Here is a 57,168-nt window from a genome sequence, read left to right on the forward strand (position 1 = left end):
CTTCGACCTGGAGGAACTGATCGCCCGGATCCACGCCGTGCTGCGCCGCACCCGGGGCGAGCAGCCGGTCCGGCTCACCGTCGGCGACCTCCAGCTCGAACCCGACAGCCACCACGTCAGCCGCGCGGGGCGGACCGTGAAGCTGTCGCCGACCGAGTTCCGCCTGCTGCACTTCCTGGTCGCCAACGCCGGACGCACCATGACCAAGAACCAGATCCTCGACAGCGTGTGGGAGTACGACTTCGGCGGCGACCCCAGCATCGTCGACACCTACATCAGCTATCTGCGCCGCAAGGTCGACACCGAGGAGCCCAAGCTCATCCACACCATCCGCGGCATCGGCTACGTCGTCCGCGAGCCCCGGCCGTGAGGCCCCGCCCGTTCGAGCGGCTGTCCCTGCGCACCCGGCTGCTGTGCCTGTCGGTCGCCCTGGTCGCCGTCGGCCTGATCGGCACCGGCCTGCTCGTCACCACCGCCCTGCACGGCTATCTGCAGGACCGGGTCGACGACCGGCTCGCCGTCACCGGGCAGATCGCGTCCCGGCTGACCCCGCCCTCCGGCACCGACAGCCCGCCCCGCGTGCGCGCGCTCACCGTGCTCGGCGACACCACGGTGACGTACCTCGACGCCGACGGCACCGTCCGCCGCACCTTCGACGCCGACCACGCCACCCCCGGCAGCGGCCCCGACCTGCCCCGCCTCGACCGCACGGCCGTCGCCGCCCGGGACGGGCGGCCCTTCACCGTGCCGGACCGCGACGGCGAGCACAGCTGGCGGGTCGTCGCCCTGCCCCGGTCCGCCGAGGTCTTCCCGCCGGACCCCGCCGGGACCGGCGGCTCCGTCGTCGCGGCCACCTCGATGGAGGAGGTCGACCGCACGATCACCAAGACCCGGAACCTCTCCCTGACCGCGGGGGTCGTCCTGCTCGCGGTCCTGGGCGTGGCCGGCTGGTTCGCGGTCCGCTCCGGACTGCGCCCGCTGACCCGGATCGAGGAGACCGCCACCGCGATCACCTCCGGCGACTACTCCCACCGCGTCCCCGAAGTGACCGGCCCCCACACCGAGGTCGGCCGGCTGACCGCCTGCCTGAACCAGATGCTCGACCGCATCGACACGGCCTTCCGGGCCCGCACCGAGGCCGAGGCGAGGACCCGCCGCTTCTTCGCCGACGCCAGCCACGAACTGCGCACCCCGCTCGTCGGCATCAAGGGGTACACCGATCTGTACCGGATGGGCGCCATGCCCACCCGCGAGGACATCGACCGGACGATGACCCGGATCGCCGAGGAGTCCGAACGCCTCACCCGGCTCGTCGAGGAGATGTTCCTGCTCGCCCGCCTGGACGAGAAGGGCGAGCCGGACGCCGGACCCGCCTTCGCCCTCGACCTCGCCCCGATGGACCTGCGCACCCTGGCCGCCGACGCCCTGCGCGACGTACGCGCCCTGGACGCGACCCGCGAGGTCGCCCTCACCGGCCCCGGAGGCGGTAAACCCGCCTCCGCCCCCGCCCACGCCGACGAGGCGAGACTCCGCCAGGTCGTCATCAACCTCATCGGCAACGCCGTCGCCCACACCCCGCCCGGCACCCCGATCCGGATCGGCGTCGGCACCGAGGGCTCCGACGCCGTACTGGAGGTCGCCGACCGGGGCCCGGGCCTGACCGACGCCGAGCGCGACCGGGTCTTCGACCGCTTCTACCGCGCCGACGACTCCCGCGCCCGCGCCACCGGCGGCTCCGGTCTCGGCCTCGCCATCGCGCACGCCCTGGTCACCGCGCACGGCGGCCGTATCACCCTGGACACCGCGCCCGGCCGGGGCTGCGTCTTCCGCATCCTGCTGCCGCCGCCGGACAAGACGTAGGAGCGGTCCCCGGTAGAGTTGACGGCCGGTGCGGGCCCGACGGCCCGCTTCCCCGCCGGGGCCGACGCAGCCCCCGGCGACTCCCCGATCCCCGCGGGGGACAGGCATGCCCCGGCGTCCCTCGCTCCTCCCTGTACGCCCCGGCCCGCCGTCCGTGGTGTGCCCGAGCACGACAGGTCTCCGTCTCCTTGTCCTCCGCAGCCCCCTCCCCGTCCCCCGCCGCGCGTCTGCGCGGTGCGATGCCCGACTGGATCTCCGACCCGAAGGTCTGGCGCACCGAGGTGCTCGCCGGTCTCGTCGTCGCCCTGGCGCTGATCCCCGAGGCGATCTCGTTCTCGATCATCGCGGGGGTCGACCCGGCGATCGGTCTGTTCGCCTCGTTCACCATGGCCGTGACGATCGCGGTCGTCGGGGGGCGGCGGGCGATGATCTCCGCGGCGACCGGCGCGGTGGCGCTGGTGATCGCGCCGCTGAACCGGGAGCACGGCTTCGGCTACCTGGTCGCCGCGGTGATCCTGGCCGGGGTCTTCCAGATCGTGCTCGGCGCCCTCGGAGTGGCGCGGCTGATGCGGTTCGTGCCGCGCAGCGTGATGGTCGGCTTCGTCAACTCGCTCGCCATCCTCATCTTCCTGGCCCAGGTGCCGGAGATGCGGGACGTGCCGTGGCCGGTCTACCCGCTGGTCCTCGCCGGTCTGGCGCTGATGGTGCTCTTCCCGAAGGTCACCACCGTCGTCCCGGCGCCGCTGGTCTCCATCGTGATCCTCACCGTGATCACCGTCGCGGCCGGGATCGCGGTGCCGACCGTCGGCGACAAGGGCGAGCTGCCGTCCGCGCTGCCCGTGCCGGGGCTGCCGGACGTGCCGTTCACACTGGACACGCTGACCACGATCGCCCCGTACGCCTTCGCGATGGCGCTGGTCGGTCTGATGGAGTCGCTGATGACGGCCAAGCTGGTCGACGAGATCACCGACACCCACTCCAACAAGACCCGTGAGTCGGTCGGCCAGGGCGTCGCCAACATCGTCACCGGCTTCTTCGGCGGCATGGGCGGCTGCGCCATGATCGGCCAGACGATGATCAACGTGAAGGTGTCCGGCGCCCGCACCCGGCTGTCCACCTTCCTCGCCGGTGCCTTCCTGATGGTGCTGTGCATCGTCTTCGGGCCGGTCGTCTCCGACATCCCGATGGCCGCGCTGGTCGCCGTGATGGTGATGGTGTCGTGGGCGACCTTCGACTGGCACTCCGTCGCGCCGAGGACGCTGCGCCGGATGCCCGCCGGGGAGATCACCGTCATGGTGGTCACCGTCGTCTGCGTGGTCGCCACCCACAACCTCGCCATCGGTGTCGTCGTCGGCACGGTCACCGCGATGGTCGTCTTCGCCAAGCGGGTCGCCCACCTCGCGGAGGTCACCGCCGTACTCGACCCGGACGGCACGACGGTCGTCTACCGGGTCACCGGAGAGCTGTTCTTCGCCTCCTCCAACGACCTCGTGGGGCAGTTCGACTACGCGGGCGACCCGGAGAAGGTGATCATCGACCTCGGTGCCGCGCACATCTGGGACGCCTCCTCCGTCGCCGCGCTCGACGCGATCGAGACCAAGTACGCCCAGCGCGGCAAGACCGTCGAGATCACCGGCCTCAACACACCGAGCGCCGACCTCCACAAGCGGCTCAGCGGGGAGCTGACGGCCGGTCACTGAACCGGTGTCCGCCCCCGTTGTCAGTGGTGCCCGCTACTTTGTGCACCACTGGAGATCGGCCGCACCGGCCGACCGGGCCGTTGGGGAGGGGTGTGCTGTGTCCGCTGCACAGGCACAACAGTCGGGGAACACCACGTATCTGGAGCTGTCCCAGGAGGGCGGCGGCGCCCACAAGTTCTACGAGGTGACCGTCGCCGGCACCACCGTCTCCGTGCGCTACGGCCGGATCGGCGCCGACGGACAGTGCCAGACCTCGACCTTCCCGAACCCGGAGAAGGCGAAGGCCGCCGCCGCGAAGAAGATCGCCGAGAAGGTGCGCAAGGGGTACGCGCCCGCCGTGCGGGGACAGCGCGCGGCCCGCCCCGTGACCCGCCGTCAGGTGACCTCCGCGCCCTCCACGGCTCGCGCCAAGGCCCCGGTGCTGTGGCGGTTCCGCACCGGAGCCAGCGCGTTCGGCATCCACGTGGACGACGAGCGCTGCTGGGTCGGCAACCAGAACGGCGACGTCTACAACCTCGGTCACGACGGCGAGGTACTGGCCCGCTACTCCCTGCCCGACGGCGTCAAGTGCCTGGTGGCCGACGACTTCTGGATCTACGCCGGCTGCGACGACGGCAGCGTCTACGACCTGTCGGCCAAGGTGCCCTTCGCCGCCTACGACATCGCCGCCTCGGTGGACATCTTCTGGCTCGACATCCACGCGGGCGTGCTGCACGTCGCCGACCGCGACGGCGGACTGACGGTCATCGACCACGAGGACGAACTCCAGTGGTCGCGCAACTCCTCCGGCGAACAGGCCTGGATGGTGCGCGCCGACGACCGCGCCGTCTACCACGGCCACAGTCGAGGCGTCACCGCCTACGCCGCCGACGGCACCACCCAGCTCTGGCACACCGCCACCAGCGGCAACGTCCTGTTCGGCTGGCAGGAGCAGCACGCCGTCTACGCCGGGACCGGGCGCCGCGTCGTCCAGCGGCTCGCCAAGAGCACGGGAGCCGTCGAGGCCACCTTCGCGTGCGACTCCGCCGTGTACTCCTGCGCCACCTCACCGGGCGGGCGGTACGTCTTCGCGGGCGACTCCGCCTCCTCCGTGTACTGCTTCGCCGCCGACGGCACCCGGCTGTGGAAGCTCGGTACGGGCTGCGGTTCGGCGCTGTCCATGCAGTACCACGACGAGCGGCTGTACATCGTCACCACCGACGGCACGCTCGCCTGCATCGACGCCAGTGAGGCCGCGATCAGCGCCGCGCAGTCGGGCACCGTCCCGGTCGCCGCCGACATCAAGCTGGCCGCCGCCCTGCCCACGTACGCGCCGCTGACCACCGCCTCCTCCGTGGCCACGGTCAGCGCGGCCCCCGCGCAGGGCAGCGGGGTCGTCGTGGAGTGTGTCGAGCAGGGCGGCCGGGTGCGGGTGCGGGTGGTCTCCGACGGCTACGAGCCGAGCTGGAACGTGCAGTTCCCGCGGGCGATACGCGAGCCCGGCGCCCGCTACGTCGTGGACTCCCTGCACTCCTCCCGGGGCGGTTTCTACCGGGTGCGCGGCGAGATCAGGCGCCTGGTGTGACGGACGCCGCGGCCTCGCGGATCGCGTCGGTGGCCTGGCTCAGCGCGACGCTCGCCGCGAGGACCGCGGGCCCGTCGGGGCCGCCCGTGCGCATCCCGGGTAAGTCCTGGGGCGGCGCGGTCATGTGCGGGCCCTTGACTCCGCGTAGGTCTTGGCGTGGCCGAGGGTGGCCCTGCTGTTGGTGCCGAGCGCGGTGCGCAGGAACACCCGCGCCTCGGGGACGCCCGCGTCCTCGCCGAGCACCGCCCGGATGCTGTCGGTGTTGACTACGACGGTGTGCTGCGAGGTGGCGGTGGTGACGCCCCGGTCGTCCTCGCTGAGCTGCCAGCACCCGGTGTGCAGGGCCATCAGCGCGGGCAGCGTGGTCTGCTTGTAGACGATGCGGTGGTGCGGGAAGCACACCCGGACCGACTCGGTGGTGTGCCGGGAGCCGTCCTTGGCCAGGGTGTCCATCCGCAGCACCTGCAGGCCCGGGGTCTCCTCGGTCAGCCGTACCTCGGCGACGTGCGGCAGCCGGTCCTTCCAGTGGCCCGCCTCGTTGAGGAAGTCGTACACGTCCTTGGCCGCGCCGTGGATCTCGACACTGTCCTCGAAGGACAGCGTCAGGTCCGGGGCGCCGGTGGCCCGTTCCACGCTGGTCTTCAGCGCGGCCAGCTCCGAGCGGCTGTTGCGGTCCACCGCCCGGTCGATCCACTCCAGTCCGGCCGGGTCGTCGTCGACGGCCCGATAGTCGTGCAGCAGCCGCAGCCGGGTGCGCCCCGCGGAGAGGGGCTCGGCGATCCAGGTACCGCCCATCGCGGCCACCGGCGGCGCCGACACCTCCTGGCGGAAGGAGATCCGCAGCGCCTCGGGGTCCAGGACCCGGCGGGAGGTCCAGCTCTTCGCGGAGCCGTTGGCGGTGGCCCAGATCCGGATCCGCTCCTCGTTTCCGCTCTGCTCCACCCGCTCCACGAGAACGGACGGCGGGAAGACCAGCGGCCAGTTCTCCACCTCGGCGATCAGCCGGTACACCTCCGCCGCCGGGGCCTCGACGGTGATCTCGTGCTCAACCTCGCGTACGGTCATGATCGGTGTCACCTCTGGGAAGTCGGCGGTGCCTGTCAGAAGTTGCCGAGCCCGCCGCAGACATTGAGGGCCTGCGCGGTGATGGAGGCGGCGGTGTCGGTGACCAGATAGCCGACCAGCCCGGCGACCTCCTCGGGGGTGGAGTAGCGGCCGAGGGGGATCTTCGCCCGGAACTTCTCCAGGATCGTCTCCTCGCTGGTGTCGTAGGCCGCCGCGTACCCCGAGCGCACCCGCTGCGCCATGGGCGTCTCCACATAGCCGGGGCAGACCGCGTTGACGGTGATCCCGGTCGGGGCCAGCTCGTTGCCGAGCGCCTTGGTGAAGCCGACCACCCCGTGCTTGGACGCCGAGTAGGGGGCGCCGAGCACCACGCCCTGCTTCCCGGCGGTCGACGCGATGTTCACGATGCGGCCCCAGTCCTTGTGCCGCATCCCGCCCGTGTTCAGCACCTCACGCGTCATCAGGAACACGCTGGTGAGGTTGGTGGCGACGACGTCCAGCCACAGTTCGTCCGTGAGGTCCGCGGTGACCCCGCCGCCGCTGCGGCCCGCGTTGTTCACCAGCACGTCGACCGTGCCGTACCGCTCGACGGCCGCACTGACGAAGCGCCCGATGTCCTCCGGGGACCGCACGTCGCAGGTGCGGCCGTCCACGTCGAGGCCCTCGTCGCGCAGCTCCTTGACCGTACGCAGCACGCTGTCCTCGGTGCGGGCGCAGAGGAAGACCCGGTGACCGCGCTGTGCCAGCAGCCGGGTGGTGGCCAGACCGATCCCGCTGGTCGCGCCGGTCACCACGGCCGTCCGTGACTCCTGCTCCGACATACATCCTCCTGACGGTGCTCCGGAAGGCCCGAACGGAAGGGTTCGAACAACCCGGGGATGCTCACAGCCCCGCCTGGAACGGCACTTGAAGGGTTCTCAGGGCCCGGCCGCGGCCCTCCCGAGGCGGCAGCCGTGGTGCGGTGAATCGAGTTCACCTTGAGAGCCCGGTGCCAGTCTTCACCCTGGACGCGGAGGGCTCCGCGCAGCCGGGAAAGAGGGGGACGACACTCCATGACGGCCGGTCTGTTCCAGCGGATTCAGCAGTTCTACGCCCGCCAGATGCGGCTGCTCGACAACGGCGCCGTCGAGGAGTGGGCGGCGACCTTCACCGAGGACGGCGTTTTCGACCAGAACGTCGCCGAACCGCTGACCGGCCGCACGACCATCGCCGTCGCCGCCCAGAAGCGGGTGGACCAGCTCGTCGCCGAGGGCGTCACCCGCCGCCACTGGCTGGGCATGCTCGAAGTGGAACCGGAGGACGAGCACGGCGTCGTGCACACCCGGTACTACGCCTTCTCCCTGGCCACCGAGCGCGGCGGCAGTCCGCGGATCACCGCGAGCACCTACGCCGAGGACACCCTGGTCCGCCACGAGGACGGCTGGCTCGTGCGGTACCGGCACGTCACCCACGACGGCACGGACTGACCCGTACCCCACCGAGGAGGCACAGCCATGTCCACGCAGCGGGTCGCCCTGGTGACCGGTTCGACCTCCGGGATCGGCGCGGCGACCGCGAAGACCCTGGCCGCCGCTGGCTACCGGGTCGCGGTCAACTCCCGCAACTCGCCCAACGAGGGCAAGGAGCTCGCCGACTCCCTGCCCGGCGCGATCTACGTCCGGGGCGACATCGCGGTGGAGGAGCAGGCGGCACGGATCGTCGGCACGGTGGTGGAGCGGCTCGGCCGGCTCGACCTGCTGGTCAACAACGCGGGCGCCACCCGGCTCATCCCGCACGCCGACCTCGAAGCCGCCTCGCCCGCCGTCTGGCGCGAGATCCTGGACGTCAACGTGGTGGGCACCTGGCAGACGAGCGTGGCGGCCATGCCCCACCTCCGGGCGGACGGCGGCGGCGCCATCGTCAACATCTCCTCCGTCGCCGGGGTCAAGCCGACCGGCAGCTCGATCCCGTACGCCGTCAGCAAGGCCGCCGTCAACCACATGACGCGGCTGCTGGCCAATGTCGCCGGGCCGGAGGTGCGGGTCAACGCGGTCGCCCCCGGCCTCATCGACACCCCCTGGACCGCCGACTTCACCGGCCCCCGCGAGGCCGTCACGGCGGGCGCCCCGCTGCGCCGGATCGGCACGCCCGAGGACGTGGCGCAGGCGGTGCTGACGCTCGCCGAGGCCACGTACTCGACGGGTGTGGTGCTGCTGGTGGACGGCGGTGTCCACAACCTGTGACACGGCACGAGGGGAGGGGGGCCGCCCCTTCCCTCCTGCTCCTCGCCCGCCCGCAGCGCCCCGCCCGTCCCTCACTTCTCCAGGGCGTCGACGCCGATGTGCCGGTGCCGGATGAGCCAGCGGTCACCGCGGCGCACCAGCACGTCCCGGCAGACGACATGGGCGAACATGTCGGGCCGCTCGCCCCGCGGCGCCCGCATGACGAGCGAGTAGTACTGGGCGCGCAGGCTGCCGTCCGGCTGCGGGGTGACGGACAGATTGCCCGTCCAGTGCCGCATGACCGTTCCGGCCGCGGCGAGTTCCGCCACGCGCTTGGTGATCGCGGCCCGGATGGCCTCCCGGCCGCGCAGCACCGAGCTGCGTCCGGGCTCCTCGAACACAGCGTCCTCGGTGTAGGCGTCGGCCCAGGCGTCCGGTTCTCCGTTGTCCATCAGGGCCATGTGCCATGCGTAGAACTGGGCGATCTCCGTGTAGAGGGCGGGGTCGGCGAACACAGTCACTCCTTATAGAGGGGCCTCATAAGAAAGGGCGGGGTGGGTACGGCGCTCAGGAGGTCGCCCCTCTCAACAGCCGGCCGCCGTACGCGCCGCCCGCGGTCTCGAAGCGCAGGGCGGTATGACTCGCCACGCAGTGCACGTCGCGCCAGACACGCTGAAGCGGATCGGTGAGGGCCTGCGCACCGGCTCCGGCCGAACGGAACAGCCCCTCCACCGCCCCGACCAACTGCTCCGCGGCCAACGCACAGTCCCGCGCCCCACGGGCCAGGACCTCCTCGCTGCCGAAGCCGCCAGTGCCGCCGACCCCCGTGTCAGCCACGCGGGCCGCCCGTCGCAGCAGCAGCCCCGCGCTCTCGATCTCGCCCTCGGCGCGGGCGAGTACGGCCAGTACCGCCGGGTCGTCCCGGGGTGCGACCGGGCCCGCGGCGGGCCGTCCCGCGATCCGCGCCGACCAGGCCCGTACGGCGGCACGGGCTGCGCCGAGGGCGGGGGCCGCGAAGAGGGTGCCGCTGACGGCCCGCAACGGGGCGGTGTGACACGGCGCCCGGGAGCCGACGGCGCGCCCGGCCCAGATGTCCTCGCGTATGACGCAGCGGTGGGCGGGGACGAATACCCCTTCCATGAGAAGGGTGTTGCTGGCGGTCGCCCGCATCCCCACGTTCCGCCAGGTCTCCCTGACCCGGTAGTCCCGGCGCGGCACGGCGAAGAAGCGGACGGTGTCCGGGGCCGATGCGCAGACCATCGCCCAGTCGGCGAAGTCCACACCGCTGACCAGGGGCCACTCCCCGGTGAGCCGCCAGCCGCCGTCGACCGCGGTGGCCCGCCCGGCGGGGACGAGGGCGCCGACGACAAGGCTGTCGGCGCCGCCCGACCACAGCTCCCGCTGCCCGTCCTCCGGCAGACAGGCGCCCATCCGGGCGGCACCGGAGGTGACGGCGGCGATCCAGGCGGCCGAGGTGCAGCCCTCGCCCACCGCGGCCACCGCGTCCAGCAGTTCCTCGAAGCCGCCGGCCCGGCCGCCCCAGCGGGTGGGCACGAAGTGCCGGGCGAACCCCGCCGCGACCAGGGCGTCCACCACCCCATCGGGCAGCCGCCCGGCGAGATCGGCGTCCGGGGCGTGCCGGGCGGCCAGTTCGGCGGCCTTGAGTACCTCGCTCGACAGGGCGGTGGGGGTGGACAACGAGCCGGACATGGATGCTGCCTCCTCGCGGGGGGACGTACGGCATGCCGGGATTCAACGTCGGGGACCGGGCTGGAGGGTCCTTGGAGGAACTCCGGAGGACGGGTGGACGCGGCCGCGTTCCGGGGGCGGAACGGCCGGTTCCGGCGCCCTACCGCCTCCCGCTGGAGATCGAAGAGGGGGGTAATCGCGTTCTACTCGTGAGTTTCGAGAATCCGTTCTGATCCGGACGGCAGGACTCCGAGCGATACTTGCCAAGTTCAGCGCGGGTGCGGTGACTCATCGCGGACAGGATCCGACCGGATCGGTTCCTCAACGCGTCATGAATTACCCGTACCGCGACGGCATCTTCCCTCGTTATGATGCGTCTCACGCGCCCGACGCCCGTCCGGGAGTCGAGGAGGGGTCATGCGTTCCTTGAGCATCGGCCGTTAGCTTCGCGCCATTGAGTCGAACGGGGGCGGTTCGAAATGGGTGGTTTTCTTGGCGCATTACGGCGTCGTATGGAGGCCGCGGATGCCAGCCGCGAAGCCTTCATCTTCGTCGGTGCCGAGTCAACCCCTCGCCGTACGGATGGGGAAGGACCGCGGGTCAGAACCCTTACCTACGGTGAACTCGACCGGCAGGCGAGGCAGTTGGCAGCCTGGCTCCAGTCACAGGGGGGTGCGGCACAGCGGGTGCTGCTGCCCTGCTGCGACGGGCCGCTGCAGATCACCGCGCTGCTCGGCTGCTTCTACGCCGGTGCCACCGCGGTGCCCTGTCCCTCCCCGCTCGACGGCGGGCGCAATGTCCGGCGGCTGACCGCCGTCGCCAAGGACGCCGATGTGTCCCTGGCGCTCGCCGACTCCGCCGTGGCGGCCGAGCTGTCCCGGCTGTTCGCGGGCAGTGACCTGGTGTGCCTCGCCGCGGACCGGGCCGCGCTGCCGGACCCGGAGGACTGGCGGCCGACGGTCGCGGCGGACGAGGACATCGCGCTCATCCAGTACACGTCCGGGTCGGTGACCCAGGTGAAGGGCGTCCTGATCAGCCAGCGGAACCTGCTGGCCGGGCAGGAGGCCATCACCCGGGCGCTGGGGACGGACGGTCACGCGGTGATCGGCGGCTGGCTGCCGCCGTACCACGACATGGGCCTGGTGGGGCAGTTGCTGCACCCGCTGTACGTCGGCGCCCTGGGCGTGGTGATGTCCGCCGCCGCCTTCGCGGCCCGGCCGCTGAGCTGGCTGCGGATGATCGACCGGTACGGCATCACCGTCTCCGGTGGCCCTGACTACGCGTACGACATGTGTGTCCGGGCGGCCGGCGACGAGGAGGTCGAACGGCTCGACCTGTCCCGCTGGCGGGTCGCTGTCAACGGCGCCGAACCCGTGCGGGAGGCCACCATGGCCGCCTTCGCCGAGCGGTTCGCCCCGGCCGGTTTCCGGACCGAGGCGTTCTACCCGGCGTACGGACTCGCCGAGGCGACCCTGCTGGTCACGGGCGGCCGGCCCGGACGGCCGCCGGTGGAACGCGCGGTGGACTCCACCGCACTCGCCGGCGGACGGCTGGCCGAGCCGAGGAGAGGTGTGCTCAGTCGGACCCTGGTCGGCGTGGGGCAGCCGTACGGGGTGGACCTGCGCATCGTCGACCCGGAGACCCGGCAGGTGCTCCCGCCGGGGAGAGTGGGCGAGATCTGGATCCGGGGCGAGAGCGTGGCGCCGGGTTACTGGCGACGCCGGGCCGAGACCGAGGAGACCTTCGGGGCGGTGACGTCCGCCCATGACGGATCGTTCCTGCGCAGCGGCGACCTCGGTGCCGTGGACGAGTACGGCGAGCTGTTCGTGATCGGGCGGCTCAAGGAGGGCGTCGTGGTCAACGGGGTCGATGTCGCGCCGGAGGACATCGAGACCTCGGTACAGGGCCTGAACCCCAAGTTCGGGGTGACGGCGGCGGTCACCACCGGTCCGGAACGCGACCGGCTCATCGTGATCCAGGAAGTACGTGAGAACGGCCTCCTCGACGGTGAACTGCCGTCGCTCGCCGAGGCCGTACAGACCCATCTGGACGGGGAGTTCGGAATCCCCGACGCCGTCATCCTGCTCGTCCGGCAGGGCGTGGTGCGGCGTACGACCAGCGGCAAGCTGCAGCGCTCGGCCATGCGGGGACTGCTGCGGAGTGGCGGGATACGGCCGCTCTATCCGCAAGTACCCGTGTTCCAGGCCGACTTGAGTCCGAGTTGAGCCCACCTCCAGTTGCTCACCGGACCATCACGTGACCATCACGTCACCCAGCGCAACCCATGCTGCCGAAATTCCAGCAGCGGAGTGCAAGGCAACAGAGAGGATGCCGATGGACATCGAAGTGCTCGGCGCATGCAGAGTGATGCAGACCGGCAAGTCTGTGGTGCCTTCCGCGGTCAAGCCACGCAAGGTTCTCGCAGTACTGGCCCTCAACCCTGACCGTCCCGTCTCCGTCGGGATGCTGGTGGAGGAAGTCTGGGGCGAGACTCCACCGCCCAGCGTCGCAACGACCCTGCAGACGTACATACTTCAACTTCGGAACCTTATCACTTCTGCCATCGGAGGCCCATCGCCGGATCTGCCCCTGGGCGCGAAAAGTGTGCTCGTGACCCAGCCCGGCGGGTACTTGCTGGACACCCAGGGCGGTTCTGTCGATGTACGCGAGTACGAGCGGCTCTCCGGCGGGGGTCACCGGGCCCTGGAGAAAGGGGACTACGAGGCGGCGGCGGACCTCTTCCGCAAGGCCCTGGCACTGTGGCGGGGTCCCGCGCTCGCTGATGTGGAGTGCGGACGGGTCCTCGACGTCGAGGTGACCCGGCTGGAGGAGTCCCGGATGGGCATACTGTGCCGCCGGATCGAGGCGGACCTGCTCCTCGGGCGCCACCACGAGATCATCGGTGAGCTGTTCGGGCTCGCGGCCCGGCATCCGCTGCACGAGGGGATACACCTGCAGTTGATGCTGGCCCTGTACCGGGCCGGGCGGCGGACCACGGCGCTGGAGGTCTACCAGCGGCTGCGGGACGTGCTCGCCGGCGAACTCGGGCTCGACCCGAGTTATGAACTCCAGTCGCTCCAGGGGGCGTTGCTCGACTCCTCCTCCGAACTCCGGCTCGACCAGCCGCTCTCGCTCTTCAGAGTGCGGGCGCCCGGCCGGTACTGACGGATCCGTGCCGTCGGTCGCACTGCTCCTGCCCGGAGCGGGAGCCCAGTACCCCGCCATGGCCTACGGCCTCTACCGGTACGAACCCGCCTTCACCACGGCCATGGACACGGTCCTGGAACTGCTGGGCCAGGCCGGTGAACGGCTCTACCGGCTCTGGTCGTCCGGTGCGCGGCTGCGCACCGTGGCCGAGGTGCACCCGCTGCTGTTCGCGGTGTGCCACGCGCTCAGTGAGACGGTCCGGGACCGGGGGCTGCGCCCCGGCGCGGTCCTCGGTCAGAGTGTCGGCGAACTCGTCGCCGCCGTCCAGACCGGCGTACTGCCCCTGACCGACGCGGTGCGTCTGGTCGCGGTGCAGGCCGATGCCCTTGCCGGGGCACCGGCGGGCGGGGCGCTCGCCGTCGCCGCCGCGCCGCCCGCGGTCTCGCCCTTCCTGCGGGGCGGGACCGTGGTGGCGGCGGCCAACGGACCCGGCCAGACCATCGTGTCCGGCTCGGAGTTCGGACTCGCCGCCACCAGACGGGCGCTGGAGGGGGCGGGACTGACCTGGATGCGGGTCCAGGTGCCCGCGGGACTGCACGGTCCCCTGGTCACCGAGGCCTGCCTGGACACCCTGCCCGCCTTCGAGGCCTCCGTGTACACCGCCCCGCACACGCCCTTGCTGTCCGGGTGCGCGGGCGGCCGCCCGGAGCCCGAGCGGGCGGTCGACCCGGAGTTCTGGGCCCTGCAGCCCGCGCGCCCGGTGCTGCTGGACGCGGCACTGGGGCAACTCGCCACGGTGGGCGCCCTGTTGTGCGCCGAGGTCGGCCCCGGACACGGCCTCGCCGTACAGGCCCGACGGCACGGACACCGGGCCGTCTCCCTGCTCGACGGCTGCGTCGGCGCACCCCACGAGGAACGCGACCGCCTCCGCCAGGCCCTGGACAGCCTCCTTCTCGGCGACCCCGGGGACCGTCCGGACAACAAACCCACAGCGAGGGTGGCATGGTTACGGCCCCCGGGCGGGGGGTCCGCCTAGTACGCAGGGGGCGGAACGGTCACTACCACCCCCGGTTCCGGGGTGCCGTCACCCGTGCGCGCAGCGCCCCCGGCACCGGGACCGGAACCCGGCAAACGGGTACGGCATATTCCGTGCGGAAGTCGCTCGATGCGGTCCACCAGGGCTTGAGCGGTGCGGCGCAGCCTTGGTTCGTTCTGGTGCGGGTGGCTCGCGGAAGCCGCCCGCACGGGGACGGACCGGACCCTGCGGACCGCGAGGAGTGACCCCCGGTGGAGCGATCTGTGCGTGCGACCACGGCCGAGGAGCGGCTCCGGAGCCGCACGGACGAGCTGGAGCACGCGCTGGCGCCCTTAGGCAGCGGTGCGCTCGGGGGCGAGAGCCTGCGCCGGGCCGAACTGATGCTGGACGACCACGGGTTCGGCGCCGAGTTCGTGCCCGCCGAGTACGGCGGACGGCTGGAGCGGATCGACGGGCTCGGCAGGGTGGTCAGGCCCGCCTGCCGCCGTGACCTCTCCCTCGGGTTCGGGTACGGCCTCAACTGCTACTTCGCCGCCACCCCCGTATGGGCGGCGGGGGACACCGCGCAGCGCGAGTGGGTCGCCGCGCTGCTGCTCGGCGGTGGCCGGATCGCCGTCGCCCGGCCCGCCGTCGCGCACGCCAACGACTTCGTGCGCGACGAGTTCGCGCTCGTCCGGAGCGAGGGGCGGCGGCGCCTGGACGGCGCCAAGACCGCCGTGCTCAACTACGCCCGCGCGCGCGGCCTCACCGTCATCGCGGGCACCGAGGACGGCAGCCACGAGGTGCTGCTGATCGACCGGGAGATCCTGCCCGAGGGCGCCCTGCGCACCCTGCACCGCTACCGCACCGTGGGCCTGGACGGCTGCGAGTTCGGCGGCCTGGAGTTCACCGGCTGCCCGGTGCCCGAGGAGGCCGTGGTCGGCGAACCGGGCCAGGGCATGGGACTGGCCGTGCGCTGCTCCGTGGTCACCCGGGCCCTGCTGCCCTCGGTGCTGATCGCCGCCGCCGACACCGTGCTGCGCACCGCCATGCGGTTCGCCGTCGAGACCCGCGGCGAGGACCCCTACGGCCCGCTGAAGTCGACGTACGGCCGCGAGGTGCTCACCGGCGCCCTGCTGGACCTGCTGATCAGCGACAGCGTCGCCCTCGCCGCCGCCCGCGGTATCCATCTGCTGCCCGACCGGGTCAGCGCCTGCGCCGCGGCCGCCGCCTACACCGTGCCCAAGCTGCTCCAGGACTCCGCGCACGACCTGTCGACCGTGCTGGGCGAGGCGTACTTCGACGCCAAGGGCCCCTACGGCGCCTTCGGCCGGATGTCCCGCGACCTGCCGCTGCTGGCCCAGGGCCACGCCGGAACCGCCGCCCGCCAGGCCATGCTGGTCGCCCAACTCCCGAAGCTGGCAAGGGAGTCCTGGCTGGTGGACGACGAGCCGCCGGCCGCGCTGCTGCGCCCCTGGGAGGACCTGCCGCCCGCCGACCTCGGCGCGGTGGCACCCGCCGGGGTGGCCGACCCCGTCGTCCCCGTGCTCACCGCCTGCTCCGGCCTCGGCGGCGAACTGGGCGAACTGGTCGGCGCGTTCCTCGGTGAACTGCGCCAACTGCGCGGCCGGTTCGCGCGGATCACCCCTGGCGACGGACTGTCCACCCCCGACACCCTGGCCCTCACCGACCGCTACGCCCTGGTCTGCGCCGCCGCGGCCAGCCTCGGCGTCTGGCGCGAGCACCGGGCCGCCCGGCCCGGCACCTTCCTCGCCGACCCGGCCTGGATCACCGGGGCGCTGCACCGGCTGGGCGCGCTGCTGGGCCTGGAGGGCATCCCCAAGGCTCCGCAGGACGCCGTCGAGCGACGTCTCTTCGACGCGGTCCTCGAACGCTACGAACAGCAGCGCTCCTACGACCTGTACGAGACGACGCTCCACAGTCCCGACCGGAAGGAATAGCCCCATGAGCGCGCACGCCGACGACACTAACGCCGACAACGCGTCCGGCGATCTGATCTCCGCGGTGGTCCAGGCGGTGCGACGGGTCATCGACGACCCGGTGGCCGAGGTGGGCACGGACTCGCTGCTCCGTGAGGACCTGGGCTTCGACTCGGTCCTCATCATGCAGCTGAAGTACCGCGTGGAGCAGGCCGTGCCGGAGCTGGGCGAGCTGTCCCTGCCCGACATGGTCGACAGCATGACGTCCGTGGGCTCCCTGGTCGCCTACCTGCGCGACCGTCTGGTGAAGGCGGCTGTCTGATGGCCACCCCCACCGCCGGGGCCCCCGTGCACGTACGCGGTCCCGAGGGCCCCTGGGACGACGTCCTGCGCCCGCTGTCCGAGCGCGGCACCGTGGTGACCTACGGGAGAGTCACGGACTGGCTCCCGGAGGACACTGGAGAAAGGGTTCTGCGCCCCTTGCTCGGCCCCCGCGACTGGGGCCGTTTCCAACGGCTCACCCACCGCCGGGTGCGCGACGGCTTCCTCGCCTCCCGGCTGCTGCTCAAGCACACCGCGGCCCGGGTGCTCTCCAGCACCCCCGAGGCGGTGGACCTCGCCTACAAACCGGGCGGGCGGCCGTACCTGCGCGGCTGCGACCAGATCGACATCAGCCTCAGCCACACCGAGGAGGTCATGGTCGTCGGGGTCACCCGGCGCGGACTGCTCGGCGTGGACGTGGAGCGCGCCGAGCGCCCCATGGTCGGCACCGGTGTGGAGTTCCAGGCGTGCACCCCGCACGAGCGCGAACTGCTGGAGTCGCTGCCCGAGCAGACCCGCAACAGCGCCCTGGTGCGCCTGTGGACGCTGAAGGAGGCGTACAGCAAGGCCATCGGCCAGGGGCTGCGCTTCCGGTTCACCGAGTTCGGCTTCACGCTGGACGACGCGCGCGTCCGGCTCCAGCGCCCCGACGGCTCCCCGGGCACCGGCCCGGAGTGGAGCTTCGGCACCTTCGCCCTGGAGTCCGACTACGTGGTCAGCGCCGCCCTGCGCGACGAGGGCTTCGGCGGCACCGAGGACACCGCCGCCGACACCACCCTGGACCAGGGCCTGCTCGGCGTGCTGCTCGGGCGGCTGTGAGCGCCCGGCCCTGCCCGGACCCCGCCGGACCTTCCCAGTCCCTCCCAGACCTTGTCCCGACGTCCGCAACCCACCCGATCCCTCGCCAGGAGGCACCCATGACCCTGTCCGAACACCCCTCCTCCGGGTTCACCCTCGCCGATCTGCTCCGGCTGCTCAGCGAGAGCGCCGGGGTGCCCGAGGGCATCGACCTGGAGGCCGACGACGTCGTCGACACGCCCTTCTACCGGCTCGGCTACGACTCCCTCGCGCTGCTCCAGGTCACCGGCCGGCTCAAGCGCGAGTACGGCCTGATGCTGCCCGACACGATCGTCGCCGACGCCCCCACCCCCCGCGCCCTGCTCACGGTCATCGCGCACGCGCGTGCCGCCTGATACCCCGCGCGGCGGGCGCCCACAACGGAGCCGGCCGCGTACCTTCCCGGAAGTTCCGGAGAAGGTACGCGGCCGGCTCGTTGCGCTCCAGCTCTGCCGCTCTCCCGGCTGGGGGAGGGCCGGGGTCGATCAGAAGCTGGGCGCGGCGGTGGGGGACCTCAGCTGACCCAGGTAGGGGTGCCACAGGTGGGTCGGGTCGTTCTCCACGGCCTCGATGATCTCCCACATCGCGGACAGGGCCTTCGGCTCCTCGTCGTCGTAGACGTCGCCCTGGAGCATCTTGAGGATGTCCAGCCGGTAGCGGTCGTCCTGGACGAAGGCGGTGAACAGGATGTTGAGGCGGTAGTACGCCTCGATGAAGCGGTGCCAGTAGCCGACCGCCTTGCGGAGCTTGTTCTCGTAGGCGGCGAACCGCTCGTGCTTGAAGTCCCCGGCCTCGGCGGCGGCGATGATGTCCTTGGCCGCGAGCTTGGCGCTGTTGAGCGCGACGGAGACACCCGAGGAGAAGATCGGGTCCACGAAGCGGGCGGCGTCACCGATGAGGACGTAGTTGTCCCCGGCGATCTGCTTCATGCCGTAGCTGTAGTCGCCCTCGGTCTTGAAGGGCTTGACCTGCTTGCAGTTCTTCAGCACGTCGAGCAGCTCGGGGCGGGAGGCCACCGTCTCCCAGAAGTACTTCTCGCGGTCGCCGCCGTACTCCTGGAACCGCTTCTTCTGGCTGACCACACCGATGGAGGTGATGGTGTCGGTGATCGGGATCTGCCACACCCAGGTGTCGATCACCGGGAGGAAGTGGATGAAGATGTAGTCGGCCTGGTCCTTGTTGACGGCGAGCGCCTTGCGGTCGAGGCCGTCGAACCAGGTGTGCACCGCGTACTGGTTGAAGACCGGGTCCGGGATCTTGGTCTTGAGCTGGTTGCCCAGACGGGTCTGGCGGCCACTGGCGTCGACCACCATCTTCACCGGGATCTGCGTCGTGGCGGAGCCGATCTTGACCTCCACGACCGGCAGTTCGCCGTCGAAGTCCACCTTGCCGACCCGGACGCCCTGGAACACCTTGGCGCCCAGCTCCTCGGCGTGCTTGAGGAGGATGTGGTCGAACTTGCTGCGGTCGACGTGGAAGGTGTGGTCGCGGTCCACCCCCGCCTGGTCGCGCTCGCTGAACAGCACCTCGGCGGCGCGGAAGTCGTGGTTCAGGCCGCGGAAGCCGTTGTGGTTGATGTCCCGGTCCTCGGCCGAGGTCCAGGCGGCGCCGAACTTCTTCGGGAAGCCGGCGGCCTCGATCTTGTCCATGGCCCCGATCTCCAGGAGCACCGGGGTGGTGGCCGGGACCAGGGACTCGCCGACGTGCTCCCGGGGAAAGTTCTCCGCCTCGAACACGGCCACGGAAATGCCGGCCTTGGCCAGGTACGAGGCCATGGTCGATCCCGCGGGGCCGCCGCCGATGACTGCGACGTCGTATTGTGCGTCCACGATGCTCTCTCTTCCTTCGGTCGGTTCAGGCAGCGGGCTGCGGGGCCAGGGAGTGGACCATGTCCGTGATGGCCGCCAGGTTCGCGAAGTTCCGGCCGGTGATGTGGGTGGGGGGCACCACGACCCCCAGCTCGGTGCGGATGAACGAGAGCAGCAGGGAGGTGTTCATGGAGGTGAGAACGCTCCACTCCAGCAGCGGGGTGTCGTCCGTCAGCTCCGAAACCTCGCTCTCGCCGAGGAACTGCTGCTCGATGTACTCGCTGATCCTGCGACGGATCTCTTCATGGGACAGCGCCGCCACTGGGGCCTCCTGTTGGTCTCGGACTTGGCGTGGGGGGAGAGCCGTACTGGGCGAGATGCTGGGCGCTGGCGGTTGAGGTTCACTCGGCAACGGCTCGGGCGACCGCGCCGCGGACCGCGTCCGTACGGCCCGCGGTGGCCGCGTACCTGGTCAGCCGGGCGCCCAGCGCGGCCCTGAACTCCGGTTCCTGGAGGAAGAAATGACCGCCGGAGACCAGGGTCAGGTCGAAGACCCCGGTGGTGATCCGGGACCAGGCGGCCATCGACGCGGGGTCGGTCAGCACGTCCTTGCTGCCGGCGAACGCGGTCACCGGAACCGTCAGCCGCGGACCCGGGGTGTGCGTGTAGGTCTCCACGACCCTCAAGTCGGCGCGGATGGCGGGCAGATAGAACTTCAGCAGCTCCGGCTCGGCGAGCAGCGCCTCGGGCAGCCCGCCGATGCGCTGCAGGCCCCGGACGAAGCCGTCGTCGGGCAGATGGGCGAAGGGCCGGTGCGACAGCGGCTCGGTGGGGCCGTTGCGGCCGGAGACCAGCAGCAGCTTCGGCGGGGTCCCCTGGGCGGTGAGCACCCGCGCCGCCTCGTAGCCGAGCAGTGAGCCGAAGCTGTGCCCGAAGATCGCGTACGGCTCGTGCCGGCGCTCGCCGATCAGCCGTACCGCCTCCTCGGTGAGCGCGGTCATGCCGTGCAGCAGCGGCTCGCGCACCCGGGTGCCATGACCGGGCAGCTCCAGCGGGACGACGGTGACACGGCCGGGCAGATCGGCCCCGAGCCGGATGTAGGGATGCGCGCTGCCGCCGGCGTGGGCCAGGCAGAACAGCGTCAGTTCAGGGTCGGTGGTCAACGGAGCGTTCCTTCCGCGCGGACAGGCAGGTCGGTCGGACCTGGTTCGGCCCGGATCGCACCAGCAGACGCTCAAGCCGCCGTCGACAGAGGTTCGAGAGGGGAGGGGGTACGGCACTCCCCGGCTGGCCGGAACAGCTCGAACTGGCGTGCCTTTCAAGGGTGGTCGCACACCGGCTGCCCCCGTGCTCTCTCAAGGGCGTCTTGAGGCCGTCTCCCTACCGTCGCTTTCGGCCGCACTTGAGAGGGAGAGGTGCCACGGTGAGCGGAACTGTGCAGGGGGTCACCCCCCAGGAGATCACCCCCGAAGCGGTGGAGAACTGGCTGGTGGAGCAGATAGCCCAACGAACCCTGCTGCCCCCGGCCATGGTGTCGGTCCACCTCTGCTTCGACGAGTTCGACATCGATTCCGCGGACAGCCTGGTCATCACCACGGCCCTGGCGCACTGGCTCGGATTCGAGGTGGATCCGCGCGCCCTCGTCAGGTACCCGACGATCCGGTCGCTGGCGGGATACCTGGCCGGCCAACGCCGCCAGGTCATGACAGGAGGTATGCCGGTCCATGGCTGAGAACCGACGGTTCGAGCCCCGCCCCGACGACATAGCGGTCGTCGGGGCCGGTTGCCGCTTCCCCGGGGGCGTACGCGACCTGGACGGACTGTGGCGGGTGCTGATGGACGGCGTGGACGTCGTCACACCCGTGCCCGCCGACCGCTGGAGCGACGACTTCCACCACCCCGACCGGCACAACCCGGGCACCACCTACTGCCGTGAGGGCGGATTCCTCGACGGGATCGACCGGTTCGACGCCGACTACTTCGGTGTCTCGCCGCGCGAGGCCCGGGCCATGGACCCGCAGCAGCGGCTGCTGCTGGAGGTCTGCTCCGAGGCCATGGAGGACGCGGGCGTGCCGCGCGCCGCCTGGGAGGGCAGCCGCACCTCCGTGCACATGGGCATCCTGGGCTCCGACTATCTGCTGCTGCACGCGCGGACCAGCGGGATCCGCGGTATCGACCCCTACTTCGCCTCCGGCAAGGAGTTCAGCTTCGCCGCCGGACGCATCGCCTACACCTTCGGGCTGCACGGCCCGGCGATGACGGTCAACACCGCCTGCTCCTCCTCGCTCGTCGCCGTCCACCTCGCCTGCCAGGCGCTGCGCAACGGCGAGGCCGACACCGCGCTCGCCGGCGGCGTCAATGTGATCGTCGCGCCCGAACTCTCCGTCTTCATGGGCAAAGTGCAGGCGCTGTCCCCGACCGGACGGTGCCGCCCCTTCGACGCCCGCGCCGATGGCATCGTCCGCGGCGAGGGCTGCGGGGTCGTCGTACTCAAGCGCTACGCCGACGCGGTACGCGACCACGACCGCATCCACGGGCTGATCCGGGGCTCGGCCGTCAACCAGGACGGCCGCAGCGCCGGACTGACCGCCCCCAACGCCGTAGCGCAGCAGGACCTGCTGCGCGCGGCGCTGGCGTCGGCGTCCGTCACCCCCGAGGAGCCGGTCTACGTCGAGGCGCACGGCACCGGCACCCCGCTCGGCGACCCGCTGGAGATCTCCGCGCTCACCGAGGTCATCGGGCGCGCCCGCCCCGCCGACAAGCCCCTCCTGGTCGGCTCCCACAAGGCCCACTTCGGGCACATGGACTCCGCCGCGGGCATCGCCGGACTCCTCAAGACGATGCTGGTGCTGCGCCACCGCACCGTCCCCGGCCAGATCCACCACGTCTACCCGGCGCCGATGATCGACTGGGAGTCCTCCGGCACGCTCGTCCCGGTGGAGCACACCCCGCTGCCCGGCGAGGACCCGCTGACCGCCGGCGTGAGCGCCTTCGGGCTGTCCGGCACCAACGCGCACGTGGTCCTCGGCAGCGCGCCGCAGCCCGCCCGGACGGACGACACCCCCGACTCCGCCGGTCCGCACACCCTGCTGGTCTCCGCGACCACCGCCGACGGACTGCGCCGGCTCGCCGCCGACTACGCCGGACGGCTCGCCGACCCGGTCGGCCCCGTCGCCGCCGCCTCCGCGGTACGCCGCAGCCACCTCAAGCACCGGATCGCCGTCGTCGGCAAGGACGCCGCAGAACTCACCGCCGCGCTCGCCGAGGCCGAGGGCGGCCGGGCCGCCGACAACCCGCCCAAGGTCGTCCACGTCTTCTCCGGACAGGGCTCGCAGTGGCCGCGGATGGGCCTGGACCTCGCCGAGAGCGAGCCGGTGGTCCGCGACACCCTCGACGACATCGACGAGCTGCTGCGCGCCGAGGCCGGCTGGTCCCTGTACGACGTCCTGCGCGACGCCGACCCGGCCCGGGTGAAGGCCACCGATGTCGCCCAGCCCGCCGTGTTCGCCGTCCAGGTGGCGCTGGCCCGGCTCTGGCAGTCCTGGGGCGTGCGCCCCGACGCGGTGATCGGCCACAGCATGGGCGAGGTCGCCGCCGCGCACATGGCCGGAGCGCTCGAACTGGAGGACGCCGTACGGCTGGTGACCCACCGCGGGCGCCTGATGCACCGCGCCGCGGGCACCGGCCGGATGGCCAATGTCGAACTCGGCGCCGACCAGGTCGCCGAGCGGCTCGCGGCCCGCCACCCCGAGGTGTGCGTCGCCACCGAGAACGGACCCGCCTCCGTCGTCATCGCCGGACCCAGGGAGGCCGTCGAGGCGGCGGTGCGCGAACTCGCCGACGACGGGGTCAACGTGGTCGCGCTGCCGGTCGACTACGCCTTCCACTCGCCGCTGATGCAGCCCTACGCCGACGAACTCGCCGCGTTACTGACGGACTTGAGGCCCTCGACGCCGACCGTGCCGTTCCTGTCCACCGCCCTGCCCGGTGAGGACGTGCCGTTGGACGCCGCGTACTGGAGCGCCAACCTCCGGCAGGCGGTGCGGTTGTGGCCGGTCGTCGACACGCTGCTCGCCCAGGGCGAGACGGCGTTCGTCGAGATCGGGGCGCATCCGGTGCTGGCCCGGCCGCTGAACGCCGCGCTCGCCCATCGCGAGCGGCGCGGTCCGGTCGTCTCCTCGCTGGTCCGGGCCCAGCACGGGCCCACCATGCTGGCCCGCTCCCGGGCCAGACTGCACGAGGTGGGCGTCGAGATCGACTGGGCCACCGCGCACGGTCGTCCGGTGCGGCCGGTGACGCTGCCGCCGCAGCGGTGGGCCGACGAACGGTTCTGGCTGGACGGCGTGGAGCGCGGCGAACAGGGCTCCCCGGCAGCCGACCTGAGCGGGCTGCGGGCCGAGGTCCGGCTCGTGGACTCCGGCGGACGGGTCGTGGCGGAGCTGGGTGCCGCGACGCCCGCGGCCGAGGCGCCCGCTGCGACCGCTCCGGCACCGGCAACCGCCCCGGCTCCGGCGGCTGTTGCCGTCGCCGTCGCGGAAGCGCCGGAGGCTGTCGCGGAAGAGGCCGCGCCGGTCTCGTACGACCGCGAATACGTGGCCTCCACCGTGCACTCCGTGCTCATCAAGATCCTCGGGCACGGGCCGCGCAAGCGGCTGCCGCGTGGCCGGGGGTTCTTCGAGCTCGGTGTCGACTCGATCTCCGTCGCGGAGTTCGGGCGCATGGTGGCGGAGAAGCTGCGGGTGCCGGTCGACGGTGCGGACGCCCTCGCGCACGGAACCATCGACGGGTTCACCGACTACATCATGACGTTGACGCCGGACGGCTCCTCGGAGAGCGCAGCTCAGGCCGCGACGCCGCCCGAGCCCCGGGGCGAAGTCGCTGGCCGACACACCCCCGAGCCCCCGGCGGGAGCCTCCGAACCCCCCGCCGAAGTGGTTCCGGAGCTTCCGGTGGAACCCGACCCCGCCCCCGAACCCTCGGCCCCCGCCCCCGACCCCGGCGAACCGGTCGAACCCGTCGCCATCGTCGGTATCGGATGCCGGCTGCCCGGCGGTGTCAGCGGACCCCAGGACTTCTGGAAGCTGCTCGACGAGCGCCGGGACGCCAGCGGGCCCGTGCCCGCCAGCCGCTGGGACGCCTCGGCGTTCGAGGGAGTGCCCGCGCGCGGCTCCTTCCTGGAGTCCGTCGACGGGTTCGACAACTCCTTCTTCCGGATCTCGCCCCGCGAGGCCCGCACCATGGACCCGCAGCAGCGGCTGTTCCTGGAGGTGGCCTGGGAGGCGCTGGAGGACGCCGGGGTGCGCGCCGACAAGCTGGGCGGAACCCGTACCGGCGTGTTCGTCGGCCTCAACACCACCGACTACCAGCAGCTGGTGACCCGCCGCGAGTCCGACGTGGACCTGTACTACGGCACCGGCAACTCCTTCAGCGCGACCGCCGGACGCATCTCGTACTTCCTGGGGCTGCGCGGGCCGAGCATCGCCGTCGACACCGCCTGCTCCTCCTCGCTGACCGCCGTGCACCTGGCCTGCCAGAGCCTGCGCGCGGGGGAGAGCGGGGTCGCGCTGGCGGGCGGGGTGAACGTGATGGCCACCCCGACGGTGTTCCTCTCCATGGGCGCGGCCGGGGCGCTCGCCCCCGACGGACGGTGCAAGACCTTCGACGACTCCGCCGACGGCTACGGCCGGGGCGAGGGCGCCGGTGTGGTCATCCTCAAGAAACTCTCCACCGCGCTGCGCGACGGTGACCGGGTGTACGCGATCATCCGCGGCAGCGCGGTCAACCAGGACGGCTCCAGCGGCGGATTCACCGTGCCCAGCGGAACCGCCCAGGAGGAGGTCATCCTCACCGCGCTCGACCAGGCGGGGATCGCACCGCACGAGGTGTCCTACGTCGAGGCCCACGGCACCGGCACCCGGCTCGGCGACGCGGTCGAACTGCGCGCCCTCGCCGGGGCGTTGGGCGCCGGGCGCCCCGACGACCGTCCGCTGGTGGTGGGCTCGGTGAAGACCAACGTCGGCCATCTGGAGGCCGCCGCCGGAGTCACCGGACTGATCAAGACGGTGCTGGCGCTGGGCCACGAGCGCATCCCCGCCCAGCTCCACCTGAGCGAGCCCACCGGTCAACTGGACTGGCAGAAACTGCCGTTGAAGGTGGCGGCGGGACCCGTGCCGTGGCCGCGCGGCGACCGGCCGAGGATCGCGGGCATCAGCGCCTTCGGCTTCACCGGCACCAACGCGCACGTCCTCGTCCAGGAGGCCCCGCCGCAGCCGGCCCCGGCCCTGACCGGCCCTGCCCGGCCCTGCGTGCTCACCGTGTCGGCCGCCACCCCGGACGCCCTGACCGACGCCGTCGCCCTGATGCGCGAGCGGGTCGCGGCCACGCCGGACAGCGAACTCGCTGACCTGTGCTGGACGTCGGGCGCCCGCCGCGCCCACCTCGCCCACCGGGTCACCGCCGTCGGACGCACCCGCGAGGAACTCCTCGCCGCCCTGGACCGGGCCCGCCCGGTGCGGGCCCGCGACGAGGCGACCGTGCTGTTCGTCTTCGGCCGCACCCCCGCCGACATGACCGGCTACGAGGAGGCCCTGGCCGGTGACCCCGAGGCCGCCGACGCCTACCGCACCGCCCTCGCCGAGGCGCAGGACGCGCTGCGCGCCGAACTCGGCGAGTCCGACGGACCGGCGCCCCCCGGCAGCGTGGAGCACGCGGGCGAGGTGTTCGCGGGCCAGCTCGCCACCACCGCGCTGTGGAAGGCGCTGGGCGTCGAGCCCGACGCGGTCGTCGGCTGGGACATCGGCGAGTACGCCGCAGCCGTGGTGGCCGGTGACCTCACCCTGCTGAACGCCGTCCGGCTGCTCGCGGCCGGAGTGCCCGTGCCCGCGCAGGCCGACGGGGCGCGGGTGGTCCGCCACTCCGCCGCGAGTGGCTGGTCGGGGCTGGCCAACGACATCATCATGTCCGGCATCGACGTCCTGCTGGACATCGGCACCGGCAGCCGCGCCATCCGGATGCTGGGCGCCGCCCTGGACGCGGCGGCCGAACCCGGGGAGGCCGTGCCGGTCCAGCTCACCGCGCCCCGCAAGCGTCAGCCCAGCGGCGTCGAGAAGGCCTACCTCGGCCCGGTCGACCTGCTGGAACTGGCCGCCTCCCTGCACGCGCACGGCGTGAGTGTCGACTGGGACCGGCTGGTCCCCGGCGCGCACCGGCCGGTGACGCTGCCCGCCTACCCGTGGCAGCGCAAGCCGTACTGGGTGGACACCCAGTACCGCGTGGAGCCGCGCCCGCGGTCCGAGCCGCAGCCCGCCGCCGAGACCGCGAGCGAGCCGGAGCCGGCCGCCGGACTCGCCGCCGAACTGCTCGCCCTGCCGCCCGACCGGCGCGCGGAGCGGCTGGTCGACCTGCTGCTCAAGCTGGTCGCGCAGGTCCTCGGCGAGGAGGCCGATGTCTCGCCCGACCAGGGCTTCTTCGACCTCGGCATGGACTCGGTGCTCTCCCAGGACCTCAAGCAGCGCGCCGAGCGCGAGCTGGGCCTCGAACTGCCCGCCACCGTCCTGTTCGAGTGCCCCAATGTCACGTCCTTCGCCCGCTTCGTCCTCGACGAGGTGCTCACCGACGAGCAGGACGAGTCCGTACCGGCCGCCGAGACGGCCGGAGCGGAGCCGGCCGAGGACCTGGAAGATCTCGCCGAGCTCGACGACGACTCGCTGCTCAGCCGTCTCGACGACGCGCTGGCGTCGTCCGAAGCCCTGTTGACCGAGGGAGACTGACCATGACGACCCCGGACTACCGGGCCCGCCTAGTCGAAGCCGTCCGCACCATCGAGAAGCTCAAGGGCGAGCTGGCCAAGAACCGCAGCCGCCCGCTGGACGAGCCGATCGCGATCATCGGGCTCGGCTGCCGCCTGCCCGGCGGTGCGAACAGCCCCGACTCGCTGTGGCGGATGCTGGTGGACGGCACCGACACCATCCGGGAGTTCCCGGCCGAACGCGGCGACGCCCAGGCGGTGTTCGACGCGGACCCCGACCAGCCCGGAAAGGCGTACGTCACCCAGGGCGGCTTCCTCGACGAACGCGTGGACCTGTTCGAGCCCGGCGTGTTCGGCATCTCCCCGCGCGAGGCCGTCGGCATGGACCCGCAGCAGCGGATCGGTCTTGAGGTGGCCTGGGAGGCCCTGGAGCGCGCCGGGTACGCGCCGGACCGGCTCACCGGCTCCGCCACCGGCGTCTACTTCGGCGTGTCCACCACCGACTACGCCCGCCTGCGGCAGTCCGAGGGCGACATCCGGGACGTCGACGCCTACCAGCTCGTCGGCGAGCCCAGCTTCGTCGCGGGCCGGATCTCCTACACCCTCGGCCTGATGGGGCCGAGCAAGGTCGTCGACACCACCTGCTCCTCCTCCCTGGTCGCGCTGCACGAGGCCTGCCAGGACCTGCGCACCGGCGAGTGCGACATGGCGCTCGCCGGCGGGGTCAACCTGATGCTCTCGCCGTACGGCTTCGTGATGATGAGCAAGTTCGGCGGCCTGTCCCCGGACGGCCGCTGCAAGACCTTCGACGCGGGCGCCAACGGCTATGTGCGCGGCGAGGGCGCCGGGGTGGTCGTGCTCAAGCGGTACTCCGACGCGCGGCGCGACGGCGACCCCGTCCTCGCCCTGGTGCGCGGCTCGGCCGTCAACCACGACGGCCGCAGCAGCGGACTGACCGTGCCCAACCCGGCCGCCCAGCAGGGCGTCATCCGCGGCGCCCTGGAGCAGGCGCAGATCGCCCCCGGCGACGTCGACTACGTGGAGGCGCACGGCACCGGCACCGCGCTCGGCGACCCGATCGAACTGCGCGCGCTGCAGGCCGTGATCGGCCGCAACCGGCCCGCGGACAAGCCGCTGAAGGTCGGCTCCATCAAGACCAACATCGGTCACCTGGAGTCGGCGGCCGGTATCGCGGGTGTCCTGAAGCTGGTGCTCGCGCTCCAGCACGGCGAGCTGCCGCCGCACCTGCACTTCAACGAGCCCAACCCGAACGTCGACTGGGGCAGGCTGAACGTCGAGGTCACCAAGGACGGCGGTCCCTGGGGCGCCACCGGCGACCGGCCGCGCATCGGCGGCATCAGCAGCTTCGGCGCCAGCGGCACCAACGCGCACGCCGTCATCAGCGCCGTACCGGAGCCCGCCGAGCCCGCCGACCCGTCCGCCGGGCCGCAGGTGCTGACCCTGTCCGCGCACTCCGCCGAGAGCCTGACCGCGCTCGCCGGACGGTACGCCACCCACCTGCGGGACAACCCCGGGGTGCCGCTCGCCGACATCAGCTGGACCAGCCAGGTCGGCCGGTCCCGGCAGCGCAACGGACTCGCCGTCACCGGCTCCACGGCGGGCGAACTCGCCGACGCGCTGGAGGCGTTCGGGCGCGGTGAGCGGGGCTCCGGCGTGGTCACCGCCGAACTGCCCGTGCACAAGCACCGCAAGACGGCCTGGCTGTTCACCGGCCAGGGCTCGCAGTACGCCGGAATGGCCCGCGGCCTGGCCGACGTGCCCGCCTTCCGGGTGCCGTTCGACGAGGCCGCCGACCTCTTCGACGTCCACCTGGACCGGCCGCTGGCCTCCGTGGTGTGGCCGGAGCCGGGCCAGGAGTCCCCGGTCGACGACACCCGCTACACCCAGCCCGCGCTGTTCGCGGTGGAGTACGCGCTCGCCCGGATGTGGCAGTCCTGGGGCCTGAGGCCCAGCGGGCTGCTCGGCCACAGCATCGGCGGCATCGTCGCCGCCTGTATCGCCGGTGTCTTCGAACTCCCGGACGCCGTCCGGCTGGTCGCCGCCCGCGCCGCCCTGATGGCCGCGCTCCCGGAGGGCGGCGCCATGGCCGCCCTGGACTGCGACGAGGCCACCGCCCGCGCGGCGATCTCCGGATACCGCGACACGGTGTCGCTGGCCGGGGTCAACGGCCCCTCCAGCGTGGTCATCTCGGGTGCCGCCGCCGATGTGGACGCGGTGCGCGCGACCCTGGAGGCGCGCGGCATGCGCACCACCCGGCTCACCGTCAGCCACGCCTTCCACTCCCCGCTGCTGGCGCCGATGCTGGCGGACTTCCGCGCGGTCGCCGAGTCGCTGACGTACCGCATGCCGACGCTCCCGCTGATCTCCGACCACACCGGACGCCCCTGGACCGCCGAGGACAGCGGCCCGGAGTACTGGGTGCGGCACGCGGCGGGCACCGTCCGCTTCCACGACGGACTGACCGCCCTGCACGCCGAGGGCGCCCGCACCTTCCTGGAGATCGGCCCCTCCCCGGTGCTCAGCGGCATCGGGGAGCGCACCGGCCTGGACGGCGACTGCCTGTACGTGCCGTCCCTGTACAAGCCCAGGGCCGGGGCACCCGAGGACCGCACCGCCGTCCAGCGGGCGCTTGGTCTGCTGCACCTGCGCGGCGAGACCGTGGACTGGACGGCGGTGCACTCGGGAGCGGCCCGCGCCCCGCGCCGGGTGCCGCTGCCGGTCACCCCGTGGAACGGCGAGCGCTACTGGTACGAGGAGCGCCGCGAGGCACCCCGCGCCTCCGCCGGAACTCCGGTGCCGGTGGCCGGAGTTCGGCTGCACAGCGCCGTACCCACCTACGAGCAGCAACTGGACTCCCCGGAGTGGGACCGCTACGCGCGCACCGGCGCCGACGGCTTCCGGTTCCTGCCCGTGGGCTCGCTCGGCCGGGTCGCGCGGGCCGCGGCCGGGGACGCGCTCGGCGGGGTGTGGTCCTGCGTGGAGAAGCTGGAGGTCTTCCGGCGCATCCCGATGGAACGGGCCGGACGGGTCCTGCAGGTCACCGTCGACGGCGACGAGGACGGCTGCGCGATCGTCACCCTGCACACCCAGACCCCGGCCGAGGCCGCCGCCGGGGCGCCCTGGACGCGGCACGCCCGCGCGGTGCTGCGGCGCCGGGCCAGCACCCGCTCGCGGCACTCGGCGCCCACCCTCGCCGGGCACGAGTACGCCGACGACCTGCACTACGAGACGGCGTCCCTGTCCGACGCCCTGATCGGCGCGGTGCTCTCCGCGCGCCGCGGTGACGAGGGCGTGCTGGTGGCACTGGGCCTGGACAGCGAGGAGACCGCCGCACACGCCGTGCAGGTCTTCGACGCGGCCGTCGCCGCCGTCTCCTGGGACGCGGGCCTGACCAAGGCGGGCTACGCGGGCCGGATCACCGAGGCCACGCTGGAATCGCTGGACGGCGCCCGCTACGTACGGGCCATCGCCCAGCCCGGCAAGGACCCCGGCACCGTCTGCGGCAGCGTCGACCTGTTCTCCGAGGACGGCGCCTACCTGGGCGGCATCCGCGAGCTGATGGTGGTCATCGAGGACGCCAAGCCCGCCGCCGAGCCCGCGCCCTGGCGGGACCCGGAGGAGCTGCTCACCCGTCTGGAGTGGCAGGAGACCGAACCGGCCGCCGCCGCACCCGACCTGTCCGGGCAGGGCTGGCTGCTGGTGCCCGACCGCACCGGCACCGCCCGCCGGCTCGCGACCGCGCTGCGGGCGCTCGGCGCGGACGCCCGGATCGAGGAGTCCGGCGCCCCCGACCTGGACGACTGGCTCGGCCGGCTGCCCGACGGTGTCACCCCGCACCGGGTCGTCCTGCTGACCGGCCTGGACGCGCCGCGCCCCGACGCCGCCGACGCCGACTCGCTCACCGCCTTCCGCGACCGCGCCGAACTGGCCGCCGTCGCCCTGGTCCAGGGCCTGTCCGCCCGCGCGGCCTGCACGAGGACCGGGCTCAGCCTGGTCACCCGCGGCGCCGTGCCCGCGCTGCCCGAACAGGGCGTCACCTCGCCGTTCGCCGGGACGCTGTGGGGCCTTGGCCGGGCGATCGCGCTGGAGCACCCCGAGCACTGGGCCGGTGCGATCGACCTCGACCCGGACGCGGGGGAGAGCGACGAGGGCACGGCGCTGGCCGCGGCGCTCGCCGACACCGCCGACGAGGACCAGCAGGCGCTGCGCGGCACCGGCCGCCGGGTGGCACGGCTGGTGAAGTTCCCGCTGAGCGCCGAGGAGCTCCGGCGCAGGCCCACCATCGACCGGCAGGGCACCTATCTGATCACCGGTGCGTTCGGCGGCATCGGCCAGGCCCTCGCCCGCGACCTCGCGGACAGCGGCGCGGGCAAGCTGGTCCTGCTCGGCCGCACCCCGCTGCCCCCGCGCGAGCAGTGGAACGACCCCTCCCTCACCGGCTCGGTGCGCGAGCGCGTCGACTTCGTGTCGGCGCTGGAGGAGACCGGGGTGCTGGTCGAGGTGGTCGCCGCCGACGTCAACGACGTCGAGGAGATGCTCCCGGTCGTGCAGGGCCTGGCCACCGGCCTGATGCCGCTGCGCGGCGTGGTGCACGCGGCCGGTACGTCGGTACCGCAGTTCCTGCGGGACATCCCGGTCGACGACCCGCGCGACTACGACGCGGTGTGGCGGCCCAAGGTGGTCGGCGGCTGGCTGCTGCACCAGCTCACCGAGGGCCTGGAGCTGGACTTCTTCCTCGGCTTCTCCTCCATCGCGGCGACCTGGGGCTCGCAGCACGTGACCAGCTACGCCGCCGCCAACTCCTTCCTCGACGCGCTCGCCGAGTACCGGCACACGCAGGGGCTGACCGCGCTCACCGTGAGCTGGGGCCCGTGGGAGCTGACGAGCAATCTGTTCGGCGCGGACGTCGTGGAGTTCCTGACCTCCACCGGTCTGCGCATGCTCTCGGCGCCGCAGTGTCTGAAGCTGCTGAACGCGCTGCTCGCCCAGGACGCGCCGCAGGCCGTGGTGTGCTCCGCCGACTGGGCGCGGTACAAGCCGGTCATGGAGGCCCGCGCCGACCGTCCGGTGCTGCGCACCGTGGAGATCGACGAGGGCACCGGCGGCGGTACGTCCACGGCGGTGCTCCAGGCGCTGGAGGGCGCCGACCCCGCGGGCCGGGCGGGCGTGCTCACCGGGTATCTCCAGCAGGTGCTCGGCGAGGTGCTGGCGGTGCCGCCGGAGTCGGTGCTGCCGGAGGCGGACGTGATGTCGCACGGCCTGGACTCGCTGATGGTGATGGAGGTCGTCAAGCGCTGCAAGGGCGACCTGGGCATCAGCGTGCGCCCCAGCCAGTTCTTCGAGCGGACCACGCTGGAGGACTGGGTGCGGCTGCTCGACACCGAACTGGGCGGCGAGGGCGAGGCCGCCCCGGAACCGGCCGCCGACTGGACGGAGCCGGCGCGGATCGCCGCCGACGTCCACCTCGACCCGGCGATCGTCCCGGCCGGACCGGTCGGCAAGGGCTACACCGACCCGACCGACGTCCTGCTCACCGGCGCCACCGGCTTCCTCGGGGCGTACATCCTCGACGAGTTGCTGGCCACCACCGGGGCCACGGTGCACTGTCTGGTCCGCTGCGACACCCCGGAGGCGGGGCTGGAGCGGATCAAGCGGAACCTGGAGCAGTACCTGCCCTGGCGGGAGGACGCCGAGGCCCGGATCGAGGTGGTCCCGGGCGACCTCGGCAAGCCCCGACTGGGCCTGTCCGAGGCGGAGTTCACCCGGCTCGCCGGACTGCTGGACGGGATCTACCACAACGGCGCCTGGGTCAACTTCTCCTACACCTACGAGCAGTTGCGCCCCGCCAACCTCTCCGGCACCGAGGAGATCCTGCGGCTCGCCTGCGCCGGTCCGACGCAGATCCCGGTCTCGTACGTGTCGACGTACGGCATCTGGGGCATCCCGGCCGACGGGCGCACCGTGATCGCCGAGGGCGACGACATCCTCGGCGCCGGCAAGCTGGTGACCGGGTACGTGCAGACCAAGTGGGCGGCCGAGCTGCTGGTCCGCCAGGCGCAGGAGCGCGGCATCCCGGTGGATGTGCACCGGCCCGGCCGGGTGCTCGGCGACTCGCGCACCGGCGCCTGCCTCACCACCCACTTCACCACCCGGGTGATCAAGGGATGTGTGCAGCTGGGAATGGCCCCGGACCTCGATCTGGAGATCGAGATGACCCCGGTGGACTACGTCACCTCCGCCCTGGTGCGGATCTCCCGCGAGGAGCACCGCTGGGGGCTGACGTACCACCTGGTCAACCGGCGCAAGGCGGCCTTCAAGGAGCTGCTGGAGGCCATGGAGCGGCACGGCTGGGAGTTCCGCACCGTGCCGGTGGAGCAGTGGTGGCGGGCGCTGCAGGACTCGTTCGCCGTCAACGACAACGAGCTGCACCCGGTCATGGGGGTGGTGGAGGAGTTCGTCGTCGGCGGCGAGGAGGCCATCGACTACGACGCCACGAACACCCTGGAGGGCCTGGCCGGCTCGGGCATCGCTTGTCCGCCGCTCGACGGCTCGCTGCTCTCGCTGTACTTCGGATGGATGGTCCGTACTGGGTACTTGCCCGCACCGTCGCACAGGGAGAATAATTCATGGCAGGATGAATCCATCAACGGGTGAATTCATGAAGCGGTGACGCCCCCGCCCCTTGCGGCGGCCGACCCGCCCCGCCGAACCAAGGTCCGCGGCCCCCGCTGACAGGGGGCCGCGGAACACGACGGAGAAAGGCATCTCCCCCCATGACCACATCCGAAGACCGGGTCCCCGGCGGTACCGCCGTCGGAGCGGCCCCGTTAGCGAACCCCAAGCGCTGGACGGCCCTCGTCTTCATCTGCCTGGCCCAGCTGATGGTGGTTCTCGACATCACGATCGTGAACATCGCCTTGCCGGAGATGCAGGCCGACCTCGGCTTCTCCAATGAGAACCGGCAGTGGGTCGTCACCTCGTACACCCTGGCCTTCGGCAGCCTGCTGCTGCTCGGCGGCCGGATCGCGGACTACACCGGCCGCAAGCGGGCCTTCCTGATCGCGCTGGCGGGCTTCGCGGTCGCCTCCTGCCTGGGCGGTGCCGCTCCCAACATCGAGATGCTGCTCACCGCGCGTGCCCTCCAGGGCGCCTTCGGTGCGCTGCTCGCCCCGACCGCGCTGTCCCTGATCTCGGTGAACTTCACCGACCAGAAGGAGCGCGCCAAGGCGTTCAGCATCTTCGGCGGCATCGTCGCCTCCGGTGCCGTCATCGGTCTGCTGCTCGGTGGCATCCTCACCGAGTACATGGACTGGACCTGGTGCATGTACGTGAACGCGCCGATCGCCGTCATCGCCGCGTTCGGTGTGCTGTACCTGGGCCCGGAGCAGCGGGCCGCGGTGCGCGCCCGGATGGACATCCCCGGCGTGCTGCTGGTGACCAGCGGTCTCGTCGCGATCGTGTACGCGTGCAGCGAGGCCGAGTCCGAGGGCTGGGGCTCCGGCCTGGTGGTGGGCCTGTTCATCACCGGCGCGGTGCTGCTCGCGGCCTTCGTGGCGGTCGAGGCGCGCTCCTCGCACCCGCTGCTGCCGCTCGGCGTCATCAGCGACCGCACCCGGGGCAGCTCCTACCTGGCGGTGGGCGTGGCGATGATCGCCATGCTCGGCGCGCTGTTCTTCCTGACCTTCTACCTCCAGCTGGTCAAGGGCTACTCGCCGGTGGAGACCGGTCTGGCCTTCCTGCCGCTGCCGCTCGGTGTCGGTATGTTCGCCGGCGGTGTCTCCACCAAGCTGATCCCCAAGGCCCCGCCGCGCGCGCTCGTGGTGCCCGGCATGGTCATCGCGGCCTGCGCGCTGTTCTGGCTGGCCGCGCTCGACCCGGGTTCCTCCTACTGGGGGATGGTCGCGCCCGCCCTGTACGTCCAGGGCGCGGGCATGGGTCTGGTGATCGCGACGGCGATGAACTACGCCACCTACCGGATCGCCGACGAGCACGCCGGTGTCGCCTCCGGCACCGTCAACACCGCGCAGCAGATCGGCGGTTCGATCGGCACCGCGCTGCTGAGCACGCTCGCGGCGGACGCGGCCTCGGAGTACCTCGCCGAGCGCGCCGCACAGGCGAAGAACCCCGAGGTGGTCCACCAGGCCATGACCGAGGGGTTCACGACCGCCTTCACCTGGGCCGCCATCATCATGGCCTGTGGTGCGGTGGTCATCGCGGCGATGATGAACACGCCCAGGCCGCGGCCCGGTGAGACCAGCGCCCCGGTGGCGCACATGGGCTGAGGCTCCCGTACGGCCACACGGCCGGTCTTCCCGCGAGGAAGGCCGGCCGCTGTGCTGTGCGCCCCTGTCCGACCGGCTGACGGCCGGCTTCCCCTTGGGGAGGCCGGCCGTCTTTTTCGTGGGTGCGATGCGGTCAATACGGCGATTTGGTGATGGATGAATCCGAGCCATTTGAACGATTGATTTCTCGCCATGCATGTACGGCTAAAATGACCAGAATATGAGTTGCCTTTGAGGCGAGACACCTACCTTGGCCGGGATCCGCAGCCCTGACGGCTGAATACGACCAAGGAGAGGCTCATGCCACGAGACGGCCTCAGTCCCCAAAGCCCCGACTCACCGCAGTACGACGTGGCCATCCTGGGCTCCGGCCTGGCTGGAACCACGCTGGCCGCCTGCCTCGCCAACAACGGCGCCAAGGTGCTCGTCCTGGACGCGGGCCTGCACCCGCGCTTCGCCATCGGCGAGTCCACCATCCCGTACACCTCGATGATGATGCGGCTGGTCAGCGAGCGGTACGGCGTGCCCGAGGTGAAGTGGCTGACGACCTTCGAGGCGGTGCAGTCGAAGATCTCCACCAACTGCGGGGTCAAGCGCAACTTCGGCTTCCTCTACCACCGCGAGGGCGCCCACCAGAACCCGCGCGAGACCAGCATGTTCCCGATCCCGAAGATCACCCACACCGAGAACCACTTCTTCCGCCAGGACACCGACGCCTGGATGCTGAACGTCGCCATCAAGTACGGCGCCGAGGTCCGCCAGCAGACGAAGATCGTGGACGTCGACATCGACGACAACGGCGTCACCGTCATCCCGGACCAGGGCGACCCGGTGCGCGTGAAGTTCATCGTGGACGCCAGCGGCCACCGCTCCCCGCTGGCCGCCAAGTTCGGCCTGCGCGAGGAGCCCAGTCGGCTGCGCCACCAGTCCCGCTCCCTGTTCACGCACATGATCGGTGTGAAGCCGTACGAGGACACGGTCCCCAAGGGCACGCACCAGAACCCCAGCCCGTGGAGCGAGGGAACCCTCCACCACCTCTTCGAGGGCGGCTGGATGTGGGTCATCCCCTTCGACAACCACCCGCTGGCCACCAGCCAGCTGTGCAGCGTCGGCCTGAACCTGGACCCGCGGATCCACCCCACCCCGGACTGCACCCCGGAGGAGGAGTTCCGCCGGTTCATCGCCAAGTACCCGGACATCGCCCCGCAGTTCGAGGGCGCCGTCGCGACCCGCGACTGGGTGCGCACCGGACGCCTGCAGTACTCCTCCAAGCAGACCGTCGGCTACCGCTGGTGCCTGACCTCCCACGCGGCCGGCTTCGTGGACGCGCTGTTCTCCCGCGGTCTGTCCAACACCATGGAGATCATCCACGCCCTCGGCTGGCGGCTGCTGGACGCCATCAAGGAGGACGACTTCTCCGTCGAGCGCTTCGAGTACGTCCAGGAGCTGGAGCAGGGCCTGCTCGACTTCAACGACGACCTCGTCGCCAACGCCTACACGTCCTTCGGCAGTTGGTTCCTGTGGAACGCCTGGTTCAGGGTGTGGTCGCTCGGTCAGATCCTCGCCACCTTCGAGATCAACCGCGCCTACGCCACCTACCTCGACAGCCGGGACCCGGCCGGTCTCGCCCGCCTGGAGCGCCAGGCGCCCGACGGCGCGATACCCGACTACGCCCCGGTGCGCCGGCTGCTCAAGAACGTCAGCACCCTCGTACAGGCCGTGCAGAAGGGCGAGGCGGACCCGCGGGAGACCTCCGAGGAGATCCTGCGCCAGCTGCGCGCCGCCGACTTCGTCCCGCCCGCCTTCGGCCTCTCCGAGCCCGACAACCACTGGACGGACGCCACCACCCTGAAGGTCCTGCAGACCCTCAAGTGGGCCAAGAAGGACGCCCCGGACGAGATCGGGGACCTCGTCTACGACGGTCTGACCCTCTTCCTGCGCAAGCGGTTCGACCAGGAGGAGTTCAAGGTCACCGAAGAGCTCAAGCACATGGCCGCCTACTGGCCGGTGGTCGGACGGATCATCAAGCACCGCGCCGCCAGCGCCAGTTGATGTCACCCGGACAGGGAGCGAAATGAAGCAGTCGAACGAGACCTACGACGTTGTCATCCTGGGCACGGGCTTAGCCGGCTCCGTCCTTGGCGCCATCCTGGCCAAGGCCGGAAACAAGGTCCTGCTGCTGGACGCCGGGTCCCACCCGCGGTTCGCGATCGGTGAATCGACCGTCGGCTACACGCTGGTCCACCTCAGGATGCTGGCACACCGCTACGGTGTGCCGGAGATCGGCCATCTCGGCAGCCTGGAGGAGTGCAACGAGTACATCAGCACCTCCTCCGGGCTGAAGCGGCACTTCGGATTCATGATCCACCGGGACGGGCAGGAGCCCGACCCGCGGGAGATCAACCAGTTCCGGTTACCGAAGGTGCTGCACCTGGCGAGCCACTACTTCCGCCAGGACATCGACCAGTACCTCTTCCACGTGGCGCTGAAGTACGGCTGCACCGCGATCCAGAACCACCGGGTGGACAAGGTCGACTTCGACGACGACGGCGTCACGGTGGTCGGCGAGGACGGCAGCCGGCACCGCGCCCGGTTCGTCGTCGACGGCAGTGGCTTCCGCTCCCCGCTGGCCGAGCAGCTCGGCCTGCGGGACGAGCCGACCCGGCTCAAGCACCACGCCCGCTCGATCTTCACCCACATGATCAATGTGGACCGCGTCGACGACCATGTCCGCATGGGCCCGGACGACGTGCCGCCCAGGCCCTGGCACGAGGGCACCATGCACCACATGTTCGAGCGCGGCTGGTTCTGGATCATCCCGTTCGACAACCACCCGAAGAGCACCAACCCGCTGTGCAGCGTCGGCCTCCAGCTCGACCCGCGTCGCTACCCCAAGCCCAGCGACATGACGGCCGAGGAGGAGTTCTGGCACCACGTCGACCGGTTCCCGCTGGTCAAGCGGCAGTTGGGGCGGGCGCGCAGCGTCCGCCCCTGGGTGAGCACGGGCCGGTTGCAGTACTCGTCCAAGCAGGTCGTCGGTGAGCGCTGGGTGCTGCTGCCGCACGCGGCCGGGTTCGTCGACCCGCTGTTCTCCCGCGGCCTGTCCAACACCGCCGAGATCCTCAACGTACTGGCGTGGCGCCTGATCCGGGCGCTCAAGCGCGACGACTTCGACCCGAAGCAGTTCGAGTACGTGGAGCAGCTGGAGCAGAACCTGCTCCACTTCAACGACCGCCTGGTCAACTCGGCCTTCATCAGCTTCTCCGACTACGACCTGTGGAACGCGGTCTTCCGGATCTGGAGCTACGGCTCCCTGCCCGGCGCGTTCCGCGTCATCCACGAGGACCTCAAGGCACGCCGGCAGCAGGACCCGGAGATCTGGCGGGACCTGGAGAACGTGGCGAGCCCCGGTCTGTGGTGGCCGGACAAACCCGAGTACCGGCAGATCTTCGACGAGATGGCCGACTACTGCGAGGCCGTCGAGGCGGGCGAGATGAGCTCGCAGGACGCCGCGGACCGGCTGTTCGAGAAGCTGCGCAAGGCGGACTGGGTCCCGCCGTCCTTGGGGATAGCACGGCGGGACGTCAGGTTCATCGACCCCAGCCCGGCACGGCTGCGGAAGATGCTCCTGTGGTCCCGGACCAAAGCGCCTGCTGACATGCGCCCGTACATGGTGGGGACCTCGGTCGAGGCGATCAAGCACTTCCTGAAGGGCAAGCGGATCTTCTAGCACCTCCCGCGGGCCCGATCGACTCCGCGACCGACCGGATGATGCGCGACTCTCCTCGCGCGCCGGTCGTGCCGGAGTCGAAGGGCCCGCCCAGGCGGCCGTAGAGAGAGGTCAACGCAGTGAACGACAAGACCGCCGCATACGACGTGATCGTCGCCGGTGCCGGTCCCACCGGACTGATGCTGGCCGGGGAACTCGCCCTCGCGGGCGTGCGCTGCCGGGTCGTGGAGCGGCGCGAGGACCGCACACGGGAGTCCCGGGCGCTGGGACTGCACGGCAGGACCATGGAGGTCCTCAACATGCGCGGCGTCGCCGACGAGGTACTGGCCCGCGCCAACCCGATCCCGCGGGTGCGGGTGTCCCTCGGGCACTCCCTGTTCGACATGGGTGAACTCGCCACCGACTACGGTCAGTTGACGATCATCCCGCAGGGGGAGACCGAGGAGGTCCTGGAGAAGCGCGCCACCGCCCTCGGCGTGGTCGTGGACCGCGGCGTCAGTCTCACCGACTGCCGCCAGGACGGCGGCCTTGTCCACTGCACCCTGGAGCAGGACGGCCGCACCTGGCAGGAGAGCGCCTCCTACCTCGTCGGCTGCGACGGCTCGCGCAGCCGGGTGCGGGAGGCGATGGGCGCCGACTTCACCGGCGCCACCTACCCGTACACGATCATCGTCGCCGATGTGAAGCTCGGCACCCCGCTCGACGACCAGCTCCTCATCCGCGTCGGCCGCGCGGGGCTCGTGGTCGCGACCGACTTCGGCAACGGCTGGTACCGGATGGGCGTCATCGACCGGGAGAAGCCCTGGTCCGACGACCCGGTCACGCTCGCCGAGGTCGACCAGACCCTCGCCAAGCTGTTCGGCCGGGACATGCGGCCCAGCGAGCCGCTGTGGACCTCCCGCTTCCACATCCAGGAACGGCAGGCCTCCTTCTACCGCAAGGGCCGCATGCTCATCGCCGGGGACGCCGCGCACGTGCACTCCCCGCTCGGCGGCCAGGGCCTCAACCTCGGCATCCAGGACGCCATGAACCTCGGCTGGAAACTCGCCGCCGTGATCAACGGGCGGGCCGCCGACGACATCCTCGACACCTACGCCCTGGAACGGCGCCGGGTGTCGCAGGGCGTGATCAAGGTGACGGACATCGCCACCCGCATGATGACCTCCGACAAGCTGCCCGCGCGCGTCGCCCGCAAGGCCGTGATGACCGTGGCCAGCCGCATCCCCAGGACCCACAAGGTCGCCGTCGGACACCTCTCGGGCATCGCCACCCGCTACCCCTCGATGTCGTCCGCCGTCGGCGCCTCGCCCCTCGTCGGCACCCGCGTCCCCGACCTCAGGATCGCCGGGCACGGCGGGCCGCGGCACCTGCACGAAGTGCTGCGCCACGGCGGGTTCGTCCTCATCGAACGCGGGGACGGCGACCCGCTGCTGCCCTCGGTGCCCGAGGGCGAGGGCGTCCTTCTCCGGCTGCGCGGCCGGATCGTCGCCGACTCCGGCCCCTGGAGCGAACCGGAGGCCGTGCTGGTCCGCCCCGACGGCTACTGCGCCTGGGCCGGCCCGCGCCGCCGCGCCCAGGAACTCGCCCTCGCCCACCGGAGGTGGATCCAGGACTGACCTGCCCCGCGGGCGAGGCGGCGGTGGTGCACGGCCGGTCCCTGAGCCGTGGCTGAGTGGGGCTTGAGCCGGTGGTCCTAGCTTGGCCGAAACGGATGCCGGGATCGACCAAGGAGAGGCTCATGCCGACTCGCTCGAAGCACCCTACGTCGCCGCAGTACGACGTGGCCATCCTGGGTTCGGGCCTGGCGGGCACCACGCTGGCCGCCTGCCTCGCCCGCAACGGCGCGAAGGTGCTCGTCCTCGACGCGGGTACGCACCCTCGCTTCGCCATCGGGGAGTCCACCATCCCGTACACCTCGATGCTGATGCGGCTGGTCAGCGAGCGGTACGGGGTGCCGGAGATCAAGTGGCTCACCACGTTCGAGTCCGTGCAGTCAAAGATCTCCACGAACTGCGGCGTCAAGCGCAACTTCGGCTTTCTCTACCACCGCGAGGGCGCCCGGCAGAACCCACTGGAGACCAACGAGTTCCCGATCCCGAAGATCACCCATACCGAGAACCACTTCTTCCGCCAGGACGTCGACGCCTGGATGCTCACCGTGGCCATCAAGTACGGGGCCGAGGTCCGTCAGCAGACGAAGATCGTCGACGCCGAGTTCGACGACGACGGCGTCACCGTCATCCCCACCACCGGCGACCCGGTGCGGGTGAAGTTCCTCGTCGACGCGAGCGGCCACCGCTCGCCGCTGGCGGAGAAGTTCGGGCTGCGCGAGGAGCCGAGCCGGCTGCGCCACCAGTCGCGCTCGCTCTTCACGCACATGATCGGCGTCAAGCCGTGGGAGGAGACCGTCCCCAAGGGCAGCCACAAGAACCCCAGCCCGTGGAGCCAGGGCACCTTGCACCACATGTTCGAGGGCGGCTGGATGTGGGTCATTCCCTTCAACAACCACCCGCGCGCCACCAACCCGCTGTGCAGCGTGGGCCTCAACCTCGACCCGCGGATCCACCCCGTGCCGGACTGCTCCCCCGAGGAGGAGTTCCGCCGGTTCATCGCCAAGTACCCGGACATCGCCCCGCAGTTCGAGGGCGCCATCACCACCCGGGACTGGGTGCGCACCGAACGGCTGCAGTACTCCTCCAAGCAGACCGTCGGCTACCGCTGGTGCCTGACCTCCCACGCGGCCGGCTTCGTGGACGCGCTGTTCTCCCGCGGCCTGTCCAACACCATGGAGATCATCCACGCGCTCACCTGGCGGCTGCTGGACGCCATCAAGGAGGACGACTTCGCCGTCGAGCGCTTCGAGTACGTCCAGGAGCTGGAGCAGGGCCTGCTCGACTTCAACGACGACCTCGTCGCCAACGCCTACACCTCCACCAAGAGCTGGTTCCTGTGGAACGCCTACTACCGCTCCTGGGTGCTCGGCCAGGCGCTCGCCACCTTCGAGATCAACCGCGCCTACGCCTGGTTCCTGGAGGACCACGACCCGAAGGTCCTGGAGCGGCTGGAGCGCCAGGCCCCGGACGGCGCCATCCCCGACTACGCGCCCCTGCGCGAGCTGCTCAAGGGGATGAGCGAGGCGATCCAGGACGTGCAGCACGGGCGCCGCGAGGACCGGGAGGCCGCCGACCGCATCATGGCGCTGCTCGGCAAGGCCGACTTCATCCCGCCCGTCTTCGGCCTCGCCGACCCCGACAACCACTGGACGGACGTCACCCCCGTCAAGCTGGCCAAGACCCTGCACTGGTCGCGCACCAACGCGCCCAAGGAGATCGGCGACCTGACCTGGGAAGGGCTCACGCTCTTCATGAAGAAGCGCTTCGACCGCGACGAGTTCCAGCTTGCCGAGGAGCTCAAGCACACGGTCGCGGGCTGGCCGGTGATCGGGCGGGCCTTCCGGGTCCCCGAGCCCGAGTGACCGCACCCCCCCGGATCCCGAGACCAGCAGCCCGACAAGCCTGAGGAGTTCCCCGTGTCCGACAGCCCCGCCCTGGTCAGCGGCCCGGAGCCGGTGTACGACGTGGCGATCCTGGGGTCCGGCATCGCCGGCTCCATGCTCGCCGCGATCCTGGCCCGCAACGGCGTCAAGGTCCTGCTCCTGGACGCCTCGGCCCACCCGCGCTTCGCGATCGGCGAGTCGACCATCCCGTACACCCTGGTGTGCCTGCGCACGATAGCCGAGCGCTACGACGTGCCCGAGATCAAGACGCTGGCCACCTTCACCAACAGCACCAAGGTGCTCGGCCCCAAGTTCGGGGTGAAGAAGCACTTCAGCTTCCTGCTCCACCACGAGGGCCAGGAGCAGGACCCCCAGGAGGTCAACCAGTTCGGCACGCCCGGCCTGCTGCACGAGGCGAGCCACCTGTACCGGCAGGACACCGACCTCTACATGTTCCACACGGCCCTGAAGTACGGCGCCCACGCGCGGCAGAACTTCCGGGTCTCCGACATCGACTTCGACGACAGCGGGGTCACCCTCTCCACCGCCGGGGGCGAGCAGTACCGCGCCCGCTACGTCGTCGACGCCAGCGGCTACCGGTCCCCGCTCGCGGACAAGTTCAACCTGCGCGAGGACCCCTGCCGGTTCAAGCACCACTCGCGGTCCATGTGGAACCACATGACCAACGTGCGGCGCACCGACGACCTGTTCACCCACCGCAGCAAGGAGGACACCCCGCCCTCCCCGTGGTACCAGGGCACCGTGCACCACATGTTCGAGCGCGGCTGGTTCTGGGTGATCGGCTTCGACAACCACGAGTGGTCCCGCAACCCGCTGTGCAGCGTCGGCCTCACCCTCGACCCGCGCAAGTACCCCAAGTCCGCGGACATGACGCCGGAGGAGGAGTTCTTCTCCTACGCCTCCCGCTTCCCGGACATCGCCCGCCAGTACGAGGGCGCCAAGGCGGTGCGCAACTGGGTCTCCACCGACCGCCTCCAGTACTCCTCGCGCCAGTGCGCCGGCGACCGTTGGTTCCTGCTCTCGCACGCGGCCGGCTTCCTCGACCCGCTGTACTCGCGCGGCCTGTCCAACACCGCCGAGGCCATCAACAGCCTCACCTGGCGGCTGCTGGAGGCCGTCAAGGACGGTGACTTCTCCCGCGAGCGCTTCGACTACGTCGACCGCATGCAGCAGGGCCTGTTCGACTACAACGACTCCCTGGTCAACGCCTCCTTCATCTCCTGGAGCGACTACGACCTGTGGACCGCCGTCTACCGGATGTGGGCCTGGGGCGCCAACGCGGGCACCTACCGGCTGTCCGAGGGCCTGTTCAAGTACTTCAAGGACGGCAACGAGCAGCACTTCAAGGACCTGGAGAAGGCCCCGCACCTCGGCCTGTACTGGCCGGACCACGACGGCTTCAAGGATCTGTACGACCTGATGATCGGGCAGGTGGACGAGTACGAGGCGGGGAAGATCACCGCCCGCGAGGCCGCCGACACGATCTACGAACAGCTGCAGAGCGTGAACTTCGTGCCGAAGAACTTCGGCTTCTCCGAGCGCAAGCTGCGCTTCATGATCCCCGGCCCCAAGACCATCCTGAAGACCGCCCGTTGGCTGCACACCGAGGCTGACCCGGTGGTCAAGCGGATGATGACGGGCAACGGGCGGGAGGCCGTCAAGGCGAAGCTGCGCGGCAAGCGCATCTTCTGACCGCGCGCGGGGCGCCGGTCCCACGGGACCGGCGCCCATGCGTGTGTCCAGGGAGAGAACCGAGGGGAGTTGAACCCATGAAGATCAACCGAACCGCCCCCGACGGCGACCGCGCGGCTCCTCCCGCGGATTTCCGGGAGAGGTACGACGTCGCGGTACTCGGGGGCACCATGGCCGGCGGCCTGCTCGCCGCCGTCCTGGCCCGGCAGGGCGTACGGGTGCTGGTGGTGCCCGGTGCCGAGGACCGCAGCGAGCCGTCCGGCGAGACCACCGTGCCCTACACGGCCGAGGTGTTCCTGCTGCTGGCCAAGCGCTTCGACATCCCGGAGATCGCCGCCTTCGGCCTGTTCCCGGACCTGCCGGCGGACGTACGGCGCGACAGCGGCGTCAAGAAGAGCCTCGGCTTCCTCTACCACCGGGTCGGCCGGCCGCAGAGCCCCGAGGAGAGCATCCAGTTCAACGTGCCCGGCGAGCACGCCGAATGGCACCTGGAGCGGCGCACCGTCGACGCGTACACCCTGCGCATCGCCCACCGCTACGGCGCCGCGATCCTGCCGCACGGGGTGCACGCCACCGACGCCTGGACCGAGGAGGACGGGGCGCGCGTCGAGACCACCGACGGGCATGTGTGGAAGGCCCGTTACCTGGTCGACGTCAGCGGACCCGGCTCCTTCCTGGTGGCCCGCAACGGCGGCGACGACCCCGAGCCGCGGCTGAAACTGCGCTCCCGCGTCATCGCCACCCACATGACCGGCGTGACCCCCTTCGAGGACGTGCGGCCGGTCGCCGAGTACCCGAAGGCCACCGCCTGGTCCGAGGGCACCGTCCACCACCTCTTCGACGGCGGCTGGATCCAGCTGGTCCGCTTCGACAACCACCCCGGCGGCGCCAACCCGGCCACCGGAGTCACCCTCAGCCTCGACCCCGACCGCTGGGGCCACCTTCCGGACGACCCGGAGAAGGCGTTCCGCACGGTAGTCGAGCAATTCCCCGATATGGACAAGCAGTTCGCCTCCGCGACCGCGGTCCGCCCGTGGACCAGCGCCCCGCTGTGGCAGCGCACCGCCGCGAAGACCTACGGGGACCGCTGGTTCGCGCTGGAGCGCACCGCCTCCCGCAACGACCTGTTCCTCTCCCGCGACGTCACCATGGCCACCGAGGTCGTGCACGCGCTGGCCGGGGTGCTCGTCCCGGCCGTGCGCCGCGACGACTTCTCCGTCGCCCCGTTCGCCAAGGTGGCCGCCTTCCAGGACGAGCTGGCCGCCTTCAACGACCGCTGGCTGGCCTGCGCCCGGACCGCCGCCCAGGACTTCCAGCTGTACAACGCCTTCTCGCGGGTCTGGCTGCTCTGGCAGATCCTCGCCGACCTCTCGCTCAAGCGGGCCCGGCTGGACTGCGAGTCGAGCGCGGGGCGGGACTGGTCGGCCGTGGAGCGCTTCGAGCTGGGCGGCATCTGGTTCCACGTCCCCGAGGGCCTGCGCGGGGTCATCGACCGGTCCTTGAAGACCATCGAGCGGGTCGGCTCGGGCGACCTGCGGCCGAGCCCGGCGGCGGAGAGCATCTTCGCGGAGCTGCGCCGGGAGAAGTTCATCCCGCCGCTGTACGCCTTCGGCGACCCGGACGCCCGCGTCTACCACTTCACCATCCCCAAGCGGCTGAAGATGCTGTGGTGGGTCAAGACCGCGGCCCCCGCGGACTTCCGCCGCCTGCTCACCCGGGACAACGTCACCTCGGTCACCTCGGCGTCCTCGCGCTGAGACACCCGCTCAGGACGGTGCCGCCGCTGCCCGCGGCGGCACCGTCCTTTTGCCGTGTCCAACGCGGGTGCCGCACACACCAGAACCCGGCGTGGGTGGGGCCACGCCGGGTTCTGGAGGTGCTGCTCGGTGGGTCAGGCCGCCGAGGACGGCAGCAGCCGGGCGTAGCTGCCCCGCCAGTAGGTGAGCGGGAACCGCCCCTCCGCGCTGTCGCCGCCCACCACCCGGCCGATCAGCAGGGTGTGGTCGCCGGCCTCCACCGCGTCGTGCAGTTCGCACTCCGCGTGCCCGACCGTGACCGCCAGCAGCGGCGTCCCGGTCACCGGGCCCGGCGTCCAGCGGACCCGCTCGAACTTGTCCTGGGCGCCGGAGGCGAACAGCTGGGACGCCATCTGGCCCTGCGAACCGAGGATGTTGACGGAGAACTGCGCCCGGTCCAGCACCGCGCGCAGGGTGCCGCTGCGGTTGCTGACGCTGGCCAGCAGCAGCGGCGGGTCCACGGAGACACTGCACACCGCGGAGCAGGTCAGCCCGCGCGGCTCGTCCTCCTTGTCCAGGGTGGTCACGATGGAGACACCACTGGCCAGCGAGGCCATGACGGTACGGAACAGCTGGATGTCGACGGACGGGGCCAGCGTGGGCATGGCGGTCTGCATCACAGCTCACCCGCCTCAACGGCCGTCACCAGCGCGGCACGGTGCAGCTTGCCGTTCGGTGTCCTCGGCAGGTCCTCGGCGATGTGCAAACGGTCGATGTTCATATAGGTGGGCAACCTTTCCGCACAACGGCGTTTGATGGCGAGCAGGGAGGGCCGCTGCCCCGGCGACGGGACGACGACCGCGTGCAGTTGGGACGTGAGGCCGGTGCCGATCACCAGAACCGTCACCTCGGCGACGGATTCGAGGGTGCCGATGGCCGCCTCGATCTCGCCCAGCTCGATCCGGTTGCCGCGGACCTTGACCATGTGGTCGCGGCGACCGACGTACTCCAGGTTCCCGTCCGCGTCCAGGCGGGCGATGTCGCCCGTGCGGTACGGGCCCTCGTGGGGGCCGCGCCCCCAGTAGCCCAGCATCACCGTCGGACCGGTGACGACGACCTCGCCCTCACCGTTCTCCACGCCGTCCAGCGTGACGGTGTCACCGGAGCAGGCCTTGCCGATCGGCAGCGGCGACTCCCGCTCCAGGTCGGCCTCGGTCACCTCGTAGGAGGTGCACACATTGGTCTCGGTGGGGCCGTACCAGTTCAGCAGCCGCACCCCCGGCCAGGCCTTGCGCAGCTCCTGGACGTGGTGGATGGCGAACGGCTCGCCGGCGAACAGACAGACCCGCAGCGACGACGGCGGGGGCCCGTCCAGCAGGCCGCCCTCACGCATCATCAGGCTGATCGCGGACGGCACCGAGTACCAGACGGTGATCAGCCGCTGCCGCATGAACTCCGCCAACTGCACCGGCGCGTACGCCAGTTCCTCGGGCACCAGGTGCACCGAGGCGCCGGCGGCGAAGGCGCCGTACAGGTCGAAGACGGACAGGTCGAAGTTGAACGGCGCGTGGTTGGACAGCCGGTCGGAGACGGTGAGCTGCAGCTCCTCCACCGCCCAGTCCACGAACGCCAGCGCGTTGCGGTGGCTGATCATCACGCCCTTGGGCTCACCGGTGGAGCCCGAGGTGTAGAGGATGTACGCCGGGTCGTCCGGCTCGTTCTTGTAGTGGGTCGGGCGCGCGCCCTCCTCGGCCCGGCCGCGCAGCTCCTCGAAACCGGCCAGCGGCGCCGCGTCGAACCCGGCCGCCCCGGCCCGCTCCACGCCGCCCGGGTCGGCCACCACCAGCTTGGGTTCGCAGCCGGCCGCGATCCGCGCCACCCGGGCGGGCGGGTTGGAGCCGGTGACCGGCACGTACAGGGCGCCGATGCGCAGCGCGCCCTGCATCACGGCGATGGCGTCGACGCTCTTGTGGCTCCATATGATCACGCGGTCGCCGACTCCCACCCCGCTCTCCCGCAGGGCCGCGGCGTACCGGTCGGCGAGCCGGTCGAGCTTGCGGTAGTCGATGGGGCCGTCCGCCCCGTGCACCGCCACCGAGTACGGATAGCGCCGGGCGGAGTCGTACAGCAGGCGGTGCAGGCTGACGTTGGTGCTCATAGTCCCAGCTCCCTGGAGATGATGTCGCGCTGGATGTCCGACGTGCCGGAGAAGATGACGGAGGGCACCGCGTCGCGCAGCGCGGCCTCGATGCCCTCGGAGCGCAGATAGCCGCGTCCGCCGAAGAGCCGGACCGTGTCCAGCGCGGTGGTGATCACGCCCTCCGAGACGGCCAGCTTGGACAGGGCGATCCACAGGGTCGCCGGGCCGCCCCGGTCCATCTCCCAGGCGGCCCGGTACAGCAGCAGCCGGGCGCTCTCGGTACGCAGCTTCATGTCCGCGATCCGGTGCGAGACGGCCTGGAAACGGGAGATCCGGCGCCCCGACTGCTTACGGGTGCGGGCCTGCTCCACGGCCCGGTCCAGCAGCCGGTCGGAGAGCCCGAGGAACCCGGCGAACAGACAGCACCGCTCCCAGCCCATGGAGTGCTGGAAGATGAAGCCGCCCTGGCCCTCCTCGCCGAGTACCTGGTCGTCCGGCACGAAGCAGTTCTCGAACGTCAGCCGCCCGGCCGGTACTTGGGACATGCCCATCTTGTCGAAGGGCTCCCCGATGGTCAGTCCGGGCGCGCCGCGCTCGACCACGAACCCGGTGACACCGAGATAGCCCGCCTTGGGGTCGGTCGTCGCGTACGTGGTGAACACATCGGCGGCCGGGCCGTTGGTGACGAAGCTCTTCTCGCCGTTGAGGATCCAGCCGCCGTCGGTGCGCTCGGCGACCGTGGCCAGCTTGGAGACGTCCGAACCGGCCTCGTCCTCGGTCATCGCGTTGCCCGCGATCAGCTCACCGGTGCACATCCCGGGCAGCACCCGGGACTTGACCGCCGGGGAGCCGAAGTCGACGATCGGCATCGAGCAGGCGAACAGGTGTGCGGAGGCGCCGAAGACCAGCCCGGTGCGGTCGCAGCCGCGGCCGAGGGCCTCCACCTGCCGGGCGGTGTCCACGGCGCCCAGCCCGCCGCCGCCGTACTCGGTCGGAACGGACAGCCCCAGCAGTCCGAGCTGCCCGAGCGTCTTCCAGTCTCCGCGGTGGTAGTACTCGGCCGTGCCGTCACTCGGCGGGAACGCCTCGCGTACGGCGGCCAGCGTGTCGTCGTATGCCTGCCGCTGTTCCTCGGTCCAGGCGAAGTCCATGGCGCGTGCCTGCCTTTCGACTATTTTGGGGAAGAGATCGCGGAGACCGCGGGCCGGGATTTCAGCAGTTCCTCGTGGGCGCGCTCGTTCTGGCGGGCCAGCAGGGCGGACAGCAGGGGCGCCGCCATCGCGGTGGTGACCAGCGCCATGATCACCATGGCGCTGAACAACTCCACGGTGAGCAGCCCCAGTTGCAGGCCCACGTTGAGGATCACCAGCTCGGTCAGACCGCGGGTGTTCATCAGCAGCCCGAGCACGGTGGCGTCGCGCCAGTTCATCCCCGTCAGCCTGGCCGGGATCGCCACCCCGCCGAGCTTGCCGACACAGGCGACCGCGATGACCGCCAGCATCACCAGCAGGCCCTGCCCGGTGATCGTGGTGAGGTCCACGGACAGGCCCGTGACCACGAAGAACAGCGGCAGCAGCAGTTTGCTGGCGCTCTCCATCGGCCCGAAGGCCGACTGCATCAGACGGCGGTCGCGTGGCATGACCAGACCGAAGAAGAAGGCGCCGAAGATGGCGTGGATACCGATCTCGGAGGTCAGCCAGGCCGAGCCGAAGGCACCGCAGGCGGCGATCACCATGATCTGCGGGCCCGGTGTCAGCGGCAGCCGGTCCGTCACCTTGCGCAGCGCCGGCTTGACGATCCACAGCATGCCCGCCACGTACACCAGCGACCACAGCAGCATCGTGACGAAGGCGCCCGTGCCGGTGGCCGTCACCAGCGCCACCACCAGGGCGAGCATGCACCAGGCGAGCACGTCGTCGGCGGCGGCCAGCGCCAGCGACAGCGCGCCGGCCCGGCTGAACTGCAGCCCCTGGTCGGCGACGATCCGGGCCAGCACCGGGAACGCGGTGATCGACATCGCCACGCCCAGGTACAGCGTGAACTCGAACATCCCGGTCTCTTTGCCGTTCACCGTGCCGTACGTGCCGTAAATCAGTGCGGCGAGGCCCATGCCGAGGGCCAGCGGGCAGGCGATCGAGCTCAGCCAGATGATGCCGGTGGACTTGCGGCGGCCGCTGAAGCTGGTGCCGTCGAACTCCCAGCCGATGACGAACATGAACAGGATCAGCCCGATCTGGGCCGCGGTGCCCAGGTGGGCCCGCGCCTCGTCGGGGAAGAACTTCTCCGGCAGGTCGCCGGGCAGCAGCCCGAGCAGACTCGGACCGAGACAGATGCCCGCGGCGATCTCACCGACGACCGCGGGCTGGCGGATCCGGCGCGCGGCGGCCGCGAAGCCGACGCCCACCAGCAGCGCCAGCGCGATGCCGCCGATCACGGTTGTCATCAACCATTCGGAGTGTGCGGCAGCGGCAGAGCTCACTGGGTCTCCTTACGAAAGGGCCGTGCGGGTCGGGAGCGGATCAGCGGCTCCATGTGTCGGTTCCGGCCAGGACGGCGGCGAGGTCGCCCTTGCCGTGCTGCTCGACGGCTGCCTCCAGCTGGTCGGCCATCGTGGTGTCGTAGACGGGCCGTTCGACATCCCGGAAGACACCGATCGGCGTGTGGTGCAGGGTCTGCGGGTCGGCGAGCCGGGACAGCGCGAAGGCGGTGGTGGGGGAGGCGGCGTGCGCGTCGTGGACGAGGACGTCGGCCTCGTTCTGCGGGGTCACCTCGACCACCTTCAGCTCGCCCGTCGCCCGGTCCCGTACGACGCCCTTGGCACCGTCGGCCCCGAAGCGGACCGGCCTGCCGTGCTCCAGCCGGATCACCGACTCCTGCGCCTGCTGCCGGTCCTTGAGGACCTCGAAGGCGCCGTCGTTGAAGATGTTGCAGTTCTGGTAGATCTCCACCAGGGCGGTGCCGGGGTGCCGGTGCGCGGCGCGCAGCACCTCGGTGAGGTGCTTGCGGTCGGAGTCCACGGTCCGCGCCACGAAGGACGCCTCCGCGCCGAGGGCGAGGGAGACCGGGTTGAAGGGCGCGTCCAGCGAGCCCATCGGCGTCGACTTGGTGATCTTGCCGAGCTCCGAAGTGGGGCTGTACTGGCCCTTGGTGAGCCCGTAGATCCGGTTGTTGAACAGCAGGATCTTCAGGTTCACGTTCCGCCGCAGGGCGTGGATCAGGTGGTTGCCGCCGATGGACAGCGCGTCGCCGTCACCGGTGACCACCCACACGCTCAGATCCGGCCGGCTCACCGCCAGGCCCGTCGCGATGGCGGGGGCGCGGCCGTGGATGGAGTGCATCCCGTAGGTGTTCATGTAGTACGGGAAGCGCGAGGAGCAGCCGATCCCGGAGATGAAGACGATGTTCTCCCGCGCCACCCCGAGTTCGGGCATGAAGCCCTGCACCGCGGAGAGGATCGCGTAGTCACCGCACCCGGGGCACCAGCGCACCTCCTGGTCGGACTTGAAGTCACGGGCCGACAGTTCAAGCCGCATGGATCTCCTCCTTCAGCACCGCGGCGAGTTGCTCGGCCTTGAACGGCATGCCGCTGACCTGGGTGTGGCTGTGCACGTCGACGAGGTAGCGGGCGCGCAGCAGGGTGGCGAGCTGGCCGAGGTTCATCTCGGGCACCACGACCCGCTCGTAGCGGCCGAGCACCTCGCCGAGGTTGCGCGGGAAGGGGCTGACGTGGCGCAGGTGCGCCTGCGCGATCCGCTCCCCGGCCCTCCGCAGCCGGCGCACGGCGGCCGTGACCGGCCCGTACGTCGAACCCCAGCCCAGCACCAGCGTGTTCGCCCCGTGCGGGTCGTCGACCTCGACGTCCGGCACCCACACCCCGTCGACCTTGGCCTGCCGGGTGCGGACCATGAAGTCGTGGTTGGCGGGGTCGTAGGAGATGCTGCCGGAGCCGTCCTGCTTCTCGATGCCGCCGATACGGTGCTCCAGACCCGGCGTGCCCGGGATCGCCCACGGGCGGGCCAGGGTCAGCGGGTCCCGCTTGTACGGCCAGAAGACCTCGGTGCCGTCATCGAGGGTGTGGTTGGGTCCGTCGGCGAAGTTCACCCGCAGGTCCGGCAGTTCGTGCAGCTCCGGGATCCGCCACGGCTCCGTACCGTTGGCCAGGTAGCCGTCGGAGAGCAGGTAGACCGGCGTGCGGTAGGTGAGCGCGATGCGCACCGCCTCCAGCGCCGCGTCGAAGCAGTCGGCCGGGGTGCGCGGGGCGACGATCGGCACCGGCGCCTCGCCGTTGCGGCCGTACATCGTCTGCAGCAGGTCGGCCTGCTCGGTCTTGGTCGGCAGACCGGTCGAGGGGCCGCCGCGCTGGATGTCGACGATGACCATCGGCAGTTCCAGGGCGACCGCGAGGCCGATGGTCTCGCTCTTGAGCGCCATTCCGGGCCCGGAGTTGGAGGTCACCGCCAGCGAGCCGCCGAAGGCCGCGCCGAGCGCCGCGCCCGCCGCCGCGATCTCGTCCTCGGCCTGGAAGGTCCGCACACCGAAGTTCTTGTGCTTGGACAGCTCGTGCAGGATGTCCGAGGCCGGGGTGATCGGGTACGAGCCCAGGAACAGCGGCAGATCGGCCTGCCGGGCGGCGGTCAGCAGCCCGTAGGACAGGGCGAGGTTGCCGGAGATGTTGCGGTAGGTGCCGGACGGGAAGGTGTCCGCGGCCGGGGCGATCTCGTAGGAGACCGCGAAGTCCTCCGTGGTCTCGCCGAAGTTCCAGCCGGCCTTGAACGCGGCGATGTTGGCCGCCGCGATCTCCGGCTTCTTGGCGAACTTCGACTTCAGGAACTTCTCCGTGCCCTCGGTGGGCCGGTGGTACATCCACGACAGCAGGCCCAGCGCGAACATGTTCTTCGCGCGCTGCGCCTCCTTGCGGCTGAGCCCGAACTCCTTCAGTGCCTCCACCGTCAGGCTGGTCAGCGGCACCGGGTGGAGCCGGTAGCCCTGGAGGGAGTCGTCGTCCAGCGGCGAGGCGTCGTACCCGGCCTTCGTCAGCGCACGCGAGTCGAACTCGTCGCTGTTGACGAGGAGTTCACCGCCCGGACGCAGGTCCGCCAGATTGGCCTTCAGAGCCGCCGGGTTCATCGCCACCAGCACGTCCACGGCGTCGCCGGGCGTGAGGATGTCGTGGTCCGCGAAGTGCAGCTGGAAGGAGGAGACCCCGCCCAGGGTTCCGGCGGGGGCGCGGATCTCGGCGGGGAAGTTCGGCAGCGTCGACAGGTCGTTGCCGAACGACGCCGTCTCCGACGTGAACCGGTCACCCGTCAGCTGCATGCCGTCTCCGGAGTCGCCCGCGAACCGGATGACCACACGCGACAGCCGCTCGGTCCGCGAGGAGGTCTCCGCGGAAGCCTCCGAGGCCGCCGGTGGATGGGTGCTGGGGTGAGGAGCTGCAGTCACCGAGCCTCTACCTCTCTCTCGGGGGGTGCCCTGGGCGGTTGCAGTTTGGGTACGTCGCCTAGAGGGGTGGTCAAGAAGCGGTGCACCGGGGAAGTTGTGTCAACCGACGTCCCTCGGCCAGGTCGGGCATCGCTCCACCGCAGCTTGAGCGCGCGCACCGACCATCCCGGCATGACCCGACGCGCAGTGATCACAGGGCTGGGTGTGGTCGCCCCCGGTGGCATCGGCACCAAGGACTACTGGGCGCTGCTCACCGGCGGCCGGGCCGCGACCCGGCACATCACCTTCTTCGACGCCTCCGGCTACCGCTCCCGCGTCGCCGCCGAGGTCGACTTCGATCCCGCGGCGGCCGGACTCGGAGCCCGGGAGATCCACCGCATGGACCGCTCGGCGCAGTTCGCCGTGGTCAGTGCCTGGGAGGCGGTCGCCGACAGCGGCCTCGCGCTCGGCGGCCTCGACCCGCAGCGCACCGGCGTCGCCATCGGCAGCGCGGTCGGCGCCGCCACCAGCCTCGACCGGGCCTACCCGCTGCTCAGCGACGAGGGCCGGGAATGGCGCACCGACACCGACTACGCCGTACCCCACCTGTACGACTACACGGTGCCCAGCGCGCTCGCCCGCGAGGTCGCCTGGACCGTCGCCGCGCAGGGGCCGGTCGCGCTGGTCTCCACCGGCTGCACCTCCGGCCTCGACGCCCTCGGGCACGCCGCCGGGATCATCGCCGAGGGCTCGGCCGACGTGATGCTCGCCGGCGCGGCGGAGGCACCCGTGTGCGCCATCACCGCCGCCTCCTTCGACGCCATCAAGGCCACCACGCCCTACGACGGCGACGACCCCGCCGAGGCGTGCCGCCCCTTCGACCTCAACCGCGACGGATTCGTGCTCGGCGAGGGCGGCGCGGTCCTCGTCCTGGAGGAGAGGGAACACGCCCGCCGCCGCGGCGCCCATGTGTACGCCGAGATCGCCGGGTTCGCCACCCGCGGCAACGCCTACCACATGACCGGGCTGCGCCCCGACGGCACCGAACTGGCCGCCGCCGTCGGCGCCGCCCTCGACGAGGCCCGGCTGCCCGCCGACGCCGTCGACTACGTCAACGCGCACGGCTCCGGCACCCGGCAGAACGATGTGCACGAGACCAACGCGCTGAAGCTGAGCCTCGGTTCGCACGCCTACGACGTGCCGGTCAGCTCGATCAAGTCGATGATCGGCCACTCGCTCGGCGCCATCGGCTCGCTGGAGGCGGCCGCCTGCGCGCTGGCCCTGGAGCACGGAGCCGTCCCGCCCACCGCGAACCTTCACACCCCGGACCCGGAATGCGACCTCGACTACGTACCCTTGACCGCGCGGGCTCAGCCCCTCAGGACCGTACTCAGCGTGGGCAGCGGCTTCGGGGGCCTGCAGAGCGCCCTCGTCCTGAGGAAGCCCGAATGAGCCCCGACCCCTCGCCGGTACGGCCCGACCGGGCGCGCGCCGCCGTCACCGGACTCGGTGTCGTCGCCCCCAACGGCGTGGGCGCCCGCGCCTGGTGGCAGGCCACCCTGCGCGGCGTGAGCGCCCTGCGCCCGGCGCGCGACGCGCCCGTCAACCGGGTGCCGGTCGCCGGTGAGGTGACCTCCTTCGTGGCCGAACAGCACCTGCCCAGCAGGCTGTTGCCGCAGACCGCCCGCTTCACCCGGCTCGCGCTCGCCGCCGCCGCCGAGGCCCTCGACGACGCCGACGTCGACCGCGCGGAGCTGGGGGAGTACGGCACCGGCGTGTACACCGCCAGCTCGGCCGGCGGCTACGAGTTCGGGCAGCACGAGATGAGCGCCCTGTGGCGCACCGGCAGCGACAGCGTCAGCGCGTACCAGTCCTTCGCCTGGTTCTACGCCGCCTGCACCGGCCAGGTCTCCATCCGGCACGGACTGCGCGGCACCAGCGGCACCCTCGTCACCGAGCAGTGCGGGGGACTGGACGCGGTGGGGCAGGCCCGGCGGCGGCTCGGCGACGGGGCGCGGGTGCTGCTGGCCGGGGGCTCCGACGCGGCGCTGTGCCCGCTGGGCTGGGCCGGTCACCTCGCCACCGGCCGGGTCAGCCCGCACAGCCGCCCGGACCGGGCCTACCTGCCCTTCCACCACGACGCCTCCGGGTACGTGCCCGGCGAGGGCGCCGCCTACGTCGTACTGGAGGAACGGTCCGCCGCGGAGGAGCGGGGCGCGGAGATCCTGGGCGAGATCGCCGGGTACGCCGCAGCCTTCGACCCCCCGACGGGCCCCGGCAACCTGGGCCGCGCGGCGAGCCTCGCCCTGGAGGACGCGGGACTGCTCCCCGACGACATCGACGTGGTCTTCGCCGACGCCTCGGGCGTACCGGAGCTGGACGAGGCCGAGGCGGAGGTCATCGCCGACCTCTTCGGCCCGTACGGCGTCCCGGTGTCCGTCCCCAAGACCATGACGGGCCGCATCGGCGCGGGCGGCTCGGCCCTGGACCTGGCCGCGGCCGTGCTGTCCCTGCGCGAGGGTGTCATCCCGCCCGCGGCCCACGTGGACCGCCCGAAGGACGGCTGGCACCTGGACCTGGTGACCACGGCTCCCCGGCCGGCGGATCCGCGGGCGGCGCTGGTGCTGGCGCGGGGGCACGGGGGATTCAACTCCGCTGCCGTCGTGGTGAAGTGACGCTCCGTCCGCAACTCAGTGACCGTCCACGACCATCGAGGGGACCCGCATGGCGAACACCGTTCACACCACTCGGATCGCGGCGCCCGCGAAAGCGGTGCACGCGCTGATCGCCGATGTGACCGTGTGGCCGTTGATGTTCGAACCGTGCGTGCACGCCGAGTACGTCGAGGATCCCCCGCGCGGCGAGGGACGGGAGCGGATCCGCCTCTGGGCGTTCGCGGGGGAGGAGGTCAAGAGCTGGGTCTCCGAGCGAACACTCGACACCCACTCCCTCAGCGTCGACTTCCGGCAACCGGAACCCGCCGCGCCGCTCGCCTCGATGAGCGGGCGCTGGCTGGCCAAGGACCTCGGCGACGGGCAGACCCTGCTCGAACTGCACCACGAGTTCGAGGCGTTGAGCGACGAGCACGTCGTCCTGCACGCCCTGCACCAGAACAGCCCCGCCGAACTCGCCGGGCTGCGGATCGCCGCCGAGAACCCCAGGGCGCCGTACTCCTTCGAGGACAGCCTGCGCATCGCCGCGCCCCCGGAGGCCGTCTACGACTTCCTGTACGCCGCCGACCGCTGGCCCGAACGGCTGCCGCACGTGGCGTCGTTGGAGCTCACCGAGCAGCCCGGGGGCATCCAGCGGCTGGTCACGGAGACCCGCGGCACCGACGGCACCGCGCACCCTGGAGAGTCGGTCCGGGTGTGCAGGCCCGAGTCCGGCAGCATCGCCTACAAACAGCTCCGCACCCCGACCGTCCTGGTGGCCCACACCGGCGAGTGGCGGCTCACCCGCCTCCCGGACGGCACGACCCTCGCCGCCTCCCGCCACTCGGTGATCCTCGCCGACCCCAAGTCCCGCGAGACGGTACGCAACACACTCGGCGCCACCAGCAGAGCGACCCTGCGCCGAGCAAAGGACTTCACGGAAACCCGCAGACCGTAGCCGGGGGCCACGTGCCCGGCACCCGCCTGCCGCACGCCCGGGCACCCGCCCGCCGCACGGCCCGGCGCGAGGGATCTCCCGCGCGGCTCAGCACCTGCCTGCCGCACGGGCGACACGAGCGATTCC

At 71.5% G+C, this 57,168-nt stretch carries 40 protein-coding genes and 1 pseudogene (1 of these 41 cut by a window edge); 27 read left to right on the plus strand and 14 right to left on the minus strand.

Features of this window, described 5'->3' with window-relative positions:
- The 4 genes from GA0115233_RS09755 to GA0115233_RS09770 all read left to right on the plus strand — a co-directional run.
- On the plus strand, nucleotides 1–370 hold the 3' portion of the coding sequence (locus GA0115233_RS09755) for a response regulator transcription factor (protein WP_093719738.1). Its footprint begins 362 nt before the window's first position; only the last 370 of its 732 coding nucleotides appear in the window; the start codon falls outside the window, past its left edge; the stop codon is at nucleotides 368–370.
- Nucleotides 367–1,860, plus strand: a complete 1,494-nt coding sequence (locus tag GA0115233_RS09760; protein ID WP_093719739.1) for a sensor histidine kinase — start codon at nucleotides 367–369, stop codon at nucleotides 1,858–1,860. Before GA0115233_RS09755 ends, GA0115233_RS09760 begins: the two co-directional genes overlap by 4 nt.
- Nucleotides 1,861–2,099: 239 nt before the next feature.
- Nucleotides 2,100–3,560: a SulP family inorganic anion transporter gene (locus tag GA0115233_RS09765; protein ID WP_093719740.1), complete on the plus strand. Its 1,461-nt coding sequence runs from the start codon at nucleotides 2,100–2,102 to the stop codon at nucleotides 3,558–3,560.
- 97 nt (nucleotides 3,561–3,657) lie between these two features.
- Nucleotides 3,658–5,124, plus strand: coding sequence for a WGR domain-containing protein (locus GA0115233_RS09770; RefSeq protein WP_093719741.1), 1,467 nt, complete (start codon nucleotides 3,658–3,660; stop codon nucleotides 5,122–5,124).
- Here GA0115233_RS09770 and GA0115233_RS40955 read toward each other — a convergent pair.
- Genes GA0115233_RS40955 through fabG form a run of 3 tightly spaced genes read right to left on the minus strand, consistent with a single transcriptional unit; the run spans nucleotide 5,108 to nucleotide 7,010 of the window.
- Nucleotides 5,108–5,248 carry a hypothetical protein gene (locus GA0115233_RS40955; protein ID WP_176711704.1) on the minus strand — a complete coding sequence of 47 codons (141 nt, stop codon included), beginning with the start codon at nucleotides 5,246–5,248 and terminating at the stop codon, nucleotides 5,108–5,110. The two genes, GA0115233_RS09770 and GA0115233_RS40955, sit on opposite strands and share 17 nt — an antisense overlap.
- On the minus strand, nucleotides 5,245–6,189 hold the full coding sequence (locus GA0115233_RS09775) for an aromatase/cyclase (protein ID WP_093719742.1): 945 nt from the start codon (nucleotides 6,187–6,189) through the stop codon (nucleotides 5,245–5,247). The genes GA0115233_RS40955 and GA0115233_RS09775 overlap by 4 nt, the downstream gene beginning before the upstream one ends.
- A gap of 35 nt (nucleotides 6,190–6,224) precedes the next feature.
- Nucleotides 6,225–7,010 (minus strand): 3-oxoacyl-ACP reductase FabG, encoded by a 786-nt coding sequence (fabG, locus tag GA0115233_RS09780; protein WP_093719743.1) that lies wholly within the window; start codon nucleotides 7,008–7,010, stop codon nucleotides 6,225–6,227.
- A gap of 231 nt (nucleotides 7,011–7,241) precedes the next feature.
- On the opposite strand from fabG, the gene GA0115233_RS09785 reads away from it, so the two are divergent.
- Complete coding sequence (locus GA0115233_RS09785; RefSeq protein WP_093719744.1) at nucleotides 7,242–7,655, plus strand: nuclear transport factor 2 family protein; 414 nt, start codon at nucleotides 7,242–7,244, stop codon at nucleotides 7,653–7,655.
- A gap of 27 nt (nucleotides 7,656–7,682) precedes the next feature.
- On the plus strand, nucleotides 7,683–8,411 hold the full coding sequence (locus GA0115233_RS09790; protein ID WP_093719745.1) for an SDR family NAD(P)-dependent oxidoreductase: 729 nt from the start codon (nucleotides 7,683–7,685) through the stop codon (nucleotides 8,409–8,411).
- 71 nt (nucleotides 8,412–8,482) lie between these two features.
- On the opposite strand, the gene GA0115233_RS09795 is transcribed toward GA0115233_RS09790, so the two are convergent.
- The gene (locus GA0115233_RS09795; protein WP_218063441.1) at nucleotides 8,483–8,905 is read right to left on the minus strand and encodes a nuclear transport factor 2 family protein; all 423 of its coding nucleotides are present in this window, start codon (nucleotides 8,903–8,905) and stop codon (nucleotides 8,483–8,485) included.
- A gap of 52 nt (nucleotides 8,906–8,957) precedes the next feature.
- Entirely contained in the window at nucleotides 8,958–10,100 is a 1,143-nt protein-coding gene (locus tag GA0115233_RS09800; RefSeq protein ID WP_093719746.1) for a hydrolase, read from the minus strand.
- Nucleotides 10,101–10,591: 491 nt separating this feature from the next.
- Between GA0115233_RS09800 and GA0115233_RS09805 the strand changes: the two genes are divergently transcribed.
- The 8 genes and pseudogenes from GA0115233_RS09805 to GA0115233_RS09835 all read left to right on the plus strand — a co-directional run bounded on the left by GA0115233_RS09805 (nucleotide 10,592) and on the right by GA0115233_RS09835 (nucleotide 17,695).
- Nucleotides 10,592–12,304: a fatty acyl-AMP ligase gene (locus GA0115233_RS09805; protein WP_176711705.1), complete on the plus strand. Its 1,713-nt coding sequence runs from the start codon at nucleotides 10,592–10,594 to the stop codon at nucleotides 12,302–12,304.
- A 142-nt stretch (nucleotides 12,305–12,446) separates the two neighbouring features.
- Nucleotides 12,447–12,626 (plus strand): annotated as a pseudogene (locus GA0115233_RS41675) (winged helix-turn-helix domain-containing protein); the annotation flags it as partial.
- Between the two features lie 63 nt (nucleotides 12,627–12,689).
- Nucleotides 12,690–13,244 carry an AfsR/SARP family transcriptional regulator gene (locus tag GA0115233_RS09810; protein ID WP_250746130.1) on the plus strand — a complete coding sequence of 185 codons (555 nt, stop codon included), beginning with the start codon at nucleotides 12,690–12,692 and terminating at the stop codon, nucleotides 13,242–13,244.
- 7 nt (nucleotides 13,245–13,251) lie between these two features.
- Nucleotides 13,252–14,262, plus strand: a complete 1,011-nt coding sequence (locus tag GA0115233_RS09815) for an acyltransferase domain-containing protein (RefSeq protein WP_176711706.1) — start codon at nucleotides 13,252–13,254, stop codon at nucleotides 14,260–14,262.
- Nucleotides 14,263–14,525: 263 nt separating this feature from the next.
- A complete protein-coding gene (locus GA0115233_RS09820) occupies nucleotides 14,526–16,202 on the plus strand; it encodes an acyl-CoA dehydrogenase family protein (RefSeq protein ID WP_093719750.1) in 1,677 nt (558 codons plus the stop codon).
- A gap of 4 nt (nucleotides 16,203–16,206) precedes the next feature.
- Nucleotides 16,207–16,503: an acyl carrier protein gene (locus GA0115233_RS09825; RefSeq protein ID WP_093719751.1), complete on the plus strand. Its 297-nt coding sequence runs from the start codon at nucleotides 16,207–16,209 to the stop codon at nucleotides 16,501–16,503.
- On the plus strand, nucleotides 16,503–17,321 hold the full coding sequence (locus GA0115233_RS09830) for a 4'-phosphopantetheinyl transferase family protein (protein WP_093719752.1): 819 nt from the start codon (nucleotides 16,503–16,505) through the stop codon (nucleotides 17,319–17,321). Before GA0115233_RS09825 ends, GA0115233_RS09830 begins: the two co-directional genes overlap by 1 nt.
- Nucleotides 17,322–17,419: 98 nt before the next feature.
- The gene (locus tag GA0115233_RS09835; RefSeq protein WP_093719753.1) at nucleotides 17,420–17,695 is read left to right on the plus strand and encodes an acyl carrier protein; all 276 of its coding nucleotides are present in this window, start codon (nucleotides 17,420–17,422) and stop codon (nucleotides 17,693–17,695) included.
- A gap of 129 nt (nucleotides 17,696–17,824) precedes the next feature.
- Here the strand turns inward: GA0115233_RS09835 and GA0115233_RS09840 are convergent, their stop codons facing one another.
- The 3 genes from GA0115233_RS09840 to GA0115233_RS09850 form a co-directional block, all read right to left on the minus strand.
- Nucleotides 17,825–19,168 (minus strand): NAD(P)/FAD-dependent oxidoreductase, encoded by a 1,344-nt coding sequence (locus GA0115233_RS09840; RefSeq protein ID WP_093719754.1) that lies wholly within the window; start codon nucleotides 19,166–19,168, stop codon nucleotides 17,825–17,827.
- A gap of 25 nt (nucleotides 19,169–19,193) precedes the next feature.
- The gene (locus GA0115233_RS09845) at nucleotides 19,194–19,469 is read right to left on the minus strand and encodes a hypothetical protein (protein WP_093719755.1); all 276 of its coding nucleotides are present in this window, start codon (nucleotides 19,467–19,469) and stop codon (nucleotides 19,194–19,196) included.
- A 79-nt stretch (nucleotides 19,470–19,548) separates the two neighbouring features.
- Nucleotides 19,549–20,310, minus strand: a complete 762-nt coding sequence (locus tag GA0115233_RS09850; protein WP_093719756.1) for a thioesterase II family protein — start codon at nucleotides 20,308–20,310, stop codon at nucleotides 19,549–19,551.
- Nucleotides 20,311–20,570: 260 nt separating this feature from the next.
- Here GA0115233_RS09850 and GA0115233_RS09855 point away from each other — a divergent pair, with 260 nt between their 5' ends.
- From GA0115233_RS09855 to GA0115233_RS09900, 10 genes are all read left to right on the plus strand, one after another.
- Entirely contained in the window at nucleotides 20,571–20,879 is a 309-nt protein-coding gene (locus GA0115233_RS09855) for an acyl carrier protein (RefSeq protein ID WP_141689494.1), read from the plus strand.
- Nucleotides 20,872–26,916: a type I polyketide synthase gene (locus GA0115233_RS09860; RefSeq protein ID WP_093719758.1), complete on the plus strand. Its 6,045-nt coding sequence runs from the start codon at nucleotides 20,872–20,874 to the stop codon at nucleotides 26,914–26,916. Before GA0115233_RS09855 ends, GA0115233_RS09860 begins: the two co-directional genes overlap by 8 nt.
- Nucleotides 26,917–26,918: 2 nt before the next feature.
- Nucleotides 26,919–33,569 (plus strand): type I polyketide synthase, encoded by a 6,651-nt coding sequence (locus GA0115233_RS09865; RefSeq protein ID WP_093719759.1) that lies wholly within the window; start codon nucleotides 26,919–26,921, stop codon nucleotides 33,567–33,569.
- A gap of 119 nt (nucleotides 33,570–33,688) precedes the next feature.
- Nucleotides 33,689–35,197 (plus strand): MFS transporter, encoded by a 1,509-nt coding sequence (locus GA0115233_RS09870; protein WP_093719760.1) that lies wholly within the window; start codon nucleotides 33,689–33,691, stop codon nucleotides 35,195–35,197.
- A 300-nt stretch (nucleotides 35,198–35,497) separates the two neighbouring features.
- A complete protein-coding gene (locus GA0115233_RS09875) occupies nucleotides 35,498–37,249 on the plus strand; it encodes an NAD(P)/FAD-dependent oxidoreductase (protein WP_093719761.1) in 1,752 nt (583 codons plus the stop codon).
- 22 nt (nucleotides 37,250–37,271) lie between these two features.
- The gene (locus tag GA0115233_RS09880) at nucleotides 37,272–38,927 is read left to right on the plus strand and encodes an NAD(P)/FAD-dependent oxidoreductase (protein ID WP_093719762.1); all 1,656 of its coding nucleotides are present in this window, start codon (nucleotides 37,272–37,274) and stop codon (nucleotides 38,925–38,927) included.
- A gap of 119 nt (nucleotides 38,928–39,046) precedes the next feature.
- Nucleotides 39,047–40,543, plus strand: coding sequence for an FAD-dependent monooxygenase (locus tag GA0115233_RS09885; RefSeq protein ID WP_093719763.1), 1,497 nt, complete (start codon nucleotides 39,047–39,049; stop codon nucleotides 40,541–40,543).
- 122 nt (nucleotides 40,544–40,665) lie between these two features.
- Nucleotides 40,666–42,402: an NAD(P)/FAD-dependent oxidoreductase gene (locus GA0115233_RS09890; protein ID WP_093719764.1), complete on the plus strand. Its 1,737-nt coding sequence runs from the start codon at nucleotides 40,666–40,668 to the stop codon at nucleotides 42,400–42,402.
- A gap of 54 nt (nucleotides 42,403–42,456) precedes the next feature.
- Nucleotides 42,457–44,136: an NAD(P)/FAD-dependent oxidoreductase gene (locus GA0115233_RS09895; protein ID WP_255310121.1), complete on the plus strand. Its 1,680-nt coding sequence runs from the start codon at nucleotides 42,457–42,459 to the stop codon at nucleotides 44,134–44,136.
- A gap of 77 nt (nucleotides 44,137–44,213) precedes the next feature.
- Nucleotides 44,214–45,893, plus strand: coding sequence for an NAD(P)/FAD-dependent oxidoreductase (locus tag GA0115233_RS09900; protein ID WP_093719765.1), 1,680 nt, complete (start codon nucleotides 44,214–44,216; stop codon nucleotides 45,891–45,893).
- 134 nt (nucleotides 45,894–46,027) lie between these two features.
- Here GA0115233_RS09900 and GA0115233_RS09905 read toward each other — a convergent pair whose 3' ends face one another.
- From GA0115233_RS09905 to GA0115233_RS09930, 6 genes are all read right to left on the minus strand, one after another.
- Nucleotides 46,028–46,549 (minus strand): flavin reductase family protein, encoded by a 522-nt coding sequence (locus tag GA0115233_RS09905; RefSeq protein WP_093719784.1) that lies wholly within the window; start codon nucleotides 46,547–46,549, stop codon nucleotides 46,028–46,030.
- Complete coding sequence (locus GA0115233_RS09910) at nucleotides 46,549–48,030, minus strand: amino acid adenylation domain-containing protein (protein ID WP_093719766.1); 1,482 nt, start codon at nucleotides 48,028–48,030, stop codon at nucleotides 46,549–46,551. Before GA0115233_RS09910 ends, GA0115233_RS09905 begins: the two co-directional genes overlap by 1 nt.
- Complete coding sequence (locus tag GA0115233_RS09915; protein ID WP_093719767.1) at nucleotides 48,027–49,163, minus strand: acyl-CoA dehydrogenase family protein; 1,137 nt, start codon at nucleotides 49,161–49,163, stop codon at nucleotides 48,027–48,029. The genes GA0115233_RS09910 and GA0115233_RS09915 overlap by 4 nt, the downstream gene beginning before the upstream one ends.
- A gap of 20 nt (nucleotides 49,164–49,183) precedes the next feature.
- Nucleotides 49,184–50,455, minus strand: a complete 1,272-nt coding sequence (locus tag GA0115233_RS09920) for a cation:proton antiporter (RefSeq protein ID WP_255310122.1) — start codon at nucleotides 50,453–50,455, stop codon at nucleotides 49,184–49,186.
- Nucleotides 50,456–50,531: 76 nt separating this feature from the next.
- Complete coding sequence (locus GA0115233_RS09925; RefSeq protein WP_093719769.1) at nucleotides 50,532–51,545, minus strand: 2-oxoacid:ferredoxin oxidoreductase subunit beta; 1,014 nt, start codon at nucleotides 51,543–51,545, stop codon at nucleotides 50,532–50,534.
- Nucleotides 51,535–53,373, minus strand: coding sequence for a 2-oxoacid:acceptor oxidoreductase subunit alpha (locus GA0115233_RS09930; protein WP_255310124.1), 1,839 nt, complete (start codon nucleotides 53,371–53,373; stop codon nucleotides 51,535–51,537). Before GA0115233_RS09930 ends, GA0115233_RS09925 begins: the two co-directional genes overlap by 11 nt.
- 252 nt (nucleotides 53,374–53,625) lie before the next feature.
- Between GA0115233_RS09930 and GA0115233_RS09935 the strand changes: the two genes are divergently transcribed.
- Genes GA0115233_RS09935 through GA0115233_RS09945 form a run of 3 tightly spaced genes read left to right on the plus strand, consistent with a single transcriptional unit; the run spans nucleotide 53,626 to nucleotide 57,042 of the window.
- Nucleotides 53,626–54,885 carry a beta-ketoacyl-[acyl-carrier-protein] synthase family protein gene (locus GA0115233_RS09935; RefSeq protein ID WP_093719771.1) on the plus strand — a complete coding sequence of 420 codons (1,260 nt, stop codon included), beginning with the start codon at nucleotides 53,626–53,628 and terminating at the stop codon, nucleotides 54,883–54,885.
- The gene (locus GA0115233_RS09940; RefSeq protein ID WP_093719772.1) at nucleotides 54,882–56,108 is read left to right on the plus strand and encodes a beta-ketoacyl synthase N-terminal-like domain-containing protein; all 1,227 of its coding nucleotides are present in this window, start codon (nucleotides 54,882–54,884) and stop codon (nucleotides 56,106–56,108) included. Before GA0115233_RS09935 ends, GA0115233_RS09940 begins: the two co-directional genes overlap by 4 nt.
- Before the next feature lie 49 nt (nucleotides 56,109–56,157).
- Nucleotides 56,158–57,042, plus strand: coding sequence for an aromatase/cyclase (locus GA0115233_RS09945; RefSeq protein ID WP_093719773.1), 885 nt, complete (start codon nucleotides 56,158–56,160; stop codon nucleotides 57,040–57,042).
- Nucleotides 57,043–57,168: the final 126 nt, after the last annotated feature.

This window comes from Streptomyces sp. DI166 (genome assembly GCF_900091315.1).
Classification (GTDB): Bacteria; Actinomycetota; Actinomycetes; order Streptomycetales; family Streptomycetaceae; genus Streptomyces; species Streptomyces fuscus.

Excerpts from the sequence above, each read along its gene's own strand:
- GA0115233_RS09765 (WP_093719740.1), top strand. The coding sequence starts at position 2,100 with ATGCCCGACTGGATCTCCGACCCGAAGGTCTGGCGCACCGAGGTGCTC.
- GA0115233_RS40955 (WP_176711704.1), bottom strand. The coding sequence starts at position 5,248 with ATGACCGCGCCGCCCCAGGACTTACCCGGGATGCGCACGGGCGGCCCC.
- GA0115233_RS09775 (WP_093719742.1), bottom strand. The coding sequence starts at position 6,189 with ATGACCGTACGCGAGGTTGAGCACGAGATCACCGTCGAGGCCCCGGCG.
- fabG (WP_093719743.1), bottom strand. The coding sequence starts at position 7,010 with ATGTCGGAGCAGGAGTCACGGACGGCCGTGGTGACCGGCGCGACCAGC.
- GA0115233_RS09785 (WP_093719744.1), top strand. The coding sequence starts at position 7,242 with ATGACGGCCGGTCTGTTCCAGCGGATTCAGCAGTTCTACGCCCGCCAG.
- GA0115233_RS09790 (WP_093719745.1), top strand. The coding sequence starts at position 7,683 with ATGTCCACGCAGCGGGTCGCCCTGGTGACCGGTTCGACCTCCGGGATC.
- GA0115233_RS09800 (WP_093719746.1), bottom strand. The coding sequence starts at position 10,100 with ATGTCCGGCTCGTTGTCCACCCCCACCGCCCTGTCGAGCGAGGTACTC.
- GA0115233_RS09805 (WP_176711705.1), top strand. The coding sequence starts at position 10,592 with ATGGAGGCCGCGGATGCCAGCCGCGAAGCCTTCATCTTCGTCGGTGCC.
- GA0115233_RS09825 (WP_093719751.1), top strand. The coding sequence starts at position 16,207 with ATGAGCGCGCACGCCGACGACACTAACGCCGACAACGCGTCCGGCGAT.
- GA0115233_RS09830 (WP_093719752.1), top strand. The coding sequence starts at position 16,503 with ATGGCCACCCCCACCGCCGGGGCCCCCGTGCACGTACGCGGTCCCGAG.
- GA0115233_RS09835 (WP_093719753.1), top strand. The coding sequence starts at position 17,420 with ATGACCCTGTCCGAACACCCCTCCTCCGGGTTCACCCTCGCCGATCTG.
- GA0115233_RS09860 (WP_093719758.1), top strand. The coding sequence starts at position 20,872 with ATGGCTGAGAACCGACGGTTCGAGCCCCGCCCCGACGACATAGCGGTC.
- GA0115233_RS09865 (WP_093719759.1), top strand. The coding sequence starts at position 26,919 with ATGACGACCCCGGACTACCGGGCCCGCCTAGTCGAAGCCGTCCGCACC.
- GA0115233_RS09870 (WP_093719760.1), top strand. The coding sequence starts at position 33,689 with ATGACCACATCCGAAGACCGGGTCCCCGGCGGTACCGCCGTCGGAGCG.
- GA0115233_RS09875 (WP_093719761.1), top strand. The coding sequence starts at position 35,498 with ATGCCACGAGACGGCCTCAGTCCCCAAAGCCCCGACTCACCGCAGTAC.
- GA0115233_RS09880 (WP_093719762.1), top strand. The coding sequence starts at position 37,272 with ATGAAGCAGTCGAACGAGACCTACGACGTTGTCATCCTGGGCACGGGC.
- GA0115233_RS09890 (WP_093719764.1), top strand. The coding sequence starts at position 40,666 with ATGCCGACTCGCTCGAAGCACCCTACGTCGCCGCAGTACGACGTGGCC.
- GA0115233_RS09900 (WP_093719765.1), top strand. The coding sequence starts at position 44,214 with ATGAAGATCAACCGAACCGCCCCCGACGGCGACCGCGCGGCTCCTCCC.
- GA0115233_RS09905 (WP_093719784.1), bottom strand. The coding sequence starts at position 46,549 with ATGCAGACCGCCATGCCCACGCTGGCCCCGTCCGTCGACATCCAGCTG.
- GA0115233_RS09910 (WP_093719766.1), bottom strand. The coding sequence starts at position 48,030 with ATGAGCACCAACGTCAGCCTGCACCGCCTGCTGTACGACTCCGCCCGG.
- GA0115233_RS09915 (WP_093719767.1), bottom strand. The coding sequence starts at position 49,163 with ATGGACTTCGCCTGGACCGAGGAACAGCGGCAGGCATACGACGACACG.
- GA0115233_RS09920 (WP_255310122.1), bottom strand. The coding sequence starts at position 50,455 with ATGACAACCGTGATCGGCGGCATCGCGCTGGCGCTGCTGGTGGGCGTC.
- GA0115233_RS09925 (WP_093719769.1), bottom strand. The coding sequence starts at position 51,545 with ATGCGGCTTGAACTGTCGGCCCGTGACTTCAAGTCCGACCAGGAGGTG.
- GA0115233_RS09935 (WP_093719771.1), top strand. The coding sequence starts at position 53,626 with ATGACCCGACGCGCAGTGATCACAGGGCTGGGTGTGGTCGCCCCCGGT.
- GA0115233_RS09940 (WP_093719772.1), top strand. The coding sequence starts at position 54,882 with ATGAGCCCCGACCCCTCGCCGGTACGGCCCGACCGGGCGCGCGCCGCC.
- GA0115233_RS09945 (WP_093719773.1), top strand. The coding sequence starts at position 56,158 with ATGGCGAACACCGTTCACACCACTCGGATCGCGGCGCCCGCGAAAGCG.